Consider the following 46082-nt stretch of genomic DNA (forward strand, 5'->3'; position numbering starts at 1 on the left):
CGCTCCAAGACGAACTGCTGCGGATCTGGGAGCGCACCGGCAAAACCATTCTCTTCGTCACCCACAGCATCGACGAAGCGGTCTACCTGGGCCAGCGGGTGGCTGTGATGACCTCGCGACCCGGGCGGATCAAGACCGTGCTCGACATCGACCTCGACCGCAGCGTCGCAGAGGACCCGCGCTCCGACCCGGCCTTCCGGCGGTACCGGCACGCCGTCTGGGCGGAGCTGCGCGGCGAGGTGACCGCTGCCCAGCAACTCGAACGGACCGTCCCCTCGTGGAAGGACCGCCCTCATGACTGACACGCTCGCTCCCCCCGCCCCCGCCGCCCACCCGCGCGGCCAGGACCGGCCCGCATCACCACCCACCGGGCAGTTCGCCCGGCTGGCCGCGCTGGGGGCGAGACGCTGCGCTGCCCCCACCGCCTTCCTGCTGCTGTGGGAGCTGGCCCCACGGCTTGGCCTGGTGGACCGCGTCTTCCTGCCGCCGCTGAGCGAAGTGCTCGACACTCTCCTCGTCCTGGTCCGCAATGGCCAGATGGGAGAGCATGTGGCCGCGAGTCTGGGCCGGGGCCTGACCGGATTCCTCATCGCCGTGGCCACGGCGATCCCGCTCGGCATTCTGGTGGCCTGGTACCGGCCAGTCTGCGACCTGCTCGCCCCGCTGCTGGAAGTGTTCCGCAACACCGCGGCACTGGCCCTCCTCCCGGTCTTCGTGCTCCTCTTCGGGATTGGCGAGACGTCCAAGATCGCGCTGGTGGTCTACGCGTGCACCTTCCCGATCCTGCTGAACACCATCACAGGGGTACGCACCGTGGACCCGCTGCTGGTCAAGGCCGCGGTCTCCCTCGGCTTTTCACCGGTGAGCGTGTTCACCAAAGTGGTCCTGCCCGCCGCAGTCCCCTCCGTGTTCACGGGGATCCGCATGGCGGGCACCTCCTCGATCCTCGTCCTGGTGGCCGCAGAAATGGTGGGGGCCCGCTCCGGGCTCGGCTACCTCGTCCAAGCCTCCCAGCTCAACTTCCAGATCACCCACATGTACGCGGGGATCATCGCGATCGCCGCGGTAGGCCTGCTCCTCAACCAGCTCCTGGTGTCCCTGGAACGGCGCTTCTCTCGCTGGCGCCTCGACCATGTCTAACCCATCCACACGAACAGGAGAAGTCATGCCCCAGGCTGAACGGCAGATGCACCTCAACGCTTTCCTTATGGGCGTCGGCCACCACGAGGCCGCGTGGCGGCACCCCCGTACGGAGGCGTCCCGTATCTTCGACGCCGCGCACTTTCAGGAGCTGGCACGTATCGCCGAGCGCGGCAAGCTCGACGCGGTCTTCTTCGCCGACACCCTGGCGGTCGGGCACCGCCTCGAGCACAACGTCACCACGGTTTTCGAACCGATCACCCTGCTGGCCGCGATCGCCGCGGTGACCGAGCGGATCGGTCTCATCGCCACCGCGTCCACGGGGTACAACCACCCGTTCACCCTGGCCCGGGCGTTCGCGTCGCTCGACCACATCAGCGACGGCCGGGCCGGGTGGAACATTGTCACCTCCGGTGGTGCCGACGAGGCAGCGAACTTCGGCCTCGACCAGATCCCCGAGCACGGGGAGCGCTATGCGCGCGCCCACGAATTCCTCGAGGCCGCAGTCCGGCTGTGGGACAGCTGGGAAGACGACGCGATCGTGCTGGACGAGGCGAGCGGAACCTTCGCCGTCCCCTCCCGGGTCCACCGCGTCGACCACACCGGGCATCGGTTCACCATCCGGGGGCCGCTCAACAGCCCGCGGCCTCCGCAGGGCCGCCCGGTGCTGGTTCAGGCAGGCTCCTCCGAGGACGGCATCGCCTTCGCGGCCCGTTGGGCGGAGGCCGTGTTCACCGCGCAGCAGACCTTGGAGGAAGGCCAGCGGTTCTACGCCGCCCTCAAGGGCCGGCTCGCTGCCCACGGCCGTTCCCCCGATGAGCTCAAGGTCCTGCCGGGAATCGTGCCGTTCATCGCCGATACCGAGGCCGAGGCCAAAGCGTTGGAGCAAGAGTTCACGGAGCTCATCTCCCCTGCCTACGCGCTGCGGCAGCTATCGCAGATGCTGGGGATGGATCTGACCGAGCACTCCCTGGATGCCCCGCTGCCGCCGCTTCCGCCGGTGCACGAAATCCGCGGCAACCAGAGTCGATTCCAACTGGTAGCAGACTTGGCCCAGCGCGAGTCGCTCACCGTGCGGCAGCTCATCGCCCGGCTCGGCGGAGGGCGCGGCCACCGCACGTTCGCGGGCACCCCTGAGCAGGTGGCCGACGAACTGGAGACGTGGTTCACGCAGGGAGCAGCCGACGGGTTCAACGTCATGCCTCCCTACCTGCCCGGAGGCCTGGAGGATTTCGTCGACACGGTGGTGCCCATCCTGCAGGAGCGCGGACTGTTCCGCACGGACTACACGGGACGGACCCTGCGGGAGCACTACGGGCTGCAACGGCCTGCCGGAGTCTTCACCCGTTCCTCCGGCGCACAGGTCGCGGTCTAATCCTTCCCTTCGCGGCCTGCCGCAGCAGCAATGCGGCAGGCCGCTCCCTGAGCGGGCGCGCAGCCGGGCATGGCCGCGGTTCGTACGGAAAACAGGTTCCTCCAACCCATAAAACCGACTAAATTAGTCGAGAATCATTTCGCCTCCCGACCCGAAAGGTCCGTCCCATGCGTGCCCTGGTCCTCCTGGCACTAGCGGGCTTCCTCGCCCAACTCGTCGACGGCAGTCTCGGCATGGCCTACGGCGTCACCTCCACCACCCTGCTCCTGCTCATCGGTACTAATCCGGCTGCCGCCTCGGCTACGGTCCACCTGGCGGAGATCGGCACCACGCTCGCGTCAGGTATCGCCCACTGGCGGCTCGGTAACGTTGACTGGAAAGTGGTGGGCCGGATCGCTGTGCCGGGGGCGATCGGGGCTTTCGCTGGGGCGACCTTCTTGAGCAGCCTGTCCACGGAGACCGCCAAGCCGGTGATGTCGGCGATCCTGCTGGTCCTCGGGGTGTACATCCTCATCCGCTTTACCGCCTGGGGGGTGTCCACCCGCGACCTCAACAAGCCTGTACGCCGGCGCTTCCTCGTCCCGCTGGGCCTGTTCGGCGGATTTGTCGACGCGACCGGAGGCGGCGGCTGGGGTCCGGTGGGCACGCCCGCCCTGCTCGCCAGCGGGCGTATCGAGCCCCGCAAAGTCATCGGCTCCATCGACACCAGCGAGTTCCTCGTCGCCCTCGCTGCCAGCGCCGGATTCCTCGTCGGACTCGGCTCTGCCGGAGTGAACCTGGGCTGGGCGGTGGCGCTGCTCATCGGCGGTGTCGTCGCGGCTCCCATCGCCGCGTGGATCGTCCGGGTCTTCCCGCCGCGAGTCCTGGGGTCCGCGGTCGGCGGGCTGATCCTACTCACCAACACCCGCACCATTCTCAATAGCGACTGGGTCGCTGTCTCCGGTCCGACCCAGACCGCGATATACGCGATCATCTGGCTGGTCTGGCTCGGCGCAGTCGCCTGGTCGGTCCGCGCCCACCTGGCCGACCAGCGTGCCGCGGCCGTCATAGAGACGCCGCCGGTCCCCCGCCCCGCGCCGGTGGAAGACTGACGCCCACTCGCTGGCGGGGGACCCTGCCGGAGCGGTGCCCCGCGGGCTATTTCCCTCAGGTCAGGACGGTTCCTGGCCTTCGTCTTTCTGCTGGACTCGTTCCTGCTGGCCCACCAGGGGTTCCCGCGTGGGATGCAGCCGGTGGCCGTGGTGCAGGTCGAAGGCGGGCCGCTCGGAGCGGATCCGCGGCAGCGACGTAAAGTTGTGCCGCGGCGGCGGGCAGGAGGTCGCCCACTCCAAGGAGGCGCCGTAGCCCCACGGGTCGTCTCCGTGGACCTTCTCGCCGTGGCGGGCCGTCCACCAGACGTTGTAGAGGAAGATGAGTGTGGACGCGCCCAGGATGAACGCGGACACCGACGAGATCTGGTTGAGCAGGGTGAACCCGTCCGACGGCAGGTAGTCCGCGTAGCGGCGCGGCATGCCTTCCGCACCCAGCCAGTGCTGTACCAAAAACGTGCCCTGGAAACTGAGGAACAGAATCCAGAAGTGCCACTTGCCCAGCGTCTCGTTGAGCTTCCTGCCGGTGAACTTCGGCCACCAGAAGTAGAAGCCCGCGAACATCGCGAACACCACAGTGCCGAACACCGTGTAGTGGAAGTGGGCCACCACGAAGTACGAGTCGGTGACGTGGAAGTCCATGGGCGGGGAGGCCAGGATCACCCCGGTGAGGCCGCCAAGCAGGAAGGTGGCGAGGAAACCGATAGCGAACAGCATCGGCGCTTCGAAGGTGAGCTGGCCGCGCCACATGGTGCCGATCCAGTTGAAGAACTTCACGCCGGTCGGCACCGCGATGAGGAAGGTCATGAAGGAGAAGAACGGCAGCAGGACCGCGCCGGTGGGGAACATGTGGTGCGCCCACACGGTCATCGACAGCCCGGTGATCGCCGCGGTCGCCCCCACCATGCCCTTGTAGCCGAAGAGCGGCTTGCGGCTGAACACGGGGATGACTTCGGTGACGATGCCGAAGAACGGCAGCGCGATGATGTACACCTCCGGGTGGCCGAAGAACCAGAACAGGTGCTGGTACATGACCGGGCCGCCCACCGCGGGGTTGAACACCTGCGCCCCCACGATCCGGTCCGCGGCCAACCCGACCAGCGCCCCGGTGAACACGGGGAAGGACAGCAGCACCAGGATCCCGGTGAACAGCACGTTCCAGGTGAAGAGCGGCAGGCGGAACATGGTCATGCCGGGGGCGCGCATGCACAGGATCGTGGTGATGAAGTTCACCGACCCCAGGATGGTGCCCAGACCGGCGACGATCAGGCCGAGCGTCCACAGGTCACCCCCGATGCCCGGGGACCGCACCGCGTCCGCTAGCGGCACGTAGGAGAACCAGCCGAAGCTCGCCGCACCTCCGGGGGTGACGAATCCGAGGAGGACGGTGAGGCCGCCGAACAAGAACAGCCAGTAGCTGAACATGTTCAGCCGCGGGAACGCCACATCGGGGGCGCCGATCTGCAGCGGCACGACGAGGTTGGCGAACCCGGCGAACATGGGTGTGGCGAACAGCAGCAGCATGGCGCCGCCGTGCACCGTGAACAACTGGTTGTAGGTCTCGTTGTTCATCAACTGCAGGCCGGGGAACAACAGTTCGGCCCGGATCAGCATCGCCATGATGCCGGCCGCCAGGAAGAAGAAGAACGCGGTGGCGACATACAGATAGCCGATGACCTTGTGGTCGGTGGCGGACAGCCATGAGGCGAGGACCGCCCCTTTGGGCCGTTTCCGGGGTGCCGCGGTGGTCGGTTGCACCACGTCTGAGGCAGTCATGGTCGTCACTCACCCTTTCTCTGCATCATTGCGGTCCCGGAACAGGGATTGCGGCGCATACGGCCGTGCGGGCTCGCCTTGAAGGAGCACCCAGCGGACTCGGCTGCCGGTTGGTGGGCGGCGTTGTGGGACGCGGGAGCATCGCCCGGTGCGGGACCGTTGCGGTCCGAAATCGGGTGCGCTGCTCCCGGCTGCTTCGTGGACTGGGTGGCTGGGGCACTGTCACTGGAGACGGCCCCCGCTCGGCGAAACGCAGCGGAGTCCGCGGGAAAGCGGACGCTGCAGGGCTGGGCGAGCCGAGCCGGCTGTCCTGGGCTGGCAGGGGTTCCCTGCTGGAGGCCGGGGTGGGCCGCCTGTCCATGGCGGCCTGTCCGCGCTCGGGCCTGCATCCGCTGCAGCCCGGGCCGGGGCGGACGAAGCTGCGGTCTCCGTCGCAGCACGACCTGGTCACGTGTCTGCTCCTGCCGTCGTCGAGCAGTTCGGTGACGGTGTCGATGCCCTCCACGCTTCGCCGTTCTGCCAGCGTCCCCGACGCGATCTGGGTCATGGCGTCCGGACTATCCCCGGCGTGGGCGGCCAAACCCTTGGCACGCCACCAAATTCAGCGGCATCGACCCGCCTGCCACGCCTCAGCGTGCCCGGTCAGTGTCCGCCGGCAGCGGAGGCACTGCCTGCCATGACCAGGTTTCGACCGTGTCTTTCCCTGCCGCCCAAAACCTTGACCTCAACTTTGGTTGAGGTTTTAGGCTGCCGCGCGTCGGTCACGGCGTGGTTTCCTCGCCCGCCCCATTCCTGTTTCTGGCTGAAAGGTCGGTGCCCGTTCCATGAGCATGGAGATGACGGCGTGGCACGCGCTGTACCACACCACCCAGGCCCCTGAGGAGCGGCGCCCGCTGTCCTTGGCCACCCTGCGGAGGATCGGGGGATTCGCCCGCCCGCACGCGGCGCTGCTGGGCTCTTTTCTGGTGTGCAGCGTGCTTGGCTCGGTGCTGGCGGTGGCGACCCCGGTGGTCGCAGGCCAGGCAGTCGACGGCATCGTCGGGGGTGCCCCCATCGGCGTTGTCGGGGGATGGGCGCTGCTCATCGCCGGTATCGCCCTGGCCGAGGCGGGGGTGGGGCTGGTCGCGCGGTGGCTGTCGGCGCGGATCGGTGAAGGGCTCATCCTGCGGTTGCGGACCGCAGTCTTCGACCACGTACAGCGCATGCCGATCGCTTTCTTCACCCGCACCCACACGGGTGCTCTGGTCAGCCGGTTGAACAACGACGTCATCGGCGCACAGCGGGCGTTCAGCGACACCCTGTCCGGTGTGGTGGGCAACGTGGTGACGCTGGCGTTGACCCTGGTAGTGATGGTGGGGCTGTCGTGGCAGGTCACGGTGGCGGCACTGGTCCTGCTGCCCGTGTTCGTGCTGCCCGCGCGCCGCGTGGGTTTCCGCCTTGCCCGGCTGGAGCGGGAGGCGGCCGAACACAATTCGGCGATGAGCACGCGGATGGCCGAACGCTTCTCCGCTCCCGGGGCAGCCCTGGTCAAGCTGTTCGGGGACCCAGGGCGGGAGTCGGCGGAGTTTGCTGCCCGAGCCACGCGCGTCCACGACATCGGAGTGCGCCAAGCCATGCTGGAGCACGTGTTCTTCACCGCGCTGACCCTCGTCTCCGCGCTGGCGTTGGCGCTGGTCTACGGGCTGGGTGGCTTTTTTGCGCTGCGCGGCCACCTGGATGCCGGGGCGGTGGTGGCGCTCGCCCTCCTGCTGACCCGCTTGTACGCTCCGCTGACGGCCCTGGCGCATGCGCGAGTGGAGATGATGGGGGCGCTTGTCAGCTTTGAGCGGGTTTTCGAGGTCCTGGACCTGGAACCGCTCATTCAAGAGCGTGCGGCTGCCCGAACGGTGCCGGAGGGGCCGGTGTCCGTGGAGTTTGACCGGGTACGGTTTGCCTATCCGGCCCCGGACGAGGTTTCGCTGGCCTCCTTGGAGGAGGTGGCGCAGCTGGAGGCGCGCGGCGGAGCGGACGTGCTGCACGGTGTGTCGTTCCGTGTGGAACCGGGGCAGCTGGTAGCCCTGGTCGGGTCCTCGGGGGCGGGAAAATCGACGATTGCGCACCTGTTGGCTCGGTTCTACGACGTGGACGAGGGCGCGGTCCGGCTGTCCGGGGTCGATGTGCGGGACCTGTCGTTTGCGTCCCTGCGTGCCACCGTGGGCATGGTGCCCCAAGACGGGCACCTGTTCCACGACACCATCCGCGCTAACCTGCTGCTGGCTCGGCCGCAGGCGAGTGAGGAGGAGCTGTGGGAGGCGCTGCGTCGGGCACGGGCTGCTGACCTTGTCGCGGCGCTGCCCGACGGTCTCGACACGGTGGTGGGTGAGCGTGGTTACCGCTTTTCCGGCGGGGAACGCCAACGGCTCGCCCTTGCCCGGCTGCTGCTGGCTCGGCCCCGCGTAGTGATCTTGGACGAAGCCACCGCGCACCTGGACGCCGACTCGGAAGCACAGGTCCAGGAGGCGCTCGCCGAAGCACTGGCGGGACGCACCGCGCTGGTGATCGCCCACCGGTTGGCCACGGTCCAGACCGCCGACCTCATCGTGGTGGTGGAGGACGGGCGGATCGTGGAACGAGGCACCCACGTCGAACTGCTCGCCGCGCGCGGCCGCTACGCGCAGCTCTACTGGACCCAGTTCGCGCAGCCCGCAGGGGGGCAGGCCGCCGACGGCTCGTATGCGTGAGGTTTCTCTCCCGCAGGCCGTGGCTACAACGCCTCAGCTCGCCCTAGGGTGGCTTCCGAAAGCCGTATCCCCGCAGTTCAGGTGCGTTCTTTCCTGGCGGCACCGTTGTGCACCCCGACAGCCGAGGCTGGCGGACACCACCGGGCACCCCACCCCCACAAAGATGTGATCTGCACCTCGGTCAAGCGTGACTCAAATCTTCCAATGAGCATTGTCATGGTTTACGCTCAAACATTACAACGCTCATTGTTTCAATGGTCATCGACGAGAGGTAGTGCTATGGGCTCCACGGCAACGCCCGCAGCGCCCCACGTGCGGATCGCGATCATCGGATCGGGATTCGGCGGGATCGGACTGGGCGTCCGCCTCCGCCAGGCGGGCCAGACCGACTTCGTCATCTTGGAACGCGCCGGCGACGTCGGTGGAACCTGGCGCGACAACACCTATCCCGGATGCGCCTGCGACGTTCCCTCCCACCTGTACTCGTTCTCTTTCGCCCCCAACCCGCACTGGCCGCGCAGCTTCTCCGGCCAGCCGCACATTCGCGCCTACCTGGAGGACGTGACCGACCGGTTCGGCCTGCGTCCCCACATCCGGACCGGCCACGAGGTCGTGGAAGCCCGCTGGGACCCTGCCCAGCTGCGCTGGACCGTCCGCACCACCGCCACCACCTACACCTGCGACATCCTGGTGAGCGCTGCCGGGGCGCTCGCCGACCCCGTCATCCCCGACATCCCCGGCCTGGACGGCTTCCCTGGACAGGTGTTCCACTCCAGCCGCTGGAACCACGACCACGACCTTGCCGGCGAACGCGTCGCGGTGATCGGCACCGGAGCCTCAGCCATCCAGATCATCCCCGCCATCCAGCCCCTGGTGCAGCGGCTCGTCGTCTTCCAGCGCACCCCCGCCTGGGTGATGCCGCGCGCCGACCGTCCCATCACCCGCCTGGAGCAGTGGCTGTTCCGCACCATTCCCGCCACCCAGAAACTCGCCCGGGCAGGCGTCTACCTCACCCGCGAATCCATGGTCGGCGCCTTCGTGCGCTACCCCGCCCTGCTTCAAGCCGCCACCGTCGTCGCCCGTGCCCACCTGCGCCGCGCTGTCCGCGACCCGGAACTCCGCGCGAAACTCACCCCCGACTACGTCATGGGGTGCAAACGCATCCTGCTGTCCAACGACTACTACCCGGCGCTGAGCCGCCCCAACGTGGACGTAGTCGCCTCCGGTCTGCAGGAAGTGCGGGGCAGCACCCTGGTCGCCGCCGACGGCACCACCCACGACGTGGACACCGTCGTCTTCGCCACCGGTTTCCACGTCACCGACATGCCGATCGCCAACCGTATCTACGACGGCGCGGGACGATCGCTCGCCGACCACTGGCGGGACGGCATGAGCGCCCTGCGCGGCACCACGGTCACCGGATTCCCCAACTTCTTCCTCATCGTGGGCCCCAACACCGGGCTGGGCCACAGCTCGATGATCTACATGATCGAATCCCAGCTGAACTACATCCTGAGCGCCCTGCGCCACCTCGACTCGACCGGAAGCGCAGCGCTCGAACCTCGCCGCTCCGCCCAAGACGCATGGAATGCCCGGCTCCAGCAGCGGATGCGGCGCACTGTGTGGGCCCGGGGCGGCTGCGCGAGCTGGTACCTCGATGCCCGCGGCTGCAACACCACCCTGTGGCCCGGCTCCACCCTCAGCTTCCGCGCCGCCACCCGCCGGATCGACCCCGCCGAATACCACCTGTTCCCGGCCCGCACCCCCACTGCACCGTCCGCCCCGACCGCACCGGAGGTAGTGTGAGACTCCCCGACACACTCCGCCCGCCCCGCCCCACCCGCGTCCTACGTGTGCGCTCCGCCGACGGCACCATGCTGCACGCTGAAGTCCACGGCCCCGAGGACGCCCCCACCGTGGTGTTCAGCCACGGCTGGACCTGCTCCACCCTGGTGTGGCTCCCCATCCTGCGTGTCCTCGGCGACAGCATCCGCGCCGTCCTCTACGACCAGCGCGGGCACGGGCGCAGCGAAACTCCGCGCCGCAGCGGCTACAGCACCACGGCTCTTGCCGACGACCTGTGCGCAGTGCTGCATGCCACAGTCCCCCGCGGCACCCGGGTCGCCGTCGTCGGCCACAGCATGGGAGGCATGACCCTCATGGCCGCAGCGGACCGGCCCGAATTCCGCTCCCGGGTGGCGGCTGCGCTGCTCGCCAGCACCGGCAGCCACGAGCTGGTCCCCGGCGCCCACGTGGTCGGCGGCCCGTCTCTCTTGCGCTCCGCCTTCCACCGGATGCTGCTCACCGCTCCGCTGCCGCTCGGGCCGATCACCCCGCTGACCCGCGCCGGGCTGCGCTACGTCACCATGTCCCCCGGCTCCTCCCCGGAGATGGTGGACCTGTGCGTCCGCATGGTCCACGCCTGCCGGGCGCTGCCGCGCGCCCGCTGGGGGGCGGTCCTCCGCGACCTCGACCTGTCCGCTGCCGTGCCCCGCCTCGACATCCCCACTCGTGTCCTCGTGGGGACCGCCGACCGGCTCACCCCGCCTTTCCACGCCCGCCGACTCGCCGAGGCCCTCCCCGCCTGCGAGAAGCTCACCCTGCTGCCCGGCCTCGGCCACATGACCCCGCTCGAAGCCCCCGAGCAGGTCAGCGCGGAACTGCAGGAGCTGCTGCGCAGCCACGTCGCCCCGGCTGCCGCCACCGACAGCGCAGCCCCGCCCCTCGAGGAGGCTCAGTGACGAAGCACCGTTTCCCCGACGGCACAGTCGCGGTGGTCACCGGCGCGGCCCGCGGTGTGGGCGCGCTCCTCGCCCGCCGGCTCGCCGCCTGCGGCGCACGCGTAGCCCTCGTCGGCCTGGAACCGGAGGAGCTCGCCACCACCGCGGCAGCATGCGGCCCCGAGTCCAGTTTCTGGGAGGTCGACGTCACCGACCGGGCAGCGCTCGCCGCAGCCGCCCGGGAGATCGAAGACCGGTACGGACGCATCGACATCGTGGTCGCCAACGCGGGGATCGCCGTGGGCGGGCCGTTTCTCGACTCCGACCCTGTCTTCTTCGACCGGGTCATCGAAGTCAACCTGCTGGGGAGTGTGGCGACTGCGCGCGCTTTCCTCCCCGCACTCCTGCGTCACCGCGGCTACCTGCTGCAGATCGCTTCCCTGGCGGCCCTGACCCCCGCTCCCATGATGTCCGCCTACTGCGCCAGCAAATCCGGAGTGGAGGCGTTCGCCCAGGCGGTGCGCGTCGAAGTCGCGCACCGCGGCGTGGACGTGGGGGTCGCCTACCTCAGTTGGACGGACACCGACATGGTGCGTGGCGCCGACGCCGACACGGCCCTGCGGGAACTGCGCAGCCGCCTGCCGTGGCCGCTCAACCGCACCTATCCGCTGCCGCGCACCGTCGACGCCCTCGTCGCCGGGATCGTGCGCCGCGCTCCCCGCGTCTACGGGCAGCGGTGGCTGCCCGCTATGCAACTGGTGCGCGGCATCCTGCCGCCGCTCCTGACCCGGTTGGGCTCCCGGGAGGTGGCCCGCTTGGAGCCGAAGCTCAACGCCACCCGCAACCAGCGCCTCCGCCCGGTCGGCAAGGGCGGTGCCGCTGACGTAGCAGCACAGCACAACAGGAACGCTTCACCCTCCTAGAGGGCTGCGTGCGCCGACCCGGGTGGGGCCCATGTGACATGGTCCACCACCCGGGTCGGCGCGTCTCTATACCCCACCCCCGATGTGCGTTTCTGAGTAATGTATGAGAGTTTTCTGAACATACTCTGAGAGGATCTTGTTCTCCGAGTACGTTCTGCTACGCGACGCGGAGACCGTCTCAGGTACTGGCCCCTGCTTCCGACCGACGCTTGGAGCGATACCTCGTGTCAGTGGATGCCCCCGCCGTGCCTCCACGTGCACGCCCCTCCCGTCCGATGCCCCGGCGCTTCCTGCCCGAGGTGCAAGGGCTGCGCGCGGTAGCCGTACTCTTAGTACTCGTCTACCACCTCAACGCCGCCGTCCTCCCTGGCGGCTACGTCGGAGTCGACGTCTTCTTCGTCATCTCCGGTTTCCTCATCACCTCCCTCCTGCTACGTGAGGTCCACGACCACGGCAGGATCTCGGTCAGCCAGTTCTACATCCGCCGGGTCCGCCGCATCCTGCCCGCGGCCACCCTCGTGCTCCTGGCCACCGGGATCGCCACGGTCCTCCTGCTTCCCGTCACCCGTCTGGAGCAGGCCGCGCTGGAACTCGCTGCCAGCGCCGCCTACATCGAAAACTTCGTGCTGGCCGCGCAGACCGTGGACTACCTGGCTGCGGAGGAAGCGCCCAGCCCGGTCCAGCACTTCTGGTCCCTGGCGGTGGAAGAGCAGTTCTACCTGGTGTGGCCGCTCCTGTTCGTGGGCTGGGCAGCGCTGCGCTCCCGCCTCTCCGAACAGCGCCGTGAACTCGTCCTGGGCGGCGCCATCACCGTGATCATCACCGCCTCCCTGATCTGCTCGGTGGTGATGACACAGACCGACCCCACCTCCGCCTACTTCGTCCCCTTCACCCGGATGTGGGAGCTGGCCGCAGGCGGCCTGCTAGCAGTCGTCCTCGCCCGGTGGAACCTGCCTGACCGGCTGCGCGACCCCGTGGGATGGGCCGGCCTGGTCGCCATCGGCGTGGCCGCGGTCTACTACAACGAGCACACCGCGTTCCCCGGGTACGCCGCTGCCCTGCCGGTCCTGGGCGCGGCCGCGGTGATCGCCGCGGGGGAAGGCAGGAGCCGCTACAGCGCCGGGCAGCTGCTGAGCACCCGCCCCGCCCGGTTCATCGGCGACATCTCCTATGCCCTCTACCTGTGGCACTGGCCGCTCATTGTGATTGCTTTGGGCATGTTCAACGAGACAGAGCTGTCCTTCGGGACCGCCGTCGCCCTGGGTGCCCTCTCCATCCTCCTCGCCTGGCTGACGAAGATCACGGTGGAGGACCCGATCCGCATGCGCGGCCTCCTCAGCACCGGACGCACCGCACTGGCGTTCGCACTGTCCGGGATCATCGTGGTGTCCGGGACCGCGTGGGGCATCAACTCCCACGTCCAGCAGATCCGCTCCGTCGAATTCAACCCGGAGGTCCACCTCGGGCCGCAGGCCCTGGACGAGGAGGACCGGCCTGAGGAGCTCACCGCCCCGCCCTACCCCTCGGTGCTGACCGCCGAAGACGACCTGCCCGACCTGTACGAGGACGGCTGCCAGTCCTCGGAGGAGGACACCTTTCCCTCCCCGTGCGTCTACGGTCCTGACGACGCTGAGACCACGGTGGCGCTGGTGGGCGACTCGCACGCCGCCCACTGGTCCCCGGCACTGCAGGAGATCGCTGAGGACCGCGACTGGCAGCTGTACACGTTCACCAAGTCTTCGTGTGCGTTCACCGCGACCCTGCTCGTCCGCCCCGGGGAGGAGACCCCCTACACCCAGTGCCAGTTGTGGACCGAGAACGTCCTCTCCGAACTGCACAAACTCGATCCGGACTTCGTGATCACCAGTTCGCGGGCCAAGGCGACCCCCTACGGCATGGACGGCGATGAGGAGGAAGCCCGGCGCGCGGTGGCCGAAGGCATGTCCGCGCTGTGGCAGCTTCTGGACGAGGCGGGCATCACCGTGGTGGCCCTGCGCGACACTCCCACCACCCGCAGCCGGATCGTGGAGTGCATCGACCTGCACAGTCCGGACGTCGAAGCCTGCGTCCGGGAGCGGGACAGCGCGCTCAACGGCGAGGACCCGCAGGTCATTGCGGCTGAGGAGGGCGACGTGGACACGCCGATCGTGGACTTGAGCGACCGCTTCTGCCTGGACGACATCTGCCCGGCGGTGATCGGCAACGTCCTCGTCTACCGGGACAGCCACCACATCACGGCCACCTATTCGCGCCTGCTCTCCGACGACCTGGCTGAACGGCTCGAAGAGGTGCTCTGAGCGCGTCCGGCCCTCGGCGGAGGGCAGGGCCCCGCCCGGACACGTGCGGGCCCGCCGCGTGGGAGGAACGCGGCGGGCCCGCTCATGGGGAGGGAGTGAGGAGGGAGTGGCTTAAGAGGCCTTGGTGGCGTCTTCCACTTCCTTGATGAAGCGGTCCGCGGCCTCCGCCGGGGTGAGCCGGCCGAACATCAGGTCGTCGTTGATGCGCTTGATGATGTCGACCACCTGGCCAGCGCCGATGGGCGGCGGCGGGTTGCCGTCGACGATCGTGCCTTCGATCTCGGCGAGGAACTCGGCGCTGCGGCGGTCCGCTTCAGGCAGCGCGTCCACGATCGACTCGCGGACCTCCACGTTGGCGGGCAGGCCCCGGTCGGCAAGCAGGATCGCGGCGGCCTCCTCGCTGTTGAGCAGGAAGTCGACGAACTTGGCGGCCTCCTCCGGGTGCTCGGTGCCCGCGGAAATGGAGTAGTACATGGCCGGCTTGAAGTACATGCCGGTGCGTTCGTGCTCGGTCTCCCCGGGGTAGCGGAGCAGTTCGATCTCCCGGCCCGAGGAAGCGCTGATCGCGCCGAGCTGGTTGGTCCAGAAGTGCGCCATGGCGCCCTTGTTGGTGGCGAGGACCGACTGGTCGGGGCCGCCAGCCTCAATCTCTACGCTCTCGGACGCGCCCGGTTGCGCTCCGCTCTCCAGAAGATCGACCGTGTACTGGAACCACTTCTCCAGGGTCTTCTTGGAGAAGCCGAGCTTGCCGTCCTCGGTGTAGAGGGACTCGCCGTGCTGGCGGGCGAAGATCGCGAACCCGGTCTCGTTGTAGCCCATGGCCTGGGTGCCGACGATCTCGCCGTTGCTCTTCTCGCTGATCTCCGCGGCAATCTTGACGTAGTCGTCCCACGTCCACGTGTCGTCGTCCGGCATGTCCACGCCGGCGTCGGCGAACGCCTGCGGGTCAGCGAGGATCGCATAGGCGTTGACGCCGGTCGCCACCCCGTAGGTGGCGCCGTCGAGGTCGCCGCTCTCCGCGACCAGCGGGTCGATCTTGGACAGGTCCAGGCCGTCCAACTGGGACAGGTCGAGCAGTGCACCCCGCTCCGCATACTCGCGCAGGTAGCGCTCTTCCTGGGTGATGATGTCGGGGGCGTCTCCCGCCGCGGTCGTGGTGGCGAGCTTGTCCCAATAGGATGCCCAGTCGGTGTACTCGCCGACGATCTTGATCCCGGGGTTCTGCTCCTCGAACAGTTCGATGACCTCCTGGGTCATCGCATGGCGTTCATCCGACCCCCACCAGGAAAACCGGAGTTCGACAACACCGTCCGCGCTGTCGCCACCCTGGCCGCCGCAGCCGCTCACGACCATGGTGAGCGCGGTGAGGGCTGCGGCCAGAGGGAGGGTCCGGGAGCGGAGGCGGACTGAGGGGCGTCCGCTGGGGGATTCTGCTCTCATCGTCACTGTTCCCTTCACTTATTTGATCCCGGTGGTGGCGATGCCTCTGACGAGATACCGCTGACCTGCGAGGAAGAAGCCGAAGACCGGACCGAGGGCGACGATCGACATCGCGAACAGCGGGCCCCAGGAGGTCTGGCTCGTGGAGTCCACGAACGTGCGCAGCGCCACGGGGACGGTGTACATGTTCGGGTCGGTGAGGAAGATCAACTGGCTGAAGAAGTCGTTCCACGTCCAGATGAAGGTGAAGATCGCCGTGGTCGCCAGGGCCGGCATGGACAACGGCAGGATCACCTGCAGGAAGATCCGCACATGCCCGCACCCGTCGATGCGTGCCGCCTCGTCGAGGTCCCGGGGCAGGCCGCGGATGAACTGGACCATGAGGAAGACGAAGAAGCCGTCGGTCGCCAGCAGTTTGGGGACGATCAGCGGGTAGAACGTGTTGATCCAGTCCAGCTTGGCGAACAGGATGTACTGCGGGACGATCACGACGTGGATCGGCAGCATGATCGTCATCAGCATGATGGCGAAGAACAGCTTCTTGCCGAAGAACTCCAGCCTGGCGAAGGCGTAGGCGGCCATGGAGCAGCCGAGGAGGTTGCCGATGATCGCCCCGGCCACCACGATCGCCGAGTTGAGCAGGTAGTGGTGGAAGGGATGCTGGAGTGCGGTCCAGCCTTCGGTGTAGTTCCCCGGCATGAAGGTGCTGGGAATCAGACTGGGGTCGCGGAAGATCTCCTCGGTCGGTTTGAACGAGCTGGAGAGCATCCACAGCAGGGGGTAGAGCATCACTACGCCGAAGGCGACCAGCCCTGCGTGGATGAGGAGGCGGCGGATCCGCTCGTTGCGCGCCTTCTTCTGTCCCGTGGCAGTCGCGGTTGTCTTAGTCACCATAGAAGACCCAGTACTTGGAGGCGATGAAGTTCACTGCGGTGAACCCGCCGATGATCATCAGCAGCAGCCAGGCCATCGCCGAGGCGTAGCCCATGTCGAAGGCGCCGAAGCCCTTCTGGTACAGGTAGAGCGTGTAGAAGAGGGTGGAGTCGCTCGGTCCCCCCGTGCCGCCGCTGACGATGAACGCCTGGGTGAACGTCTGGAAGGCGTTGATCATCTGCAGCACAAGATTGAAGAAGATGATCGGGGTGAGCAGGGGGATCGTGATGGTGAAGAACCGGCGCACGGGCCCGGCTCCGTCCACGGCAGCGGCTTCGTAGTACATGGTGGGGATCTGCCGCAGGCCGGCGAGGAAGATCACCATGGGCGCGCCGAACGTCCACACGTTCAGGACCACGAGGGTGCCCAGCGCGTAGTCGGGGTGGGAGACCCATCCTTCCCCTTGGATTCCGAAGAACCCGAGAATCTGGTTGATCAGGCCGTTGGCGCCGAAGATCTGCCGCCACAGGATCGCGATGGCGACGCTGCCGCCGAGCAGGGACGGCAGGTAGTACACCGAGCGGTAGATCGACAGGCCACGCACTCCCCGGTCCAGCACGAGCGCCAGGGCCAGGGCCAGGGCGAGCTGGAGCGGCACCGAGACGAAGACGTAGATGAAGGTGACCTTCATCGAGGTGTGCAGCCGCTCGTCGTCGAGTATCCTCCGGTAGTTGTCCAGACCGACCCAGGAGGGCTCGCCGATGAGGCTGTAGTCGGTGAAGGAGAAGTACAGCGAGGCGAGGATCGGCCCGAGCGTGATGCAGAAGAGCCCGATGAACCAGGGTAGGAGGAAGCCGTAGGCCGTGAGCGTCTCGCGGAGTTTGCGGGGAGCCCAACGGCGCGGCTTCGGCTGCGGAGGTGTGGCTGGTGCGGCGGAGGGAGGTGACCCGGACGTGACGGGACGCCGCTGCAGCAGCGCGCTCATGGCGCCTCACCGTCCAGGTAACCCGCCCCCGGCACGGCGGTAGATCCGGTGACCAGGTCTGGGTTCATAACGTGGAACCGCCCATCTACTGGCTGAACGTGCTCTGGGACGAACGTGCAGAAAACCACTCTGGGATTATCCTGCAGCGAGCTTGGTAAGCGCTATCCATAAGGTATGGTGTTCAGTTTCTAGCACCGGGTGACGAGGGTGTCAACGATTTGACCAACAGAAAAACTCCTCTTTTCCTCGGATGTTCAGCAAAATCCCTGATCGGACGCGTGTGCAGCGGTGAGAAACCATCTCAGCACACTCCGTGCCCCGCATCCCCGCGCCAGCCCTTTTCGACCTCCCGGTCGAGGTAAGCGGTATCCCTACCTGGAAAACCGAGAACCATCGTGAAGAGGGGGTTTCCCGCAGGAATCCGGGGTTCTGCCGCACTTCTCCCACCTCCCTCTGCACAGAGTCATGGAAAGCGTTTACCATATGGAGCGTGAACGAACACACACCACAGCCAGGAGTCGAACCCTCTCCCGCACCACGCCGCTACGCGATCGTGGGCACCGGGTCACGCGCCCGGATGTACACCCGTGCCCTGGTCACCACCCATGCCGACCGCGGCCGTCTTGTCGCCCTATGCGACCCCAACCGCACCCGGATGGCCGTGCATAACGAAATCGTCACGCAGGCAGGATACGACCCGGTCCCCACCTACCACCCCGACGACTTCACCCGGATGCTCGACGCTGAGGCGGTCGACGAGGTGATCGTGTGCACCGTGGACCGGCTGCACGCCGACTACATCGTGGCCGCCCTGGACGCGGGCCGCGACGTCATCACGGAAAAACCGATGACCGCCGACCTTGAGGGCTGCCGCCGCATCTACGCCGCCCAGGAGCGCACCGGCGGTCGGGTCACCGTCGGCTTCAACTACCGCTACAACCCGGTCCACCGCCAACTGCACACCCTGCTGCGCTCCGGCGTTATCGGAGAGATCGGCTCTGTCCACTTCGAATGGCTGCTCGACCTGCGCCACGGGGCCGACTACTTCCGCCGCTGGCACCGGGACAAGCACAACTCCGGCGGCCTGCTGGTGCACAAGGCCAGCCACCACTTCGACCTCGTCAACTGGTGGATCGGCTCCCGTCCCACCGAAGTCTTCGCCTGGGGCGACCTGTTCTTCTACGGGCCGGAGAACGGCCGCCGCCACGGGGTAGCCGCCGACTACGAGCGCGCCCACAACAGCCCCGCGGCCGAAAACGACCCGTTCGCCCTCCACCTGCGCGACAGTGCGGACCTCACCAAGCTCTACCTGGACGCTGAGCACGAGGACGGCTACCGGCGCGACCTCAACGTCTTCGGCCCCGGCATCACCATCGAAGACGACATGTCGGTGCTGGTGCGCTACGCCTCGGGAGTCAAGCTCACCTACCACCTGGTGGCCTACGCCCCCTGGGAGGGCTACCGACTCGCGATCACCGGCAGCCGGGGCCGCCTCGAGCTTGACGTCACCGAATCCCCGTGGACCTCGCCGCACCAGGACGAGACCACACCGGTACGGGGCATGCCCGCCCCCAAGGAGAACACCACTGCCACCTTGACCCTGCGCCCCCACTGGGAGCCGCCGCAGAACATCCCCGTCGCGGTCGGCGAAGGCTCGCACGGCGGCGGCGACATCCGCATGCTCGACTCGCTGTTCGGCGGCGGAGACGACGGTATCCGTCCCGACCACAACGACGGCGCCTATGCCCTGCTCACCGGGCTTGCCGCCAACAAGTCGATGGAGACGGGCGCCCCCGTGGTGGTGGACACGCTCCTGCACGACTAGCCCGCACCCGAGAGTCCCGCGCCGCTGTCCCCTCCTGAGGCGCGGGATCCCTGCGCCCCCGGTGGAAGTGGCCGCCGCCGGGGGCGCCTCGCCTGTCGGCCGCTCATTTCATCCGGGACAGCGCCTCCAGGGCTGCCCGGCGAGGTGCCGAGCAGCCCTGGGCACTGCGCAGCGCCCCTTTAGTGCTCCGGCAGCACCAGGCGGCCGTTCACCCGGCGCGGCACCGGGTGTTCCGGGTGGTCCCGCAGTTCGTCGGGAAGCAGCCGCTGCGGAGCGTTCTGCCAGGTCACCGGCTTCAGGAAGCGGCGCATCGCGGTCATGCCCACCGAAGTGTGCAGCGCGTTGGTCGTCGCAGGCCACACCCCGCCGTGGGTCATCGCCCAGCTCACCGCCACTCCCGTGGGGTAGCCGTTGTAGACCAGGCGGCCGGCCATAGCGCGCAGTACCGGCGCCACCTCGTCGGCGAACTCCTCGTCGTCTTCGGCGATGAGGGTGGCGGTGAGCGAGTCCGGCACCTTCGCCAGGGCCGCGCGCAGGTCGTCGAGACCGCGGTAGGTGACGAGCACGGTCACGGGGCCGAAGCACTCCTCGGTGGCGGCGACGGTGAGCTCTTCGGCGCTCGTCTCCAGCAGCCGCACCGGCACGCTCCAGCCGGCGGAGTCGGCGGGGGCGCCTTCGGCACGGCGGCGCACCGCGGGGTCGTCGGCGGTCTGCTCCCAGCGGGCCAGGTAGTCTCGCTGGATCGCGGCGTTGAGCAGCACCACGGGCTGCCGCTCGGCTACGGCCGCGGCAATAGCCTCGCCCACCTGTTTTCCTGCCGCATCGTCGGGGAGGAAGACCAGCCCCGGCTTCGTGCAGAACTGGCCCGCGCCCAGGGTGAAGGAGCCCACAATTCCTTCGGCGATCTCCTGTGCCCGGGCGGCAGCCGCTGCCGGGGTGACGACGAGCGGGTTGATACTGCCGAGCTCGCCGTAGAAGGGGATGGGGTCGGGGCGAGAGGAGGCGAGGTCGAAGAGGAACCGCCCGCCGCGGAGCGATCCGGTGAAGCCCACGGCCCGGATCACGGGATGACGTACCAGGGCGGCCCCGGCCTGCTGCCCGTAGACGATGCCGAGGACACCGTCGGGGGCCCCGGCCTCCCGCAGGGCGCGGACCATGATGTCGTAGCAGAGCTTCGACGTCGCCGGGTGGGAGGAATGTGCTTTCACCACCACCGGGCAGCCCGCGGCGAGCGCCGAGGCGGTGTCCCCACCGGGCACGGAGAAGGCGAGCGGGAAGTTGCTGGCGCCGAAGACCGCGACCGGGCCGAGGGGCACGAGCATACGCCGCAGGTCGGGGCGGGGCCCCATGGGGGTGTCCGCTGCGTGGTCGATCGTGGCTTCCAGGTAGGAGCCTTCTTCGAGGGCGGCGGCGAACTGCTCGAACTGGAAGCAGGTGCGGGTGAGTTCACCATTGAGGCGGGTTTCGCCCAGCGCGGTCTCCCGGTCGGCGACCGTGACGATGGCCGCGCGCTCCGCCTCCAAGGCCTGGGCTACAGCGCGCAGCAGCGCGGCCCGCTCAGCGCGGGACATGGCGGCTAGGACGGGGGCGGCCTGCGCGGCGGCCCGGCACAGCGCATCCACCTCGGCGTCGCCGGTGGTGGCGGCCACGGTCTCCACGGGCGTGCCGGTGCGTGGGTCGATGCTGACGACGTCTGCCATGGGCGGTTGCACGTCCTCTCGTTGACATGGCATTCCGGCGCCGCCTACATTGGGCAAGCGCTTTCCATTGACGATAGCAGCCAAGGGAGTCGATGTCGTGAACACCGTCACCGCCACACACCCCAGGCCGATTCCCCTTCGCGGACCTCGGGTGATGCCGCGATGACCCCCACCCTCCCCATCCCGGTCGTCCTCGCCGGCGTGCACGGGCACGGCCGCTCCCACCTGCGCACCCTGCAGCGCCTCAGCGAACAAGGGATTGTCAGGCTGGTGGGGGTGTGCGACCCCCGTCCGGTACCCCCCTCCCTGTTGGACGGCTTCGGGTCGGTGACCTACTCCCCCGACCTCTCCGACGTGCTGCGCACCACCGGCGCCGCGATCACCATCCTCGTCACCCCCATCCACACCCACCTGCCGCTCGCCCGGACCGCCCTCGAACACGGCTCCCACCTGCTGGTGGAGAAACCCCCCACCGCCACGCTGGCCGAGTTCGAGGAGCTGTGCACGGCCGTGGCCCTCTCCGGCCTGGCCTGCCAGGTGGGTTTCCAAAGCCTCGGCTCTTCCGCTGTGGCAGCCGTGCGCAGTCTCATCGCCGACGGGGCAATCGGCGCCGTGCGCGGCATCGGCGGGGCGGGCACCTGGATCCGCACCTCGGCCTACTACGAGCGCGCCGCGTGGGCGGGCCGCCGCCGACTGGACGGCCGCGACGTGGTCGACGGGGCCCTCACCAACCCCTTCGCGCACGCCATCATCACCGCCCTGGCCGTCGCCGACGCTGAGGGGGCCGTGTCCGGCCCCATCGAACTGGAGCTCTTCCACGCCCACGCCATCGAAAGCGACGACACGTCGTGCGTGCGGTTCCGCTCCTCCACCGGCGTGCCAATCTCGATCGCGGTCACCCTGTGCGCCGCCGAACATCGCCCGCCCCAGCTCGTAGTACACGGGGAGACGGGGAGGATCATCTTCGAATACACCCTGGACCGCGTCACTCTCGACCGGGACGGCGCCGACCCCGTCACCACGGTGTATCCCCGCACCGGCCTCATGGAGAACCTGGTAGCCCACATCACCCGGGAAGTGCCGCTCCTCGTCCCGCCCGAGGCCACGCGCGGCTTCATGACCGTCCTGGAAGCGGTCCGGTGTGCGCCCGACCCGCGTCCCATCCCCGAGTCGGCCCAGCAGGTGTCGGTCACCGCGGAAGGAACCCGCCGCATCGTGTCCGGCATCGACGAGCTTGTCCACCGCAGCGCTTCCCACATCGCCCTGTTCTCCGAACTCGACGCCCCCTGGGCATCGATGACCGAGGTGGCCCCGTGACCAATCCGACCCCAGCTCCAGCAACCCTCTCGGTGTGCGGCACCGTCGTCGCCCGCTACTGCGACGGCTCCGACGTCGCCCCCACCCTCTCCCCTCGCCCCTACCTGCACCCTGTCACCACCCTCGGCCAGACCACCGTCACCGAGGTCTACCCCGACGACCACCGGCACCACCTGGGGGTCAGCATCGCGGTCGCCGACGTGTCCGGAGTGAGTTTCTGGGGTGGCCGCACCTTCACCCGGGACCGCGGCTCCGTCATGCTCGACAACCACGGCCGCCAGCACCACGTGTCCTGGATCACAGTCGATGACGCACACCTCGTGGAACTGGTGTCGTGGACTGCGCCGGACGGCACAGAACTACTGCGGGAGGAACGCTCCTGGACCGCGCGTCCGATAAGCCCCGACGCGTGGGCTCTCGACGTCGCCACCCGGCTGTGCAACACCAGCGGACGGGACCTGAGCATTGGCAGCCCGGCGACCAACGGGCGTCCCCGGGCCGGCTACGGCGGCTTCTTCTGGCGGGCTCCGATCGCCGCAGAACCGCCGCGGGTCTTCGGCCCCGGCCTCGACACCGAAGACCAGTTGCACGGCTCCCGCGCCGCCTGGCTGGCGCTGGTCGGCCGTTCCCCGCAAGGACGCGCCTGGACCTTGGTGTTCACCCAGGACGGCCCGGAACGCGACCCGTGGTTCCTGCGGGCCGCGGAATACCCCGGCGTCGGCACAGCCCTCGCCTGGTCCCGCAGGCTCCCCGTCCCCGCGGGGAGCACCCTGGAACGGCAGGTGACCACGGTCATCGCCGACGGCTGCCCCGACCCGGCTGCGCTCGCCGACGCGGCCCGGAAGCGTCCATGACCTTCGGTAGAAAGGCGGTATCCATGCGTGTCCTGGTCACCGGCGGCTCGGGACGGCTCGGCCGCAGTGTGGTCGCGGTGCTCGCCGACCGCGGTCACGAGGTCACCTCCGTCGACCTTGTGGACGGCCCGTGCCCTGACGGGGTCCGCGGCGTGGTCGCGGACCTGCTCGACGACGACGCCCGCGCCCGCGTATTCGCGGAAGCCCGTCCGGAAGGCGTGGTCCACCTGGCGGGCATCGCGGTCCCGTTCGCCCGCCCCGACCTGGAAATCCTCGACATCAACACCCGGCTGGCCTGGGCGGTGCTCACCGACGCGGTCGCCTGCGGGGCGCGCTGCGCAGTAGCCGCGTCCAGTCCCACTGTTTTCGGGTACAACACTCCCTCTTGGCGCCCCCGTTACCTACCCTTAGATGAGGAACACCCGGTGGCGCCGTGGCACGCCTACGGGTTGAGCAAGCTCATCATCGAAGAGACAGTGCGTGCGGTGGCCCGCACCAGCGGCGACTGCGTGGTGGCGACGGTACGGCCCGGATACGTGATCGCCCCGGAAGAGTGGGAGGGCGCTCCCACCCAGCAGGGGCACACCGTAGCTGAACGGCTGGCCAATCCGGAACTGGCAGCGGTCTCGCTGTTCAACTACATCGACGCCCGCGATGCAGGCGAACTGTTCGCACTGATCCTCGAACATCCGGAGCGGGTGGCTAACGGACAGGTCTTCCACGCCATCGCCGAGGACCCGCTGGCCACTCGTCCGTTGCGGGAACTACTGCCGCAGTTCCATCCCACCACTGCGGGACTGGCCGAGACGCTGGCCGACAGTCAGGCAGCTTTCAGTTCAACCGCTGCCTTCAAGGCCCTAGGCTGGCGTGCTAGGAGGCAGTGGCGTACTGAACTTCGGGAGAACGTCCAGGGCGGAGGCGGTGGTGCGAGCTCCTGAGCCGCCACCGCCGCCCCACGAGCAGAAAGGAAAGAGTTTTCCTGGTGGCACGCAGGGGAAAGGGCGACGGGGTGGGATCCGGGTACGTGACACTGGAGCAGGTCGCTAAACACGCCGGGGTCTCCCTGGCAACCGCGTCGCGCGTGATCAACGGAAGTACCCGGCAGGTCGGTGAGAAACTCCGGGAGCGCGTCACCGCGAGCGCCCGCGAGCTGGGTTACCTGGCCAACGCGTCAGCACAGACACTGGCCCGCAACACCAGCTCGCTGGTGGGGCTCATCGTGCACGACATCGCCGACCCGTACTTCTCCAGCATCGCCGCTGGAGTCACCCGCCACGCTGAGGGTGAGGGTCTCGTCGTGGTGCTGGGCACGACCGGACGCGCTCCGCAACGCGAGGTGCAGCTGCTCTCGACCTTGCGCGCGCACCGCGCCCGCGCGGTGGTCCTGGTGGGTAGCCGCACGATCGACGAGGAGAGCACCCGCAAACTCGCTGACGAGATCCGCATCTTTACCCGGCAGGGCGGGCGGGTCGCCTGCGTTTCCCAGGAGGGCCTGCCCGCGGACACGGTGGTGCCCGACAACCGCAACGGCGCTGCCGCGCTGGCCCGCCACCTCATCGAGCTGGGGCACCGCAAGTTCGCGATCTTGGCTGGCCCCACCGACCTGTGCGCTGCCCGCGACCGGCTGGACGGGTTCCACTCGGCCCTGTCGAGCGCGGGGATCGAGCTCGCCTACCACAACGTGGTGCACGGCGCGTTCACCCGGGACGGGGGGTATGAGTCGACCAAACGGCTGATGGCCACGGGCACCGACGCGACCTGCCTGTTCGCGGTCAACGACGTGATGGCCACCGGTGCGATGGCGGCTTTGCGGGATCTGGGGCTGCGAGTGCCGGAGGACCTGTCCGTGGCAGGTTTCGACGACATCCCCACCCTCCGCGACCTCACCCCGGCGCTGACCACGGTGCGTCTGCCCTTGGAGAAGATGGGCGAAGAGGCGGCCCGGCTGGCCCTGGACGGGGAGACGCCTGACGAGCCGCGGGTGATCCCCGTGCAAGGCGAGGTCATCGCCCGGGAGAGCACAGCACCGCCCACCCGGAGCTGACTGCTGTCCACCATCTCTGGCTTTGCCTGCTTCCAGCCGCAGGCCCCGCGGGGCCTGCGGCTGTCGTCGTCTTGGCCGTGTCGTGCACAGCGGTGGATGCCCTCTCGCTATCCCCCGCCAGAAAATTCGCTGTCCGACGACAACCCCTGCCCCTCGGCGTTTTCCGTTACTTTCCCTGTTCAGATGCGAAAAACCGCACGCAGCGGACTTGACGTGCGCCACATCGCACGCCAGTCTGTTAACTGTCAACGGTTAACCGAAAGGAAACGATGCCGGAGATCTCGCCCATTAGACCGCAGGCTCTAGGGGATCAGGTCGCCAGTGAACTACGGCGCCTCATCATCACTGGCCGCTACGCTCCAGGCACCCCTCTCGTGGAAAGCCACCTGGCTGCGCAGTTCGACCTGAGCCGCGGACCGATCCGCGACGCCCTCAAGATCCTGGCGGCCGAAGGGCTCATCGATACCAACCGCCGCAGCGCCACAGTTGTGGGGCTCAGCGGGGCCGACATCGACGAACTGTTCTCTTTGCGGGAGGCGATGGAACGGTTGGCACTCCGCATCGCGCTGGACCGGGACCGGGCCAGCCTGGTCGCCGGACTCAACCGTGCACTGCATGCCATGCGCCGCGCCGCAGAGGAGCACGACCCTACCGCCTTCACAGCGGCCGACCTTCGTTTTCACTCGGTCTTCTACGACGTCGCCGAACACCGCAGGCTCGGCGACGTCTGGGCTCAATACCGGCCCACGATCGAAATGCTGCTGTTGGCATCCAATGAGCGCTACACGGACCTCACCCCCTCAGTCAGGGCGCACGAACTGCTCGCCCGCCTCATAGAGGAGGGAAACCCCGAGGCCGTGTTCGCAGAACTACATGAGCACCTGGACAACGCCAGGCGCCGGCTCCGTCAGCCTTACACAGCCCAGGAGACCACTTCAGCACAGGAGTAGCAGTCCCCCGCGTTGAGAGCGCCCCCACAAGGGGCCAGCCAGTGAATACCTCCGATCATCGGATCTCCGGATCAGCAAACACTGTTAACGAAAGTGACTCGTCACATCAAAGGAGGCGGCATGCGCCCCACCATCATCCGCACCGCGAGCGGTGTGCTCACCTTGGCCGCCCTCGTGACCGTCGCGGGCTGCGCCGACCGCGGAGCGACTGTTGAGGACGCCGCGGACTACCCCAGCAAAGACGTCACCCTCATCGTCCCCTACCAGGCTGGCGGCGCTTCTGACCTGGCTGCCCGCACGCTCGCCAACCAGATGGAGCAGCACCTGGGGACCAACATCATCGTGGAGAACCGCACCGGAGGCGCCGGTTCAGTGGGCTTGCAGCACCTGGCCGAGGCCCACGCCGACGGCTACACCATCGGCTACCTGCCGGTGGAGACCGTCATGCTGGGATTCCAGGGATACGACATCGACCCCGCCAACTATGATCTGATCGGTCAGATGGTGTCGGTCCCCGCGACTATCGCCGTCCCCGCCGACAGCCCGTACCAGACCCTCGACGACCTGCTCAAGGCCGCTGAGGAAGCCCCAGGAACCATTACCGTCTCCAACTCCGGGGCGGGCTCCATTTGGGAAGCCACGACCACGGCCCTGGGTGAGGCCACCGGCACCGAATTCAAACCGGTTCCCTTCGACGGTGGTGCGCCTGCCGTGACCGCCGCCATCGGCGGCGAGGTCGACGCCGTCATCGCCGGAATCTCGGAAACCGCACCTGCCCACGCTGAAGGCCAGCTCCGCGTCCTCGCTGTCTTCGACGAGGAGCCGTCGCCCAGCCTGGAAGGCGTGCCCACCGCGATCGAGGAAGGCGTGGACCTCACCATGGGCGGCTGGGGCGGCATCGGCGCGCCCGCCGGACTCCCCGAAGAGATCAAGCAGACCTTGGAAGAGGCGTTCACAGCCGCTGCCTCTTCTGAGGAATTCACCAAGGTCATCACGGACTCCGGCAACATCCCGGTCAATGTTCCCGCGGACGAGTTCGCCTCATTCGTGGAAAGCGAGGCGCAGAACTTCAAGGCCCTCCTGAGCGACCAGGACTGATCGGCATGGCCGCTTCGCCTCCCCACGGCAGTGGCGGGCCGTCCCCTGTGGCGGCCCGCCCCGCCTCACCAGTACGTGAACTGATTCCGGCGCTCGCTGGGATCGCTGTAGCCGCCGGTGCCCTGGCACTGGCAGCAGAGATTCCGGAAAAAGCGGGGCTGACCAGTTTCAGTCCGCGCTGGTGGCCGGAAGGACTTGCGTTCCTCCTGCTGGGGCTCAGCGTCCTTCACGCCGTCCTGGCCTTGACGCGACCCGCAGCTGCAGCAGAGCGTCCTGCAGCAGCCCACCGCACTGGGGTGCTCCGGCTGACCGCGATGCTGCTGTCGATCCTCGGCTACGGCGTCCTCTGGTACTACGTGGACTTTCGAGTCTCCACGACCGTACTGCTCATTGCGCTGGTCTACCTGGGCGGTGGCCGGGGCTGGAAGGCGCTACTCGTCTTCCCCGCGATCGTCACCGCCACCCTCTACCTGCTGTTCGGCGTCCTGTTGAAAGTCCCGATCTGATGCGCCCACCACAGCGTGACCGTGTGCTCCGCCCCTGCGGCGGAGCTCCATCCGCCCCTCCCACTCACCCACCGAGAGGAGGCAAGGGCCTGCCTCCGCGCCCGTTACCGGAGCAGACGGCCCTGATGATCCGATGAGTCCTCTCGTTGCAGGCTTCAGCTCGCTGCTGGACCCCACCGTCCTGTCGTGCATCGCCCTAGGAGCGGTCCTAGGCATGCTGGTCGGTGCTTTTCCCGGTATCACCGCGACCATGGCTGTCGCGTTGGCCAGCGGCTTCACCCTGACTTTGGATCCTCTGCCGGGTCTGGCGGTGCTGCTGACCATCTACGTGTCCTCCAACTTCGGCGACCGGGTCCCCGCGATCCTGGTCAACACCCCGGGAACACCCGCCTCCATCGCCACGACCTTCGACGGCTATGCGATGGCTCAACAGGGCAAGGCCGGCCTGGCATTGACCTCGTCAGCGTTCGCCTCGGCGGTCGGCACGTTCGCCGGCCTCCTCCTGCTGATGTTTGCGGCCATCCCCTTGTCACGACTGGCCCTGCAATTCGGCCCTGCCGAGATGTTCGCCCTGGTCGTCTTCGGTTTGACGATGATGATCGGGGTTTCAGGGGGCCGAGTCGTCAAAGGGCTCATGGCCGGTGCCTTCGGGCTCCTCCTCGGTGCGGTCGGCCGTGACCCGATCACCGGCGACCTCCGATTCACCTTCGGCCTCGTAGAACTGTCCGACGGGGTTCCCTTCATCGCCGCCATCATCGGCCTGTTCGGTATCGCCGAAGTCTTCGACCAGATCATCACCCACCGCTCCGGAAGCAGCGCAGCACCGATCACCCAGTTCGGTAAGTGGTTCCCCACTCGCGCGGACTGGCGCACCATGCTCAAACCGCTGGCTGTGGGCAGCGGAGTGGGTGGTGTGGTCGGCGTAGTTCCCGCCACCGGCGGCGACATCGCCGGGATTCTCGCCTGGGATCAGGCACGGCGCGTCTCCGCCCACCCGGAGAAGTTCGGCAAAGGATCCCTCGAAGGCCTCACCGCTGCCGACACCGCCTCCAACGCCACCTTGGGCGGGTCTACCACCACCTCGCTGGCTCTCGGTATCCCCGGTGACTCGGTGATGGCTGTGATGATCGGCTCCATGATCGTCTGGGGCATCCAGCCCGGGCCGTCACTCTTCACCAGGAACCCTGAACTGGTCTACAGCATCGCGGGGATCATGATCGTGGCCACGCTGCTGGCCCTCGGACTGAGCTTGCTCCGCATGCGCAGCGTCGCCAAACTGCTCGACCTGCCGCGCCACTTTCTGTGGACGATCATCCTGATCTTCTGCATGGTCGGCACCTACGCCGTCAACAACAGTATTTTCGACGTCGGCGTGATGCTGCTCTTCGGCCTCGTCGGCCTGTTCATGCGGCGTTTCTCCATCCCGGCCGGCCCGGTCGTGCTCGGCCTCCTGCTCGGCAAGCTTGCCGAGAGCAATCTGCGCCGCGCCTTGGAGATCGGCGGGGTGTCCAACATCCTGACCAGCCCGATCGCCGTGGCAATTCTGGCGGTAAGCCTGCTGGCTCTGGTGCTGCCCGCGCTGCGCGCCATGCGGCAGCGCCGCCGCACCACCCCCGCGACCCCCGTCGCTGAGTGACCTTCCTGCCCCACGTCGAGGAGACCGCGCATGTTCGAGGCGCAACTCATTACTGCTCTGCCCACTCCCTTCACCGCTGATGAACGGCTTGACACCAGCGGACTGGCCACCCTGGCCACATGGATCCGCGACAGCGGAGTCGACGGTGTCTTCGCCGCAGGCACCACCGGCGAATTCACCGCTTTGGACGACGATGAACGCCTGGAAGTGCTGCGGGTCGCGCTAGAGGTGTTCGGCCCCGACCGCACCTACGCCCATGTAGGCGCGGCCACCTCCCGGCAGGCCGAACGGCTCGCCCGAGCCGCGGTGGCCGGCGGAGCCCGCAAACTCGCCGCCATCACCCCGTTCTACCTGCCCGCTCCCGAAGACGCGGTCCTGCGCTACTTCGAACGGATCGTTGCTGCAGCGGGGGACGCTCACGTGTTCGCTTACCTGTTCCAGGCGCGTTCCACCACCCCCGCGACTCCGCCTCTCCTGCGTCGGCTTGCCGACGTCGGCGTGCGCGGAGTCAAGATCAGCGGGGAAAGCGACGCGACCGTCGCGGCGTTCCTCGCCGAGGCTCCTCACGGCTTCACGTTCTTCTCCGGAAACGACCTGTCCTATGCCGAACTCGTCCGCTCCGGTGGCACGGGGGTCGTCTCCGGAGTCTCCTCGGTGTTCCCCAAACCGTTCATCGCCTTGCGCGATGCCCTGCGCACCGGCGACGCCGCACGGGCGGCCAGCGCGCAGCCACTGGTGGAACGGGCGGTCGCCGCGGTCAAAGCAGGCAACATCGCCCACCTCAAAGCGGCACTAGCCCTGCAGGGCCTTCCCGCAGGACCGCCCCGGGTCAGTTGCGAGTCCGTCTCCGACGCCGACCTCGCAGAACTGCGGGCAACGATCGCCGTTGCGGCCTGAACTGGCCGCACCCCACCCATCCACCCGGTGTGGCGGACCCCGTTGTCCGTTGTGCTGTCCCACGAAGAAGCGAGTGAGCGACGTGGCATTGAAAAAGATCATCAACAACCCCGACGACTTCGTCGACGAGTTGACCGAGTCACTGCTCCTGGCCCACCCCGACCGGCTGCGCGCGGCTTCCCCAAACCGGCGCGCTCTCGTCCGCGCGGACGCGCCCGTGCCAGGGAAAGTCGGGATCGTGACCGGCGGCGGCTCGGGTCACCTGCCCCTTTTTCTCGGCTATGTCGGCCAAGGGCTGGCGACCGGTGTCGCAATCGGCAACGTCTTCTCTTCTCCCTCCGCCGAACAGATCGCCGCAGCCACCCGCGCCTCCCACGGCGGGAAAGGCGTGCTCTACCTGTACGGCAACTATGGGGGTGACATCTACAACTTCGACTTGGCCGCTGACATCGTCGCCGCCGAAGGAATCCGCACAGCGACCGTGCTGGGCACTGACGACATCATGTCGGCGCCGAAAGGCAAGGAGGCGACGCGGCGCGGGGTGGCCGGGCTGTTCTTCGCCTACAAGACCGCGGGTGCGGCTGCCGAACGCGGCGATGACCTGGACCGTGTCCGGGCCATCGCGCAACGCACAGTCGACGCCACCCGGACTATGGGGGTGGGGCTCTCACCGACGATCCTGCCCGCAGCGGGGGAGCCCACCTTCACCCTGGCCGACGGTGAGATGGAGATCGGTATCGGCATCCACGGCGAGCCGGGCAGCTACCGGGGCCCGTTGGAGACCGCGGACGAAATCACCGACCGGTTTCTCACCGAAATTCTTGCTGAACTGGACCCCGCCCCGAACCAGCGGGTCGCGGTCTTGGTCAACGGGCTGGGGGCTACTCCGCTCGAGGAGCTCTACCTCATCTACCGGCGGGCCCACCAGATCCTCACCGAACGCGGAGTGATCATCCACCGCCGCTACATTGGCGAGTTCGCCACCAGCCTGGAGATGGCGGGAGCGTCCCTGTCGCTGCTGCTGCTCGACGACGAGCTGGCGGAACTCCTGGATGCGCCTGCCGCTTCCCCGTTCTTCTCTCAAGGACAGACCGCGCCCGTAGAGCCGGTCGAGTCCGCCACCGATGTTCCTGGTGCCCAAGCGACCGCGGCAACCGACACGCAGGTACGGCGCACCAGGCGGGCCAGCACCCTGCGCACCCTGCTCCTCGATGTCCTGGCTGACCTGCCCAGGCACGCTGAAGAACTCCGTGCCCTGGACGCCCGCCTCGGCGACGGTGACCTGGGAATCACCGTGTCCGCCGGTGCGGACGCGGTCCGCGAGGCACTGCTGGCTTTGCCGGAGGATGTCCACCCGGCCGACCTGCTGCGGGCCGCAGGGGTGGCGTTCGCTTCTGCTAACCCCTCCACTTTTGCCGCGCTGGTCGGCGCCGGACTCTTGGGGGCTGCGGCCGAAGCTGAAGACCTCACCGAACTCACCCTGGCACACGCCGTGCCGATCACCACGGCTATGGCCCGGCGCGTCCAGGAACGCGGCGGCGCCCAGCGCGGCGACAAGACCTTCCTGGATGTGCTGTGGGCGGTCGTCGACGCGCTGCCTGCCGCGTCTGATGCGCGGACAGCCGCCGCAGCCGCGGCCAACGCTGCGGAACGCACGGTCTCTGAGACCCGGAACCTGGTTTCGGCTCGGGGTCGGGCTGCTTGGGTGGGCCAGCGCAGCGCCGGAGAACTCGATCCCGGGTCGGTGGCAGTGCTGCGTTTCCTGGAGGATCTGCGCGACCGGATCAACTGAGATCCTGCCGGTCTGCTGCTTCGCTTGATCGCGCAGCGGCCCCTTTCTTCTCTGCTCCGGTCGCCGTGGCCCGGCACGGGTTGTGCTCTCCTTCACACGGGCGGGAGGAGAGCACAACCCAGGGCGGTACAGGTCACCCGATGGGGGCCAGGTCGGCCGCGAACTCCAGTCCGTGGCCCGGGCCGGTCTGCGCGGTCGCCCACCCCGCGCTGATCTCCACACCGCTCGGGCGGGCCAACGCTCCCAGCGCCGCGAACGAGGCGCGGTCGATGTCTTCGACCATGGCCACCCTAGGGAGGCACAACGCTAGTTGGGTGGAGAGTTCCGGCAGCAGGTGGGGGGCTACCGGCACGCTGTGCCGGGCGGCCAGCTCCGCGATCCGGAGAAACGGGGTGATACCGCCCACTCGCACCGCGTTGGGCTGGGCGATGTCACACACCCCCAGTTGCAGCGCGGTTTCGAATTCGGCGATCGTGCGCAGGTTCTCCCCGATCGCCAGCGGAATCCGGGTGTGTGCCCGCAGCCGCGCATGCGCTGCCAGGTCATCGGCGGGCAGCGGCTCTTCCACGAAGTACGGGTCGAACCGTTCCATGGCGGCGAGGGCCCGGATCGCTGTCGGCAGGTCCCAGCGCTGGTTGGCGTCGATCATGAGGAGCCGGTCCGGTCCGATCAGCTCCCGGACGGCTGCGACCCGTTCCACATCGCGTTCCAGCTCGGGCGAGCCCACTTTGATCTTGACCGCGCGGTGGCCGGCGGCAAGCCAGCCTCGCACCTGCTCCAGCAGCTCGTCCAGGGAGTAGTCGAGGTTGACTCCGCTCCCGTAGGCGGCCACCCGGTCGCGCCGCCTCCCGATCAGGTCCACCAGGCTTGCCCCGGCGGCCCGTGCGGTGAGGTCCCACAGCGCGATGTCTACCGCGGCGATCGCCATGAGGGTGAGCCCGCTGGTTCCGGCTTCCCGCAAGTGCCAGCGCAGCTCCTCCCAGCGGGCGTACGGATTCGCATCGCGGCCCAGCAGCACAGCCGGGCAGTCGTTGCGGAGCAGGGCCAGCACCGCCCCCGCCCCGATCAGCGGAGTCCAGGCGAACCCGGTACCGGTCTGTCCGGTGTCGGTGGCCACTCGGACCACGACCACGTCGTTGCGGTCCACCCCGCCGTCCCAGGCCCGGTGCAGCGGCAGCCGGTACGCCTCAGCGGTGATCTCGGTGATCCGCATAGGGTCACTGCTCCTTGAGCAATGCCAGGCCGGTGTCGATGATCGTGCGCAGTTCCGCGAGGTGCTCTTCACTCGGGTCGACGAACGGCGGCCGCACCCCGCCCACGTCCGCGCCACGCAGCCGCGCCCCCGCCTTGATCAAGGAGACCGCGTATCCGGGGACGCGGTCCCGCAACCGCACCAACGGGTCGTAGAAGTCGCGGAGCAGGCGGTCGGCGAGTTCCTCGCCCGCGTGGGCGGCCCGGTAGAACGCGGTGGCAACCTCGGGCACGAACGCGAACGCCGCCGAAGAGTACAGCGGCACCCCGATCCCCTGGTAGGCGTGGAAGGTCAGTTCGGCGGTGGGCAGGCCGTTGAAGAAAACAAAGTTGTCGCCGCGCCGCTGCCGGACGGTCAGCACGATCTGGCGCATGGTGCCCACGTCGCCCACCCCGTCTTTGAACCCCACCACTGTGGGGATCTCCGCGAGCTCGGCCGCGCTGTCCGGGGTGAACACCATGGTGCCCCGCTGGTAGACGATGACCGGAATGTCCACGGCGGAGGTTACTGCGCGCACGTATTCCACCAGGCCGCGCTGGGGGGCGTGCACCAGGTAGGGCGGGAGCAGCAGGACCCCGTCCGCGCCCAGTTCCCGGGCCGCGGTGGCCTGCTCGATCGCGGTGCTCACACTGCCCCCGGCGCCCGCGATCACGGGGACCCGTCCCGCGGTCACCGCGACGGCGCGGCGCACGACGCGGGCGTGCTCCTCAGCGGACAGGGCGTGGATCTCACCCGTGCCGCAGGCCGCGAAAACGCCGCCCGCCCCATGGTCGAGTCCAGAAGCCACGTGCTGTTCGAACGCGGCCTCGTTGACGTCTCCCCGCTCGTCGAAGGGGGTCAGCGGGAAGAACAGGATTCCGTTGAAGTCCATGTGGGCTCCTTGGTTGGTGGTCCGGGAAAGATTTCCCGGACCACGGGGGTGGGTTGGCTCAGATGACGTACTGCACGTGTCGGCGGGCCACGGTGGCGATCACGGCGTCGCCGTCGGCCTCCCACACGTCAGCGTTGAAGATTTCGACTTCGATGTCGCCGGTGTATCCGGCGGCGTCCACGGCGCGGCGCAGTCCACCCACGTCGGCGTAGCCGTCACCGACCATGCCGCGGCCGAGCAGGGCGTCCGCGGGGATCGGCAGCACCCAGTCACACGCCTGGTAGATGGCGATCCGTTCCCCGGCCCGAGCGATCTGCTCGTAGACCTGGGGGTCCCACCACACGTGGTAGGAGTCCACCACCACGCCCACCGCTGCGCTGGGGAAGTTCTCGGCGATGTCCAGGGCCTGGCCGAGCGTGGAGAGCACGGCTCGGTCGGCGCAGAACATGGGGTGCAACGGCTCCAAGCCGAGACGCACCCCTCGTTCCAGGGCGTAGGGGACCAGTTCGGCGAGGCCGTCTACCACGCGGGCCCGCGCCCCCGCCAGGTCGCGGTCGCCATCGGGGAGCCCGCCCACCACCATGACCAGGCAGGGGGCGCCGAGTTCTGCTGCTTCGTCGATGGCGCGCCGGTTGTCGTCCAGGGCTGCCTTGCGGTCGGGGCCGGTGAGGAATCCGGCACGGCAGTAGGAGGAGACGCGCAGCCCGGAGTTGCGGAGCAGCCGGGCGGCGGCGGCCAGTCCCATGTCCGCGACGGGTTCCCGCCACGGCCCGATCGCGGGGATTCCGGCGCGCTGGCAGCCGGCGACGGCTTCGGCCAGGGTCCACCGTTTGACCGTGGCCTGGTTGAGGGAGAGGCGGGCCAGCCGCGGGTCACCGGGCTGGGGGGTGGGGATAGCCGCGGGCTTTCCGGACGGAACGTCGATGGCGGTGTCGGTCACTGGTCCACCCCGTAGACGGTGAGGAGGGTCCGCATCCGGGACACTGCGGTTTCCGGGTCGGTGAGCACCCCTGCGGCGTCGGCGAGGCGGAACGCGGTCGCCAAGTGCGGCAGGTCGCGGGCGCTCTGCAGGCCACCCACCATGGAAAACCCTTTCTGGTGTCCGTTGAGCCAGGCCACGAAGGTGATGCCGGTCTTGTAGTAGTAGGTCGGTGCGGCAAAGAGGTGCCGGGACAGCGGCACGGTGGGCGCCAGGAGGGCGCGGTAGCGGTCGGTGTCGCCGTCGTCGAGGGCGCGCAGGGCCTCGGCAGCGGCCGGGGCGATCGCCGCGAAGATGCCGAGCAGGGCATGGGAGTGGCCGTCGGCATCCCCCAGGATGAGGTCGGGGTAGTTGAAGTCGTCGCCGGTGTAGAGCCGCACCCCGTCAGGAAGCAGGGTGCGCAGCCGCACCTCCAAGGTGTCGTCGAGCAGGGACACTTTGATGCCGTCGACCCGGTCGGCGTGGTCGGCGATGAGCGCGGCCACGGCGTCGATTGCTTCAGCGGGGTCGGTGTACCCCCAGTAGCCGTCAAGGGCCGGGTCGAAGACCGCGCCCAGCCAGTGCAGGATGACGGGCCGGTCCACGTCGGCGAGGAGCTGCCCGTACACCTTGGCGTAGTCGTCGGGGCTCTGCGCGGTGGCGGCGAGTGCGCGGCTGGCCATGATCACGGGGGTGGCTCCCGCGTCCTGGACCACCGCCAACTGTTCCCGATACGCCTTGATAACGCTTTCCAAAGTGGCCTGGCTGGGCTCGAGGTGGTCGGTTCCCACCCCGCAGACCAGGGGCGCGTTCCGCGCGGTGGCTTCAGCCGCGCTCCGCCGGATCAGTTCGGCGGTGGCGGCCCAGTCCAACCCCATCCCGCGCTGGGCGGTGTCCATCGCGTCGGCGACCCCCAGGCCCTGGTCCCACAGGTAGTGCCGGAAGGCGAGGGTGGCGTCCCAGTCGAGCTGGGCGGGCTGCCCAGGCCCGTTGCTGCCCAGCGGGTCGGCGACGACGTGCGCGGCAGCGTAGGCGACACGCGACCGGGCCGGGGTGGTGCGGGTCGGGGTGACGGGAGTGCCGAGGACGGTGTACGTCTCCAGCTCCCCGGTGGGAGTGGGCAGCCGCAAGGTCAGCGAGGTCACGGCAGCGAGACCTCCTCCAACTCCACGGTGCGACCGGTCTTGGCGGACTGCAGCCCCGCTTCGGCGAGTTGGAGGCCGCGCACGCCCGAGAGCAGGTCGTGGGGGAAAGGCACATCCGTGTACAGGTGGGTGAGGAACAGCTCCCACTGGGCACGGAAACCGTTGGGGAAGTCGCCGTTGTCAGGAACGACCTCCCACTGGTCGCGGTAGCCGCCCGGGTCCACCGCGTCGGGGTCCCACACGGCCTTGGGTGTGACGGAGCGGTGCTGCACCTTGCAGTGCCGCAGTCCCGCAACCGCGCTGCCGTGGGTGCCGTCCACCTGGAACTCCACCAGTTCATCCCGGTTGACCCGCACCGACCAGGAGGAGTTGATCTGCGCGACGATTCCGCCTTCCAGTTCGAACACCGCATAAGCGGCGTCGTCGGCAGTGGCCTGGTAGCGCTGCCCGTTTTCGTCCCAGCGTTCAGGGATGTGGGTGGCGATGCGCGTGGTCACGGTGCGCACCGGGGCGAAGAGCTGCTCCAGGATGTAGTGCCAGTGCGGGAACATGTCCAGCACGATGCCGCCGCCGTCTTCGGCCCGGTAGTTCCAACTGGGGCGCTGCGCGGGCTGCCAGTCGCCTTCGAACACCCAGTAGCCGAACTCGCCGCGGATGGACAGGATGCGGCCGAAGAACCCGCTGTCGATGAGGCGGCGGAGCTTGAGCAGGCCGGGGAGGAAGAGCTTGTCCTGGACGACGCCGTTCTTCACGCCGGCGTCGCGGGCCAGCTTGGCCAGTTCGATGGCGGCACTGAAGTTGTCGGCGATCGGCTTTTCGACGTAGACGTGCTTGCCCGCGTTGATGGCGCTCCGAACCGCGGCTTCGCGGGCGTGCGTGATCTGCGCGTCGAAGTACACCGAGATCGAGTCGTCAGAGAGGACCGTGTCGAGGTCGGTGCTCCACCGCTCAATGCCGTGCCGCTCAGCGATGGCGCGCAGCTTCTGTGCGGACCGCCCCACGAGCACCGGTTCCGGGATGATGCGGGAGCCGTCGGGTAGCTCCACCCCGCCGTCCTTGCGGATGGCCAGGACCGACCTGGTCAGATGCTGGCGGTATCCCATGCGTCCGGTGACGCCGTTCATGGCGATACCGAGCACGCGATCACCCATATGTCGTCCCACCTTTCTCATGAAAGCGCTTTCCAAAGTATGCCAAACCCGCGCCGAACGCCAGTGCCCAGGCGAATCCTGCTGCGCTGCCACAGGAGAAAGATCCTCGCCCCGACCTGACTGTACGGTGATTTCTCACTCTCCGTACCGGAGAGGTAGACGATCGGCTACTTTTTTACCCGTTCGACGGCCTCTTCGTCCCCTCCCCACCGTTCCAGGGAAACCGGTTTCACCCCCGACTCGGCGGTTCTCCCGGACTTCACGCCGGGTAGTGCCAAGGGCTTACGCCGCTGTCTCCTGAAGGCCGGGCTGCCGTGCTCCTGTCCGTGTCGGCACGGGGAGGGGAAGCTCCCCCGGCGGGAGCACACGCTCTTCCCTGGTGCTATCCGGACTGTCTCGGGGGATTCTCCGGGATTCTCCGGTCAGCCCACCGGCAGATCGTCTCGGGAAAGGTTTTTCCCTCGCATTTGCGCGCTCCGCTTCTCCGACATATTTCTGTTCTCCCAGTCCTTGGGCCTCGGTTGCTCCCGGAGGTTTTCGCAGAGCTTTCCCATGGCGTGCGGCCGAACGCCTCGGACAAGGGAATACCCGTCTCGGCAAGAGAACCGCGCTTCCCCTTTCCAACGGCGCGCAAAAGGACGACGGTCCCTCAGTCTTCCCTGCTGTGACGATGGGGATGCATGCCCGGAGCGGCGGAAGAGGGCTTGCTCGACCCCATCCGGAATACGCAACTCCGCCGCACTCGATACCACCAGGGGAGCCTTTGCTGCCTTTCCAGCAAAGGCTCCGAACTCATTTAGAAAATCGTAGGGGACACATTATGTCCGCAATTCTGTTCGGAGAGTCGGGCAATACGCGGGGCAGCGCCGCGTCTACCGTCTGTTTTCCAGCGGCGTTCTTTCTTCGCCCGGGTTTTCCTCGCCGCGTTGCCCGGAGCGGAACCCAGGGGACGTACCGCTCCCCCACTTCTGTGTGCTCAGAGGCCGGAGCGTGGTGTCCGGCCCGAGCCGGAGCCGAACAGAACAGCTCAGCTCAATTCGGCCACCACGCGCACCGGCGCGCCGTCCGCTGCCAAGCGCAGCGGCAGCGCGTACACCCGGAAGTCCCGTCCCGCCACGCGCTCCAGGCCGGTCAGGTTCTCCAAGATGAGCACGTCCCCGCGCAACAGCGTCTGGTGGACCGCGAACGGTTCATAGTCGACGCTGCACATGTCCACTCCCACCATGGACACTCGGCATTCCACCAGGTATTCGGCGATGTCCAGGGGAAGCGGCGGATAGTCGGTGAAGTAGGACGGTTCATAGTAGCGGTCGGCCATACCGGTGTGGAACACGACGATGTCGCCCGCGGCGATCCCCGCCTGCTGGACTGTGTCCAGCGCGAACCCGCCGCGCGCGTCGATGTAGCGTCCCCGGCCAACGAAGCGCTCCACGGGGTAGCGGTCCAGGTGGGCTCCGTCGGCCACCATGTGGCTGGGCGCGTCGACGTGAGTGCCCGCGTGCGTACCTAGGGAGACGCGGTGGCAGCGGTAGCCGGCACTGTCGATGTCGGTCACAGGGTCAACCCGGACCTCCGGGTCGCCGGGATAGACCGGGGTCTGCGCGGTGACGGGCACGGACAAGTCCACGAACACGGCTCAGCCCCGGTTTGCTGACACGCGGTGGAAGCGGCGGTGCAGCTCCCGGACCTGCTCGGCAAGTTCCGGCACAGGACCTTCGACCGTGACTCCGGGGACGACCTCGCGAATCGGCAAGGCCCGCACCGGAGGAGCGGGAACCCCGAGCTCAGCGAGCCACTCCATGAGCTGCGCTGAGGAGCTGGCGTAGACGATGCGGCCCAGGCCCACCCAGCCGTGCGCGGCCGCGCACATCGGGCAGTGCTCGCCCGAGGTGTACACGGTGGCCTCAGCCCGTTCGTTGGGGGTGAGGTTCCGGGCCGCCCACCGCGCTAGCGCGAACTCGGGGTGGCGGGTGCGGTCCCCTGACGCCACCCGGTTGTGGTCTTCGGCGAGCACCGTGCCGTCGCCCGCGACCAGTACCGAGCCGAACGGTTCATCCCCTGCTTCCAAGGCCTGGGCCGCGAGTTCCACGCAGCGGCGCAGGTGCCGCACGTCAGTCTCGTCAACCATCGGTCCTCCTTCCCACCGCTATGCCCCATCGTCACCGGGGCGCCGGAAGCGACCTTAGCTGCTGGGGTGCGCACTGTCGGGATAGCGGTGGCGTCGCCGTTCAGGAACGCTGCAGGGCGCGGCCCGATCCCGATCAACGGCAGCCACACCTTCAGGCTTGTTGCTACCGGTAATGCGCTCATCACCCCCAGCACCACCATCTGTCGCGGCGCCTCGTCGCTGACCTGCACGCCTGACGGCCCGCCCGGGAGTGTGCCCAGGGCAGGCCCACACTTCTCCCGGGCCTCTCCGCCAGGTGGCGCAGCCCTGGCCTGCTGCTAGCCCTGGCCGAGGAGCGGGCGCAAGTCAGCCGGATCGGTGATACGGCGCAGCGCGGTCAGCCCGGCCGGCTCTGCGGGAGCGAACACCCGCACCACCCAGTCCGTGTCGAGCACCGCGGCCGCCACCCAGGACTGCGCCGTCTGCAGCACGGTGAAAGAGCGCGGCGTCCCGTCCACGGTGAGCGTGCGCTGCGACCAGGCCGCGTCCGGCGCGGGCGCGGGTGCCGCCCAGTCGGCTGCGCCCACCGTGCAACGCTGCATCAGGTCGCGTTCCGCGCAGAACGCGCGCAGCCACCGCTCCTCTGGAGGCGTGTCGGCGGCCCAGCCGCGGACCGTGATCTCCACGTCCAGGTGGGCGTCGACCGAACGCCACCCGAAGTCCACGACCACCTTGTCCGGCAGGGTGCTCCCCGATGGCACCGTGGCAGAACTCACCCGCCCCCGCTCAGTCCAGCCGACCGGAGCGAAAAGCGGAACAGCGGAGACCAGTGCGGCCACTGAAACAGGCGTGCCATTCATCGTCGACAGCTCAGCCTTCTCTCGTATCAGGCCAGGGCCGGTAGCGCAGCGGATGGTCCTCAGGAACCTCCACCACACAGATCCGCAGTCCATCCGGGTCGGCGATCCACATTTCGATCAGCCCCCACGGCTCACGCCGAGGCTCCCGGAGGATCGTGGCGCCACGCGCCGCCAGCTCCGCGTGCGCGGCAGCGGCGTCGGGCACTTGCAGCCACAGTTGCACAGCCTCCGGGTCCGGGGGACGGTCACATCCCCCGGACAGCTCCAGGAAGCCACCGCCGAGGAAGAACACCGTCCCCCGCTGCGTGTCCGTGTCGAACTCGCGGTAGATCGCCAGCCCGAGAACGTCCCGGTAGAACGCGCGGCTGCGTTCCAAGTCGGTGGGGCGCAGCAGGATACGGCTGCTGAGGACGTGCACCATGCCCCGATGCTACGGGGACGTCCCCGTTTCCCAGCGAAGGACAGGCGGCTATTCGAAACGCATCGACTCGGCGTTCTCCGCGCGGCGGGCAAACACCTGGTCCCTCATCTCCTCCATGGCTTTCAGGACCTTCTTGCGTTCCCGCTTCGACAACCGGTCGATGTAGAGGCGTCCCAGCGTGTGGTCGGTCTCATGCTGGAGGCAGCGCGCAAAATAGCCGGAGCCTTCCACGGTCACCGGGTTGCCGTCACGGTCGAAACCGGTGACCCTCGCGTACGGGGCGCGGGCAAGTTCGGCGTGCGGGCCAGGCACCGACAGGCAGCCCTCGTTCTCCACCACTAGCCCTTCCTCTTCAGCCCCCCACGTCTCCAGCACCGGGTTGATCACGTGTCCCACGTGACGCACCCCGTCGTCGTCAGGGCAGTCGTAGACGAACACACGCAAGTCCACCCCCACCTGGTTGGCGGCCAACCCCACGCCTTCGGCGACGTACATGGTGCGGAACATGTCGTCGATGAGCGTGTGCAACTCGGGGGTGCCGAACTCCGTGACGTCGGCGTTGCGGCGGTGCAGGACGTCCTCACCGACGACGGTGACCCGCAGCACCTTGCCGCGGGCGGCTTCAGGCGCCCACGTGGGGTAGGAGTCCACTGGCTTGCCTTGGACTCGGACCCGGGTGTCGATGGAGCTTTCGGACACGTGCTGCTCAGACATCGCTTGACTCGTCTTTCCAGATGATCGGGCGGCCGCCGCACCGGGCTAGGAGACGGGTGGCCGTACCCCGGACGTCGTAGCGCCAACAGTTCGGGCATGGTACCGGTGACCGCACCCCGGTGTTCCTGACGATAACGGACACTCGGGAGTGGGATGTCCCCGTCCAGGGATGGTGCTGCGCACGTCGCGAGACGAACCGTGCCCAGGAAGCCGGTCCCGGCACTGTTCCCACTATGCTCGGGAGCCTTCCCCGCCATGCCCTGCTTTCGCCGCCGCGCACAGTCACGGCCGTGCCGGGGTGCGGCCCCTACGGCGAGCGATCCGCAGGATCCGCGGTGAGCAGCCAGTCCACGAGCTCCACCACTCCCCTACCGTTGGGGTGGGCGGTGACCCGGTCGCTGGCCTGCTTCACTGCTTCCAACGCGTTGGCGACCGCCACCCCGTGCCCGCACATGCGCAGCATGGTGCAGTCGTTCTCCGCGTCCCCTACCGCGACCGCGGCCCGCGGGGAATGCCCTAGGCGACGCAGGGCAGCGGCCACCCCTGACGCCTTGTCCACCCCGCGGGGGAGCACCATGACGGCGCCCTTGTTGTGGATCACCTGCAAGGCCAGGCCCAGCTCTCGGATGCTGTCGTCGACAGCACGGTCGTGCGGGTCACGAGTAGCGACAATCACCTCGCCGACGGCGAGCGGGTCCACGCCGCGGGCGCGCAGCCGGGCCAAGAACTCGGCGGGAGGCGGCGCAGCCAGCGGCCAGTGGACAGGACGCCTGGGATCGTAGAGCACCCCGCCGTTTTCCGCGACGACCAGGTCGAACAGCGCCACGTCGGGGAAGACGCTGCACAGGTCGTCGAAACGGCGGCCGGTCGCCAGAACGAGACGGCGGCCTGACGCGGCCAGCCGCGCCAAGGCGGCCACGACCGCGGCGTCAACCTTGCCTTCTGAGGCGAGTGTGGCGTCATAGTCGCAGGCCAATACGTGGTACTGCATACCCGTCTCCATCGGATCGGGAATATTTCGCCGCGTCCCGCCCAGCCCTCGAATGCGGGGAAGCGGAGTGTGGCGCGTGGTCTTATCGGACGCGCACCGCCGCGGTGGCGGCCCTCACAGCCCGCGGTTTCCCCTGCGACGACGCTGTTTCGGGAACGTGCCGCACGTCACGCCCCCATAACCGGATTTCGGTGGATTATCCCTGCCGCCCCGTGTTGTTGTCAGGCGCGTATCCCCGCGAGGTTCTGGTCTGACCTCGGTCGGGACTTCTGGTTCTCGTGCGAACCGCCTCCGTGTGAGGGCACGACGGAGGGGACACCCCAGGTGTTCCGAGTGCGGCCCCAGCGGATTCTCCTGCGCCCCCGTCTGGCGCACCGTCTTCCTGTCTCGTCCCTTCGACGTGTTTCCGGAGTCTGCCGTTGTCTCTGACCGCTCTGCGTTCTCGCACGCCTGTGATCTCCGCCGTGCTCCGGGCGCCCGCTCCTCGGCGTCCGACCTCTGCGCCCCGGCCGCAGCAGCGGCCCCAGCGTTCCGCGGCGCTGCTGGTCTTCGTGCTGAGCCTGCTGACCGCCACGAGCGCGCTGGCCACTGACCTGTACCTGCCTGCCTTCCCGGAAATCGCCGCTGACCTGGGGGCGACCGAGTCCCAGGTGCAGTTGACCCTCACCGCGATCATGGTGGGTCTGGCCGTGGGACAGCTCGTGCTCGGCCCGCTCAGCGACCGCTGGGGGCGTCGGCTTCCTCTCCTGATCGGCGCGGCGGTGTTCACCCTGTCTTCGCTCGCCAGCGCGGTAGCCCCCTCCACGGAGGTGCTGAGCGCCCTGCGGCTGCTGCAAGGCTTCTCCGCCGCGGCCGGCGCGGTGATCTCCCGCGCCGTGGTCCGGGACATTTTCCACGGAGAGGACAGTGCCCGCTTCTTCTCCCGACTGTCTCTGCTGACCGGAGTGGCGCCGATGGTTGCCCCGATGCTGGGCGGCCAGCTCCTGCTGGCCGGCTCCTGGCGGCTGCTGTTCGTGGTGCTCGCCCTGATCGGCGTGGCGAACCTGGTCCTGGTGTATGTGGCGTTGCCCGAGACCCTGCCCCGCACTCCGGCTGCCGGCCGCGGCACCCAGCGCGGCTCGGTTCTGGGTGCGCTGCTGCGGCTGCAGCTCGACCCGCGGTTCATGGGGCCGACCCTGGTGATGTCGCTGAGCTTCGCGATGACCTTCACCTACATTTCCGCGTTCTCCTTCGTCTCCGAAAGCGAATTCGGCACCACCCCGCAGCAGTTCAGCCTGATCTTCGGGGTCAACTCGCTGGGCATGGTGCTGGGCAACCAGGTCAACACCATGCTGATCAACCGGATGGACGGCCCGCGCCGGCTGTTGGCCGGGCTGCTCGGCGCTCTCGCCTCGGTCGCTGTCCTGGTGGGTCTGGCGATCTCCGAGCAGGCGAACGTGGTCGTCGTAACCGCCGCACTGTTCACGATGATGTTCTTCACCGGGCTGATCTCGCCCAACGCTACGACGCTGGCGATCGCCAGCCAGCCCTCCTCGGTGGCGGGCACCGGTTCCGCCCTGCTGGGCGCGTTGCAGTTCGCGATCGGCGGCGGCCTGGCCGCGACCACCGGCATGGGGGAAGGCGGCGAGGCGAGCCTGCTGTCGATGTCCGTGGTGATGCTAGTGACCGCGGCCGCGGCCGGCGCGGTCTTCGCCGGGTGGGCGTTCCTGGCCCGCCGGGTTCCCGCGCCGCGCACCGCCTGATTCCAGGCTGGAAGGTTGGTGGTTAAAGGGCCGCTCCGTGCAGAGGAGCGGCCCTTGTCCTGTCACGACTGCTTAGACGCACTGGCTGGGCCAAGGCGTCGGCTCCCCGCGGGATTCGCCGGTGCGTACCCTCGCAGGATCATCGGCAGCCCTGGAGTGTCCAAGGTGGGCCGCGGCTAGGTATCCCGGCCGACAGCAAAGGTCTCGTATGGCGTGCCGCGAGCCGTGCAGGAAGCCGGAGTCGCTGCTCGGCGCGTACTTACGCGCTCTGTTGTTGCGCCACAGGGGCGGCATTCCGGCTTGTTGCTGTTTTCAGGGATTGGGATGCTTGTCTCTTGCGTCTCATCGAAACGGAAATGGCAAGCTGGCGGGGCGAAGGTGCGGGTATGCGGCGACGTTCACTCTGGTCGTTTCTCATAGCAGGGTTTTTCGCGCTGGTGGCCGTGGCTCCACAACTGCTGGCCGCCTACCAGGTCACTGTGCCCTGGGCAGTGACTGTGGCTACCGTGATCGCCGCATTGGCCGCACTAGCGCTGGGGGCATGGCAGCACCGCTACGAGCAGGACGCTACACGCCGTGACGAGCAAGATCGTGCCCTCAGCGAGGGCTGTCTGACCTTACCTTCGGGCAGGCTCCCCAAAGTCCGGGATTTCAGTAACCCCCGAGACTGGGGGGTGCACCCTGCTGCCACTAGCGGTGCAACCGCGTCGATACCGCCTTTCGTGCCCCGTGACGTTGACGAAGAGCTCCGCACCCACCTTGCCACGAGTACGTTTGTGCTAGTGGTGGGGGACTCCACCGCAGGCAAAACCCGGTGCGCTTTCGAAGCAGTCCAAGCCGTACTTCCTCACCACACTCTCATCATCCCCACCACTGTCTCAGGGATTGCCGCTGCTTTGCGGGCCGCTGAGCAGCACCCCAAGTGCGTGCTGTGGCTCAACGACATCAACACCTGGTTTTCTGCCCCCGAGCTGACCCGGGAAGCTGTCTCTCGGCTGCTCGCCCCCGCTCGCCGTGGGCACCGCGTCGTAGTGGCCACTCTGCGTGCCGCTGAAGAGAATCAGTGGCGCACTATTCCCGAGGACAGCGCGGTCGCAGACACTCATCGCAAGGTCCACGACCTGCTGAGCCGCGCCCACCGTATTTTCCTGCCCCGCCTGTTCACCCCCGCTGAGCGGGAACGCGCCCGGAACTATGCCCGCGATCAGCGGATCGCCGACGCTTTGCAGCAGGCCGATGAATACGGGATCGCTGAGTACCTGGCCAACGGCCCCCAACTGCTGGCGGAATGGGAGAGCGCGTGGAGTGCGAACACCGATCCCCAGGCGCCCAGCCACCCTCGCGGCGCCGCTCTTATTGCAGCCGCTGTCGACCTACGCCGCGCCGGCTATGCTTCCGTGCTCCCCCGGCGTCTCATCGAGGAGGTGCACGGCCACTACCTTGACCAGCAGGGCGGCCACCGGCTCAACCCCGAGGCCCTGGACGACGCCTGGCAGTGGGCCACCCGCCCACGCCGTGGCACCACCCGTCTTCTCACTCCCCACGATCCTGACCACGTCGACGTGTTCGACTATCTGGTCGACTCCGTCCAACGCCGCACCCGGGCAGGTGATCACGTGCCCGAACACGTCATCACCACCGCTCTGACCTACGCCGCCGCGACCGACGCCCACTCCATCGGTATTACCGCCAAAGCCGACGGCCGCTACCGACTAGCCGAACACGCCCACCGCCAGGCCTACACCACACGCGCTGACGAGCACGGCCCCACCCATCCCGACACCCTGGATAGCCGCAACAACCTCGCCCTGGCCCTGCACGACCTGGGACGTTTGGAAGAAGCCGAGACCGAGTACCGTGCCGTCCTCGACGCCCACCGCCGCATCCTCGGCGACAACCACCACCGCACCCTCG

Annotated in this window: 37 protein-coding genes and 1 pseudogene; 22 read left to right on the plus strand and 16 right to left on the minus strand. The window is 68.2% G+C overall.

The features are described 5' to 3' along the window. The 4 genes and pseudogenes from TF1_RS04765 to TF1_RS04780 all read left to right on the plus strand — a co-directional run. A pseudogene (locus TF1_RS04765) lies at window positions 1-302 on the plus strand (ABC transporter ATP-binding protein); the annotation flags it as partial. Continuing rightward, entirely contained in the window at window positions 295-1140 is an 846-nt protein-coding gene (locus TF1_RS04770) for an ABC transporter permease (RefSeq protein ID WP_016188775.1), read from the plus strand. The pseudogene TF1_RS04765 and the gene TF1_RS04770, both read left to right, overlap by 8 nt. A gap of 25 nt (window positions 1141-1165) precedes the next feature. Continuing rightward, a complete protein-coding gene (locus TF1_RS04775; RefSeq protein WP_061783678.1) occupies window positions 1166-2515 on the plus strand; it encodes an LLM class flavin-dependent oxidoreductase in 1350 nt (449 codons plus the stop codon). 167 nt (window positions 2516-2682) lie between these two features. After that, window positions 2683-3606, plus strand: a complete 924-nt coding sequence (locus TF1_RS04780) for a sulfite exporter TauE/SafE family protein (protein WP_011292120.1) — start codon at window positions 2683-2685, stop codon at window positions 3604-3606. A gap of 60 nt (window positions 3607-3666) precedes the next feature. On the opposite strand, the gene ctaD is transcribed toward TF1_RS04780, so the two are convergent. Next, window positions 3667-5379 (minus strand): aa3-type cytochrome oxidase subunit I, encoded by a 1713-nt coding sequence (gene ctaD / locus TF1_RS04785; protein WP_061783679.1) that lies wholly within the window; start codon window positions 5377-5379, stop codon window positions 3667-3669. A gap of 824 nt (window positions 5380-6203) precedes the next feature. On the opposite strand from ctaD, the gene TF1_RS04790 reads away from it, so the two are divergent. The 5 genes from TF1_RS04790 to TF1_RS04810 all read left to right on the plus strand — a co-directional run bounded on the left by TF1_RS04790 (window position 6204) and on the right by TF1_RS04810 (window position 14039). Continuing rightward, window positions 6204-8099, plus strand: coding sequence for an ABC transporter ATP-binding protein (locus TF1_RS04790; RefSeq protein ID WP_011292123.1), 1896 nt, complete (start codon window positions 6204-6206; stop codon window positions 8097-8099). Window positions 8100-8378: 279 nt separating this feature from the next. Continuing rightward, a complete protein-coding gene (locus TF1_RS04795; RefSeq protein WP_011292124.1) occupies window positions 8379-9905 on the plus strand; it encodes a flavin-containing monooxygenase in 1527 nt (508 codons plus the stop codon). Further along, complete coding sequence (locus tag TF1_RS04800) at window positions 9902-10840, plus strand: alpha/beta fold hydrolase (RefSeq protein ID WP_011292125.1); 939 nt, start codon at window positions 9902-9904, stop codon at window positions 10838-10840. The genes TF1_RS04795 and TF1_RS04800 overlap by 4 nt, the downstream gene beginning before the upstream one ends. After that, a complete protein-coding gene (locus TF1_RS04805) occupies window positions 10837-11742 on the plus strand; it encodes an SDR family oxidoreductase (RefSeq protein ID WP_016188778.1) in 906 nt (301 codons plus the stop codon). The genes TF1_RS04800 and TF1_RS04805 overlap by 4 nt, the downstream gene beginning before the upstream one ends. 275 nt (window positions 11743-12017) lie before the next feature. Then, window positions 12018-14039: an acyltransferase family protein gene (locus tag TF1_RS04810; RefSeq protein WP_016188779.1), complete on the plus strand. Its 2022-nt coding sequence runs from the start codon at window positions 12018-12020 to the stop codon at window positions 14037-14039. 111 nt (window positions 14040-14150) lie between these two features. Here the strand turns inward: TF1_RS04810 and TF1_RS04815 are convergent, their stop codons facing one another. Genes TF1_RS04815 through TF1_RS04825 form a run of 3 tightly spaced genes read right to left on the minus strand, consistent with a single transcriptional unit; the run spans window position 14151 to window position 17337 of the window. Continuing rightward, the gene (locus tag TF1_RS04815; protein WP_011292128.1) at window positions 14151-15479 is read right to left on the minus strand and encodes an ABC transporter substrate-binding protein; all 1329 of its coding nucleotides are present in this window, start codon (window positions 15477-15479) and stop codon (window positions 14151-14153) included. Between the two features lie 18 nt (window positions 15480-15497). Then, window positions 15498-16373, minus strand: coding sequence for a carbohydrate ABC transporter permease (locus TF1_RS04820; protein WP_061783680.1), 876 nt, complete (start codon window positions 16371-16373; stop codon window positions 15498-15500). Next, on the minus strand, window positions 16363-17337 hold the full coding sequence (locus tag TF1_RS04825) for a carbohydrate ABC transporter permease (protein WP_061783681.1): 975 nt from the start codon (window positions 17335-17337) through the stop codon (window positions 16363-16365). The genes TF1_RS04820 and TF1_RS04825 overlap by 11 nt, the downstream gene beginning before the upstream one ends. 490 nt (window positions 17338-17827) lie before the next feature. Here TF1_RS04825 and TF1_RS04830 point away from each other — a divergent pair, with 490 nt between their 5' ends. Further along, a complete protein-coding gene (locus TF1_RS04830; protein ID WP_011292131.1) occupies window positions 17828-19162 on the plus strand; it encodes a Gfo/Idh/MocA family protein in 1335 nt (444 codons plus the stop codon). Between the two features lie 179 nt (window positions 19163-19341). Here the strand turns inward: TF1_RS04830 and TF1_RS04835 are convergent, their stop codons facing one another. Continuing rightward, a complete protein-coding gene (locus TF1_RS04835; protein WP_016188783.1) occupies window positions 19342-20862 on the minus strand; it encodes an aldehyde dehydrogenase (NADP(+)) in 1521 nt (506 codons plus the stop codon). Between the two features lie 162 nt (window positions 20863-21024). Here TF1_RS04835 and TF1_RS04840 point away from each other — a divergent pair, with 162 nt between their 5' ends. The 10 genes from TF1_RS04840 (at window position 21025) to TF1_RS04885 (ending at window position 31956) form a co-directional block, all read left to right on the plus strand. Further along, window positions 21025-22179 (plus strand): Gfo/Idh/MocA family protein, encoded by a 1155-nt coding sequence (locus TF1_RS04840; RefSeq protein ID WP_016188784.1) that lies wholly within the window; start codon window positions 21025-21027, stop codon window positions 22177-22179. Then, window positions 22176-23033 carry a DUF6807 domain-containing protein gene (locus tag TF1_RS04845; protein ID WP_011292134.1) on the plus strand — a complete coding sequence of 286 codons (858 nt, stop codon included), beginning with the start codon at window positions 22176-22178 and terminating at the stop codon, window positions 23031-23033. The genes TF1_RS04840 and TF1_RS04845 overlap by 4 nt, the downstream gene beginning before the upstream one ends. Window positions 23034-23056: 23 nt before the next feature. Further along, window positions 23057-23971, plus strand: coding sequence for an NAD-dependent epimerase/dehydratase family protein (locus tag TF1_RS04850; protein ID WP_061783682.1), 915 nt, complete (start codon window positions 23057-23059; stop codon window positions 23969-23971). Between the two features lie 71 nt (window positions 23972-24042). Further along, window positions 24043-25077 (plus strand): LacI family DNA-binding transcriptional regulator, encoded by a 1035-nt coding sequence (locus TF1_RS04855; protein WP_011292136.1) that lies wholly within the window; start codon window positions 24043-24045, stop codon window positions 25075-25077. A gap of 269 nt (window positions 25078-25346) precedes the next feature. Next, the gene (locus TF1_RS04860) at window positions 25347-26027 is read left to right on the plus strand and encodes a GntR family transcriptional regulator (protein WP_011292137.1); all 681 of its coding nucleotides are present in this window, start codon (window positions 25347-25349) and stop codon (window positions 26025-26027) included. Between the two features lie 120 nt (window positions 26028-26147). After that, window positions 26148-27125, plus strand: a complete 978-nt coding sequence (locus TF1_RS04865) for a tripartite tricarboxylate transporter substrate binding protein (RefSeq protein ID WP_061783683.1) — start codon at window positions 26148-26150, stop codon at window positions 27123-27125. Between the two features lie 5 nt (window positions 27126-27130). Next, window positions 27131-27631, plus strand: a complete 501-nt coding sequence (locus TF1_RS04870) for a tripartite tricarboxylate transporter TctB family protein (RefSeq protein WP_011292139.1) — start codon at window positions 27131-27133, stop codon at window positions 27629-27631. A 133-nt stretch (window positions 27632-27764) separates the two neighbouring features. Beyond that, window positions 27765-29267, plus strand: a complete 1503-nt coding sequence (locus TF1_RS04875) for a tripartite tricarboxylate transporter permease (protein WP_011292140.1) — start codon at window positions 27765-27767, stop codon at window positions 29265-29267. Between the two features lie 30 nt (window positions 29268-29297). After that, window positions 29298-30164: a dihydrodipicolinate synthase family protein gene (locus tag TF1_RS04880; RefSeq protein WP_016188787.1), complete on the plus strand. Its 867-nt coding sequence runs from the start codon at window positions 29298-29300 to the stop codon at window positions 30162-30164. A 73-nt stretch (window positions 30165-30237) separates the two neighbouring features. Then, window positions 30238-31956 carry a dihydroxyacetone kinase family protein gene (locus TF1_RS04885; protein ID WP_218016130.1) on the plus strand — a complete coding sequence of 573 codons (1719 nt, stop codon included), beginning with the start codon at window positions 30238-30240 and terminating at the stop codon, window positions 31954-31956. A gap of 133 nt (window positions 31957-32089) precedes the next feature. Here the strand turns inward: TF1_RS04885 and TF1_RS04890 are convergent, their stop codons facing one another. The 11 genes from TF1_RS04890 to TF1_RS04940 form a co-directional block, all read right to left on the minus strand. Further along, on the minus strand, window positions 32090-33169 hold the full coding sequence (locus tag TF1_RS04890) for a mandelate racemase/muconate lactonizing enzyme family protein (protein ID WP_011292143.1): 1080 nt from the start codon (window positions 33167-33169) through the stop codon (window positions 32090-32092). 4 nt (window positions 33170-33173) lie between these two features. Further along, window positions 33174-34079, minus strand: a complete 906-nt coding sequence (locus tag TF1_RS04895; protein WP_011292144.1) for a 5-dehydro-4-deoxyglucarate dehydratase — start codon at window positions 34077-34079, stop codon at window positions 33174-33176. Between the two features lie 58 nt (window positions 34080-34137). Further along, entirely contained in the window at window positions 34138-35019 is an 882-nt protein-coding gene (locus tag TF1_RS04900; RefSeq protein WP_011292145.1) for a sugar phosphate isomerase/epimerase family protein, read from the minus strand. Next, window positions 35016-36182: a dihydrodipicolinate synthase family protein gene (locus tag TF1_RS04905; RefSeq protein WP_011292146.1), complete on the minus strand. Its 1167-nt coding sequence runs from the start codon at window positions 36180-36182 to the stop codon at window positions 35016-35018. The genes TF1_RS04900 and TF1_RS04905 overlap by 4 nt, the downstream gene beginning before the upstream one ends. After that, window positions 36179-37333: a Gfo/Idh/MocA family protein gene (locus tag TF1_RS04910; protein WP_011292147.1), complete on the minus strand. Its 1155-nt coding sequence runs from the start codon at window positions 37331-37333 to the stop codon at window positions 36179-36181. The genes TF1_RS04905 and TF1_RS04910 overlap by 4 nt, the downstream gene beginning before the upstream one ends. A 1027-nt stretch (window positions 37334-38360) precedes the next feature. Then, window positions 38361-38960 (minus strand): cyclase family protein, encoded by a 600-nt coding sequence (locus TF1_RS04915; RefSeq protein WP_159055912.1) that lies wholly within the window; start codon window positions 38958-38960, stop codon window positions 38361-38363. A 9-nt stretch (window positions 38961-38969) separates the two neighbouring features. After that, window positions 38970-39461, minus strand: coding sequence for a nucleoside deaminase (locus TF1_RS04920; RefSeq protein WP_016188791.1), 492 nt, complete (start codon window positions 39459-39461; stop codon window positions 38970-38972). Between the two features lie 317 nt (window positions 39462-39778). Continuing rightward, window positions 39779-40216, minus strand: a complete 438-nt coding sequence (locus TF1_RS04925) for a hypothetical protein (protein WP_234351614.1) — start codon at window positions 40214-40216, stop codon at window positions 39779-39781. A 94-nt stretch (window positions 40217-40310) separates the two neighbouring features. Beyond that, the gene (locus TF1_RS04930) at window positions 40311-40721 is read right to left on the minus strand and encodes a VOC family protein (protein ID WP_061783684.1); all 411 of its coding nucleotides are present in this window, start codon (window positions 40719-40721) and stop codon (window positions 40311-40313) included. A 48-nt stretch (window positions 40722-40769) separates the two neighbouring features. Then, window positions 40770-41435 carry a peptide deformylase gene (gene def / locus TF1_RS04935; protein ID WP_011292152.1) on the minus strand — a complete coding sequence of 222 codons (666 nt, stop codon included), beginning with the start codon at window positions 41433-41435 and terminating at the stop codon, window positions 40770-40772. 307 nt (window positions 41436-41742) lie between these two features. Continuing rightward, window positions 41743-42426, minus strand: a complete 684-nt coding sequence (locus TF1_RS04940) for an HAD family hydrolase (RefSeq protein ID WP_011292153.1) — start codon at window positions 42424-42426, stop codon at window positions 41743-41745. Between the two features lie 419 nt (window positions 42427-42845). On the opposite strand from TF1_RS04940, the gene TF1_RS04945 reads away from it, so the two are divergent. After that, on the plus strand, window positions 42846-44168 hold the full coding sequence (locus TF1_RS04945) for a multidrug effflux MFS transporter (RefSeq protein WP_011292154.1): 1323 nt from the start codon (window positions 42846-42848) through the stop codon (window positions 44166-44168). A 386-nt stretch (window positions 44169-44554) separates the two neighbouring features. Beyond that, on the plus strand, window positions 44555-46082 hold a 1528-nt coding region (locus TF1_RS04950; protein WP_156482485.1), incomplete at its 3' end, for a tetratricopeptide repeat protein.

This window comes from Thermobifida fusca NBRC 14071 = JCM 3263 (assembly GCF_001592045.1).
Taxonomy (GTDB): Bacteria; Actinomycetota; Actinomycetes; order Streptosporangiales; family Streptosporangiaceae; genus Thermobifida; species Thermobifida fusca.

What these genes read in the sequence shown, in the direction of transcription:
- TF1_RS04875 (WP_011292140.1), top strand. Translation starts at nt 27,765, where the DNA reads ATGAGTCCTCTCGTTGCAGGCTTCAGCTCGCTGCTGGACCCCACCGTC.
- TF1_RS04770 (WP_016188775.1), top strand. Translation starts at nt 295, where the DNA reads ATGACTGACACGCTCGCTCCCCCCGCCCCCGCCGCCCACCCGCGCGGC.
- TF1_RS04850 (WP_061783682.1), top strand. Translation starts at nt 23,057, where the DNA reads ATGCGTGTCCTGGTCACCGGCGGCTCGGGACGGCTCGGCCGCAGTGTG.
- TF1_RS04940 (WP_011292153.1), bottom strand. Translation starts at nt 42,426, where the DNA reads ATGCAGTACCACGTATTGGCCTGCGACTATGACGCCACACTCGCCTCA.
- TF1_RS04910 (WP_011292147.1), bottom strand. Translation starts at nt 37,333, where the DNA reads ATGGGTGATCGCGTGCTCGGTATCGCCATGAACGGCGTCACCGGACGC.
- def (WP_011292152.1), bottom strand. Translation starts at nt 41,435, where the DNA reads ATGTCTGAGCAGCACGTGTCCGAAAGCTCCATCGACACCCGGGTCCGA.
- TF1_RS04815 (WP_011292128.1), bottom strand. Translation starts at nt 15,479, where the DNA reads ATGAGAGCAGAATCCCCCAGCGGACGCCCCTCAGTCCGCCTCCGCTCC.
- TF1_RS04930 (WP_061783684.1), bottom strand. Translation starts at nt 40,721, where the DNA reads ATGGTGCACGTCCTCAGCAGCCGTATCCTGCTGCGCCCCACCGACTTG.
- TF1_RS04890 (WP_011292143.1), bottom strand. Translation starts at nt 33,169, where the DNA reads ATGCGGATCACCGAGATCACCGCTGAGGCGTACCGGCTGCCGCTGCAC.
- TF1_RS04880 (WP_016188787.1), top strand. Translation starts at nt 29,298, where the DNA reads ATGTTCGAGGCGCAACTCATTACTGCTCTGCCCACTCCCTTCACCGCT.
- TF1_RS04825 (WP_061783681.1), bottom strand. Translation starts at nt 17,337, where the DNA reads ATGAGCGCGCTGCTGCAGCGGCGTCCCGTCACGTCCGGGTCACCTCCC.
- TF1_RS04860 (WP_011292137.1), top strand. Translation starts at nt 25,347, where the DNA reads ATGCCGGAGATCTCGCCCATTAGACCGCAGGCTCTAGGGGATCAGGTC.
- TF1_RS04865 (WP_061783683.1), top strand. Translation starts at nt 26,148, where the DNA reads ATGCGCCCCACCATCATCCGCACCGCGAGCGGTGTGCTCACCTTGGCC.
- TF1_RS04920 (WP_016188791.1), bottom strand. Translation starts at nt 39,461, where the DNA reads ATGGTTGACGAGACTGACGTGCGGCACCTGCGCCGCTGCGTGGAACTC.
- TF1_RS04870 (WP_011292139.1), top strand. Translation starts at nt 27,131, where the DNA reads ATGGCCGCTTCGCCTCCCCACGGCAGTGGCGGGCCGTCCCCTGTGGCG.
- TF1_RS04820 (WP_061783680.1), bottom strand. Translation starts at nt 16,373, where the DNA reads ATGGTGACTAAGACAACCGCGACTGCCACGGGACAGAAGAAGGCGCGC.
- TF1_RS04780 (WP_011292120.1), top strand. Translation starts at nt 2,683, where the DNA reads ATGCGTGCCCTGGTCCTCCTGGCACTAGCGGGCTTCCTCGCCCAACTC.
- TF1_RS04810 (WP_016188779.1), top strand. Translation starts at nt 12,018, where the DNA reads ATGCCCCGGCGCTTCCTGCCCGAGGTGCAAGGGCTGCGCGCGGTAGCC.
- TF1_RS04775 (WP_061783678.1), top strand. Translation starts at nt 1,166, where the DNA reads ATGCCCCAGGCTGAACGGCAGATGCACCTCAACGCTTTCCTTATGGGC.
- TF1_RS04835 (WP_016188783.1), bottom strand. Translation starts at nt 20,862, where the DNA reads ATGGCAGACGTCGTCAGCATCGACCCACGCACCGGCACGCCCGTGGAG.
- ctaD (WP_061783679.1), bottom strand. Translation starts at nt 5,379, where the DNA reads ATGACTGCCTCAGACGTGGTGCAACCGACCACCGCGGCACCCCGGAAA.
- TF1_RS04795 (WP_011292124.1), top strand. Translation starts at nt 8,379, where the DNA reads ATGGGCTCCACGGCAACGCCCGCAGCGCCCCACGTGCGGATCGCGATC.
- TF1_RS04790 (WP_011292123.1), top strand. Translation starts at nt 6,204, where the DNA reads ATGAGCATGGAGATGACGGCGTGGCACGCGCTGTACCACACCACCCAG.
- TF1_RS04840 (WP_016188784.1), top strand. Translation starts at nt 21,025, where the DNA reads ATGACCCCCACCCTCCCCATCCCGGTCGTCCTCGCCGGCGTGCACGGG.
- TF1_RS04895 (WP_011292144.1), bottom strand. Translation starts at nt 34,079, where the DNA reads ATGGACTTCAACGGAATCCTGTTCTTCCCGCTGACCCCCTTCGACGAG.